This is a genomic window from Gordonia sihwensis, from assembly GCF_029632925.1.
GTDB classification, from domain to species: Bacteria; Actinomycetota; Actinomycetes; order Mycobacteriales; family Mycobacteriaceae; genus Gordonia; species Gordonia sihwensis.
In genome coordinates this window covers 2,964,453-3,022,123 of the sequence record NZ_CP121248.1, presented here as the reverse complement: position 1 = coordinate 3,022,123, position 57,671 = coordinate 2,964,453, and the positions used below count along the sequence as shown (strand labels likewise).

The following is a 57,671-nucleotide window of genomic DNA, read 5'->3' as shown; positions in this document are numbered from 1 at the left end:
AGTGGGTGGCCGCGGGACATGCCTTCCGCCAGTACGAGGAGGGAATGCTGCTGCGCGGGGCGGTCGGGCTCGATGCACCCGAGGCGAGTGTGACCGCGGTCGACGCCGCCGAGCTGATCGGTTCCGCGCTGTCGGCGTTCGCCACCGACCCCGAGGTCCTCGCCGGACAGCGGCAGCGCATCCGTCATGTCCTGGTCGACGACGCCCAACACCTCGACCCCCAGGCTGCGTTCCTGGTGCGCTTGATCGGGACCGGCGCCGACTCGACGGTGGTCACGTCGGACACCGATCAGTCCGTGTTCGGGTTCCGCGGCGCGGATCCGGCGTTCGCGGACGGGCTCACCGAGGACGATCCGGAACGAGACGTGGAATTGACGACCGACTACCGGGGTTCGCCCGCGGTGAACGCGGTCGGGCGCGCGCTCGCGCGGCGGCTTCCGGGGAGCCGGCCCCACGGCTATCCCGAACCGGCCGACCGAGGCGATGACGCGGCCCGCCGTGGACACGCCGACGTCCGGGTCTTCTCGTCCGCGGCGAAGGAAGCGACGGCGGTGGCGGACATGATGCGGCGCGCCCACCTCTTCGACGGGGTGCCGTGGTCGGAGATGGCGGTCGTGGTGCGGTCGGTGCCCAGAGCACTGCCCGCGCTGCGGCGGGCGTTCTCCTCGGCGGGGGTGCCGATGGCCACGCCCGCCACCGACGTCCCGATCCATCGGCAACGTGCGGTCGTGGCGTTCATGTTGATTCTCCGGGTGGCTGGGGGCGGGCCGCCGCTGGACGCCGACGAGGTGGTGTCGTTGCTCACCGGACCGGTCGGATCCGCCGATCCGTCCGGTCTGCGCCGGCTCCGCAGGGGAATCCGGCGCATCGACGAAGCGCGCGGTCGAGATGCCGATTCGCTGAGCTCGCTCGCCGCGGCCCTGGGCGATGCCGACCTGATGGACGTCTATCTGGCCGGTCTCACGGACTTCGAGGCGATCGCTCTCAAGCAGGTGCGCAAGGCGGTGGACGCCGCGCGAGCGGCGGAGGCGGCAGGCGTCGGCGTGGAGGAGACTCTGTGGCGCGCCTGGCGGGCCAGCGGACTCGAGCGGAGGTGGACCGCGCAATCGCTGCGGGGCGGACGCGGCGGCGACCAAGCCGACCGGGACCTGGACGCGATGCTCGCCATGTTCGAGGCGGCGGGGACCTTCGCCGACAACCTTCCGGCTGCCGGGGTATTGGGCTTCGTCGATTATCTCGGCCAACTCCAGATCCCGCGCGAGTCGCGGATCGCAGTGTCGGGCACGGAGGCGGTCGCGGTGGTGTCGGCACACGCCGCGACCGGCCGCGAATGGGAGGTGGTCGCGGTGCCGGGTGTGCTCGACGGTCTGTGGCCGTCGCTGCGCAGCCGGGGCAGCGTGCTGGGGACACCCGCGTTGATCGACCTGTTGAGCGGAGTGGGCGCCGACGCCGTCGACACCATCGCGCGCGGTTCGGTGATGCTCGCAGACGAGCGGCGACTGCTGCTCGTGGCATGCAGCCGGGCACGGTCGCGGTTGCTGGTGACGGCGGTCGAGGACGGCAGCGGCGACGCATCGCCGTCGCGGTTCGTCCCCGAACTGGCCGACGCGGTCGGCGGCTACGGCGCCGACGCAGACGGCGGCGAAGACGCCGACGAGGAAGTGCCGATCGATCCCGGTGTCAGGCGCGTGCTGTCGCTGCCGTCGCTCGTCGCCGAACTGCGGGCGGTGGTGGTGTCCGGCGCGGATGCCGACGGCGGACCCGACGAGCGGACGCGAGTGGCGGCGGCGCTGCTCGCCGATCTGGCTCAGGCCGGGGTGCCGGGCGCGGCTCCGGCCGACTGGTTCGGTCTGATGGGACCGAGCACGCAGAAGCCTCTGTGGACGGCGGATGACGGTCCTCGCACGCTCTCGCCGTCCAACGTGGAGGCCTTGACCAAGTGCTCGCTTCGATGGGTGCTGGAGCGGCACGGCGGGCGTGACGGCGACGCCGAACAAGCGGTCACCGGAACTCTGGTGCACACGCTGGTGCAGGCGGTGGCGGGCGACATGGATCGCGCAGAGGTCACCGAGGCGCTGCACGAGGTCTGGGGGAGGGTGTCGTCTCCTGCCCAGTGGTACAGCGCGCGCGAGTTGGAGCGGGCCGAAGGCATGCTCACCAACTTCCGCGACTGGCTGCGGCTGTCCCGGGCCGAGCTCACCGAGGCCGGTGTCGAGGTGGAGGTGGACGCCACGCTGCCCGCGGGCGTCGACGAGGCGGGGAACGCGTTGCTGCCGGTGCGGTTGGTGGGCCGCATCGACCGGCTGGAGACGGACGGCTCGGGTCGGCCGGTGGTGGTCGACGTCAAGACCGGTAAGACGCCGATCCGCGCCGCCGATGCCGAGATCCACCCGCAGCTGGCGTCCTACCAGTTGGCGTTGAAGTTGGGTGGGGTCCGGGCGAGCGCAGCGACGGGGGATGACCGGGCGAGCGCAGCGACGGGGAATGACCGGGCGAGCGCAGCGACGGGGGTTGCCGCTGACCCCGGTGGCGGTCGGCTCGTGTACGTCGCGAATGCGAACAAGACCACCGGTGCGGCCGAGCGTGTGCAGCCGCCGCTGACGCCGGAGCAGGTGGAGGAGTGGATCACGGTGGTTCGGGAGGCCGCGCGCGCCAGCGTGGGACCGGTCTTCGCGGCGACCCCGAACAGCGGGTGCGGACACTGTTCGCTGTCGCAGTCGTGCCCCGCGCAGCTGCGGGGGAAGGCGGTCATCGATGACTGATTCGTTGGTCCGGGAAGAGAGGTCGAGGCAGGCACCGAGGATCGGGGCGCGGTCGCTGGCATCCGCCTTGGGGCTGCCGCCGCCGACCCCGGAACAGGTGGAGGTGATCGAGGCTCCGCTGGAGCCGATGCTCGTGGTGGCCGGCGCGGGCGCGGGAAAGACCGAGACCATGGCTTCCCGCGTGGTGTGGCTGGTGGCGAACCGGCTCGTGGGACCGGAGGAGGTGCTCGGCCTCACGTTCACCCGCAAGGCGGCGAGCGAGCTCGCCGCCCGAATCCGACGCCGGCTGTCGATGCTCGCGGGGAGCCCGGCTCTGCTCGAATGGGATCCGGGCGGCGAGTTGGCGAGCCGGTTGCGCAGCGCGGACGCGGAGGTGAGCACGTATCACGCTTATGCGGGCCGTCTCATCGCCGATTACGGGCTGCTGTTGCCCGTGGAACCCACGGCCACTCTCCTCAGCGAGACCGAACTGTGGCAGTTGGCGTTCTCGGTGGTCGCGTCGTGGCCGGGTGAGCTGAAGACCACGAAGGTTCCCGCGTCGGTAACGGAGGCGGTGTTGCGCCTCTATTCGGAGATGGCAGAGCATCTGGTCGGCGTCGACGATCTGCGGGCGGCGGGTACCGACCTGTATCGCTTGGTCGACACCCTCCCGAAGGGGCCGGGGCAGCGCGCCGAACCCAACAAGAAGCTCCGCGACATCCAGGCGGTCATCGACGAACGCCGGGAGTTGATTCCGCTGGTGTCGGCGCTCCGCGAGGCGATGGCGGCGCAGGGTGCGCTTGATTTCGGCAGTCAGATGTCGCTGGCCGCCCGACTGGTGTCGGAGCATCCCGAGGTCGTCGACGCCGAGCGCGCCGGTATCAAGGCGGTTCTGCTGGACGAGTACCAGGACACCGGCCACTCACAGCGGATTCTGCTGTCGGCGTTGTTCGGCGGGCATTCGGTCGGCGGCAGGCGGGCGATCGCGGTCACGGCCGTCGGCGATCCGATCCAGTCGATATACGGCTGGCGTGGTGCCTCGGCAGCCAACCTCCCGCGCTTCGCCCGCGACTTCCCGCGCCCGGACAGCAGGGACGCTCATCGCCGGGAGCTGCTGACCAGTTGGCGGAACTGCCGCGGTGCCCTCTACTTGGCGAATCGGACCTCGGAGGAGTTACGACGCCGGGGCGTGCCGGTGAGCGTCCTGCGAGCCCGTCCCGACGCGCCCGCGGGCACGGTTCGCCTGGCACTCACCGAGACCGTCGTCGAGGAGCGATCATGGATCGCCGACCGCATCGAGGACTACTACACGTCCGCTCAGCGGGACGGGGTCGCGCCGCCGACCACCGCGATCCTCGTGCGACGCAACGAGGATTCGGCGCCGCTCGCCGCGGAACTGGAACGGCGGGGCATCCCGGCCGAAGTGGTCGGCATCGGCGGACTGCTGCACGTTCCGGAGATCACCGACATCGTTGCGACGCTGCGACTGATGGCCGATCCGATGGCCGGCACCGCCGCGATGCGACTGCTCACCGGTGCACGATGGCAGCTGGGGGCGGCGGATCTCGCCGCGCTGTGGCGCCGCGCGCGCGAGCTCGCCGCGGGCATCGGTGCGCCGACCACCGGTGCCGTCACCAGCCGGGAGGCGCTCGACGAAGCCCTGGACGCGGCGTTGCCGGGCGAGGCCGTCGACTCGGCGGGACTGTGCGATGCGCTCGCCGACCCGGGCGACGCCTCCCGCTACAGTGCGGCCGGACACGAACGGATCACGACCTTCGGCAGGCAGCTCGACGGATTGCGACGACGGATCGGCCAACCGCTGCCCGAGCTGGTGGCCGACGTCGAACAGACGATCGGCGTGGCGGTGGAGGCGCAGATCCGTGCGCGCCGGATGCGCGGCGAGGTCACCGGGCGTGAACACCTCGACGCCTTCGCCGAGTACGTGACCCACTACGCCGAGCGTCCGGGGGCGACTCTCCCCGGGTTGCTCGCCTTCCTCGACGCCGCCGAGACCGTCGAAAAGGGACTCGAAGCCGGGCAGGTGGAAGTGGCGCAGCAGCGGGTCCAGATCCTGACCGTGCATGCGGCGAAGGGCCTCGAATGGGATGTGGTGGCGCTGCCGCACGTGGCCGAGCGGATCTTCCCGAGTGGAAAGGCGGAGACCACCTGGCTCGGCTCGGCGCGGGAACTGCCCGCGGAGTTGCGCGGAGATCTCGCACGCGACGGTGACGAGGGCTTCCCGCCGCTCGACCTGACCGACGTCGGCGACCGCAAGGAACTCGAGGCGGCGATCGACGCGCATAAGGAGGCGATCGGCCGACGGCGGCTCGAAGAGGACCGTCGCCTGCTGTACGTCGCGCTCACCCGCGCCAAGCACACACTGCTCGTCTCCGCGCATCACTGGTCGGAATCGGGAGACAAGCCGCGCGGTGGCTCGGAGTTCTACACCGAGCTGGCCGAACTCGTCGCCGACGCCGCGGCCGGCCGTGCCTCCGACGAGGTGGAACCCTCGGGCTTGCACATCGACGTCGATGCGCCGCCGCCCGCACCGGATGCCGCCAACCCTCTCACCGAGCAACAGATCAGTGTCGCCTGGCCGGTGGACCTCCTCGGCGACCGGCGCGCTCCGATGATCGCGGCCGCCGAACTGGTCGACGCCGCCCGCGCCGAGCGGGCATTGTTCGCCGTCGCCGATACCGAGCCGGCGGATGCGGACGCGCGCGAGTGGCAGCGCGAAGTGGCCGTCCTGCTCGAGGAGCACGCGCGGGCGGGGGAGACGACGGTGGACGTGGAACTGCCGGGACACCTCTCGGTGAGTCAATTGGTGGAACTCGACTCCGACCAGGAGGCATTCGCGGCCCGTCTCCGGCGGCCCGTCCCGTATCGCCCCAACCCCATGGCACGACGCGGTACGGCGTTCCACGCCTGGGTCGAGCGCAGGTTCGGCGCCACGCGGCTGCTCGACGTCGACGAGCTTCCGGGAGCCGCCGACGCGACAGCCGGACCCGCCGAGGACGATCTGGATCTGTTGCGCAGCCGGTTCCTCGCCTCCGAGTGGGCCGACCGCACGCCGCTGGAGGTGGAGGTCGGCTTCGAGACGGTCATCGGATCGACGGTGGTCCGCGGGCGGATGGACGCGGTCTTCGCAGACGGCGACGGCGCGTTGATCGTCGACTGGAAGACCGGCGCCGTACCCGAGCCGGCGCGGCGTAAGCCACTGTTCGTTCAGTTGGCCGCCTACCGTGTCGCGTGGTCTCAGCTGTCGGGCATTCCCCTAGAGAAGGTGCGGGCGGCCTTCGTCTACGTGCGGCACGACTTCACTCTGGAACCGGCCGATCTCCCCGGCCCCGATGAACTCGCGCGGATCCTCGCCGACCCGGGCGCATCGTGACCGCTGCCATCGTGACCGCTGACCGTCGGCGGTCCGGTACATGCAGTAGCCTCCCATGCGTGATGTCACAGTCGGCGCGGGCGCGGTGGAGTTCCCGTGCGTGAGCGGTTACGGCGGCGCCGCGGCGGCGGCCTGGTGGACGAGCCGGACTACGCGCTCGTCGGCGTCGTCCGGATCCCGGAGCATGAGAAGAGCCCGGCGCGGGCGATCGGCAGGCGCGTGGCGTGGGCTTTGACCGCGCTCCTCGTCTGCTCGGTGGTGGTCTATCTGGATCGCGACGGATACCACGACGCCCGCGACGTCCCGATGAGCTATATCGACGCGCTGTACTATTCGGCGGTCACCCTGTCGACCACCGGTTACGGCGACGTCACTCCGATCACCGAGTCGGCACGACTGGTCAACATCGTCTTCATCACCCCGCTGCGCGTGCTGTTCCTGATCGTGCTGATCGGTACGACCCTCGAAGTCCTGACCGAGCGTTCGCGGCAGGCGATCAAGATTCAGAGCTGGAGGAATCGGGTGCGCAACCACACCATCGTCATCGGCTACGGCACCAAGGGGCGCACAGCGATCGACGCGGTGATCGCCGACGGCGTCAAGCCCGCCGAGATCGTCGTGGTCGACAAGGACCCGAACGCGCTCGAATCGGCGAGTGCTCACGGTCTGGTCACCGTCCGCGGCGACGCCACCAAGTCCGACGTGCTGCGGCTCGCCGGCGTCCAGCACGCCTCCGCGATCGTGGTGGCCGCCAACCGAGACGACACCGCGGTGCTGGCGACGCTGACCGCACGCGAGATCAATCCGCGCGCCAAGATCGTCGCGTCGATCAACGAGGCCGAGAACACCCACCTGATGCGGCAGTCGGGCGCCGACTCCGTCGTGGTCTCGTCGGAGACCGCCGGTCGTCTCCTCGGCATCGCCACCATCACCCCGTCCGTGGTGGAGGTGGTGGAGGATCTGCTCAGCCCAGAAGAGGGTTATGCGATCGCCGAACGTGAGGTGGAACCGTCGGAGACCGGCGGTTCACCGGCGCACACCAAGGATCTGGTCCTGGGTGTGGTGCGCGACGGCAAGCTGTACCGGGTCGGAGACGAACGCGTCGAGGAGATCGAGGTCGGCGACCGACTGCTGTACGTCCGCCAGGGTGGATCGGTCTGATGGCCTCGTTCGAGCTCATCGAACCGCCGCTGCTGTCGCGGGCGGAGATCGACCGCGCCGACCAGGTGCGCAAAGACCCGGAGCGTCTCGCTGCGGGATGGGCGCAGGCGCGCGTCCTGCCGGTGGACCACCGCGGCCGCTATCCGGTCACCGACCGCGGCGCGCTGCGATGGGCGCGGGCCGCGGAGTACGGTGCTGAACCGGTCGCGGCAGCGGTCTTCCTGGGGGTGGCGGACTGCGATCTGTGGGCCGTTCGGGTGGATGAGGTTCACGAGCCGGTGGCCGATCCGCGAACAGGCGCCCATCTGCTCTCCGCCGACGAGGCGGGACTGCTGGCGACAGCGCTGGGGGTGCTGAACTGGCACCGCACCGCGCAGTTCTCGCCGGTCGACGGCCGCCCGCTCGATCTCGTGCAGGGCGGTTGGCTGCGCCGCGACGGCGGTTCGGGTGCCGAGGAGTATCCGCGCACGGACCCGGCGGTGATCATGCTCGTGCACGACGGAGCCGACCGTGTCCTTCTCGGCCGGCAGGCCGTGTGGCCCGACCGTTGGTTCTCCACGCTGGCGGGTTTCGTCGAGCCGGGGGAGTCGCTGGAGCAGTGCGTTCGGCGCGAGGTGTTCGAGGAGGCGGGGATCCGGGTCCACTCGCCGCAATACCTGGGCTCGCAGCCGTGGCCGTTCCCGAGGTCGCTGATGCTGGGTTTCGAGGCGCTCGGCGACCCCGCCGAACCGCTGACCTTCCGCGACGGCGAGTTGGGCGACGCGAAGTGGTTCCACCGGGACGAGGTGCTCGAGGCGCTGGCGCGCGAAGACGACTGGGGCGCCGACAACCCCGGCTCGCGGCTGATGCTGCCGGGATCGGTATCGATCGCACGGAGCCTCATCACCGGTTGGGCTCGGGCACCGAGGCGCTGATACCCCGCGCCTCCGACGACTCCCGGAATGTGCTGAGATTGCGGCATGAGTGATGCGGCAGCGAACCCGGAACTGACTCTGTACACCACCTCCTGGTGTCCGTTCTGCAACCGGCTGAAGGCCGGTCTGGAACGCAACGGCGTGGAGTGGACCGAGATCGACATCGAGGCCGACCCGGACGCCGCCGAGTTCGTCGGCAGCGTCAACGGCGGCAACCACGTCGTTCCGACCGCTCTCTACGCCGACGGGTCTACGGCGACCAACCCGTCCGTCGGCGAGGTGATGAGCAGGCTCGGCAGGCTGTAGGACGGCCCAGCGCGGGGGCTCGGGCCGCCAGCCGGGCTCCCGCGACACCGAGGAACCGGCTCTGAACTGCGGAGACGAGCAGTGTCGCAGGGGCATGAGAACGTAGTAGACATGACAGTGATCGGGCATCCAGCGGCGGAAGGCGGAGTCACCTCAGGCCTTGATCCAGAACAGCTCGAAGCGGTTCTCGCGCCCCGAGGACCCGTCTGCGTGCTCGCCGGCGCGGGTACCGGTAAGACGCGCACCATCACCCGCCGGATAGCGCATCTGGTCGACTCCGGTCAGGTGAACCCCGAGCAGGTGCTGGCCGTCACGTTCACCGCGCGAGCGGCCGCGGAGATGAGGGAACGGCTGGAGTCGCTCGGCGTCGCCGGACCCGGCAACCGGATCGCCGCTCAGACCTTCCACGCCGCCGCCATGCGCCAGCTCCGCTACTTCTGGCCGATGGCGATGGGCGACATGCGCTGGGAACTGCTGGAGCACAAGTTCCGGATGGTCGGTAGAGTCTCGCGCGAATTGGGCCTCGACGTCGCCGACCGCGATCTGCTGCGGGATCTGGCGTCGGAGATCGAATGGGCGAAGTCGTCGGGTCTGGGTCCGGGGCAGTATGCGGAGGCGGCGCGACGCACCCACCGCGACCTTCCGGCCGACCCTGCGACGGTCGCGCAGGTGTTCTCCGCGTATGAGGCGGCCAAAGTCGCGCCGAACGGCGACCGACTGCTCGATTTCGAGGATCTGCTCACCTTCACCACCACGATCCTGCGGTCGGACCCGTCGATCGCCGAAGAGTTCCGGTCCCGCTACCGCAGCTTCGTGGTGGACGAATACCAGGACGTCACTCCCATCCAGCAGGACCTGCTCGACGCATGGCTCGGCGGACGCGACGACCTCACCGTCGTCGGCGACGCGAATCAGACCATCTACAGTTTCACCGGCGCGACGCCGACGTACCTGCTCGACTTCACCCGCCGGTACCCGGAGGCCACGCTGGTGCGACTGCAGCGCGACTACCGCTCCACCCCGGAGGTGGTGAGTCTGGCGAACGCGGTCATCGGCAAGGCCCGCGGCCGCATCGCGGGCACGCGGCTCAAACTCGTGGGCCAACGGTCGTCGGGACCGGAACCGGTCTTCGCCGGATTCGACGACGAGATCTCCGAAGTGGTCGGAGTGGTGGCGAAGATCCGGTCGTTGATCCGCACCGGTGTCCCGGCCTCGGAGATCGCGGTGCTCTACCGGGTCAACGCTCAGTCCGAGGCCTACGAGGAGGCGCTGTCGGAGGCGGGGATCGACTACCAGGTCCGCGGCGCGCAGAGCTTCTTCGAGCGGCCCGAGATCGTGGCGGGGATGCGGCGCCTGACGTCTCTGGCGGCGGGGGCCGCACCCCCGCCGATGGCGCCGGTGGACGCCGTGCGGCATGCGCTGCACTCCGTCGGGCTCACCGAGTCCGAGCCGAAGGGCGCCAACGCGCGTGCGCGATGGCAACAACTGCTGCGTCTGATGGAGATCGTGGAGTCGATCGCCGGCGAGTCACCAGAACTGGACTTCGCCGCACTGGTGGCAAGGCTCGAAGAGCGGTCGCGGATGCGACACGCGCCGGTCGGTGCAGGCGTCACGCTGTCGTCGATGCACGCGGCCAAGGGCCTCGAATGGGATGCGGTGTTCCTGACCGGACTGCATGAGGGATCGATGCCGCTCGGGCGTGCGTCCAAGACCACCGAAGAGGTCGAAGAGGAGCGCAGGCTCTTCTATGTGGGTGTCACGCGGGCACGTGAACACCTCCACTTGTCGTGGAGTCTTTCGAGAGGGGAGGGGCGGGGCGCCAAGCGCCGTCGTTCCCGATTCCTCGAGGCACTGGTGCCGAATCCGGCCGCCGACCTCGATCCGCTGCCCGAGCGCCGCGACCCCGATCCCGACGTCCTCGCCGCGCTGACCGCCTGGCGCAAGGACTTCGCCGAGTCCGAGGGCATCTCGGCGGTCAACGTGATGAGCGTGTCGATGATCCGCTCGATCGCCACTGCGGTGCCGACTTCGATCGACGAACTGGCGAAGGTGCGCGGCTTCGGAGCGGAGCGGGCAGACGTGATCGGGGCGCGGATCCTTGACGTGATCGATGCCGCCCTCCCCGGACGCCGACGCGGCGAAACCGCAGGTAGAAAATAAGTTGTGCGCCGTTGGCGGCGCGCATACAGTACAGAAGTACATCACGCGGTGCGGAGATCCTCTGTGCCGTCCGGAGCCGCACGAGAGAAGGGAATCGACCAGTGAACTGGCAGACAGTACATCTCGCTGCAGCGGCAGCGCCCATGGCGCGAGCGCGCCGGCGATTCCCAGTGGCCCCCGTGGACGGCGATCCGACGTCCTACCGAATGTCTCACTCCTAGAGACCAGCGGAACCTTCGAGGCCACGGCGAATCGCGATAGCGAACCCCGTGGCCTTTCTCATCGCACCACCACGAGTAGGCCCGGGTTCATCAGACCAGCATCTGCGAACGAAAGCCGACCTACTTTGTCTACCTTGACCATTCCCCGAATAGAACTGCCCTGCCAGTCCACCGACTACGACGCCGACCTGTGGTTCGCCGACCGACCGGACCTCCTGGAGGAGGCGAAGAGCCTGTGCCGACAATGCCCACTGCGGACCCAATGCCTCGAGAGCGCGATGGAGCGCGAAGAGCCGTGGGGAGTCTGGGGTGGGGAGATCTTCGAGCGCGGTGTCGTCATCGCGCGGAAGCGGCCCCGCGGCCGTCCGCGGAAGAATGCGGCCGTCGCATGATCGTCGCGTCGCCGCTCAGCTCGCGAGGCCGGGCACCCATTCGTTCAGAATCGCGCGATACGGTGCCTCCGCGTCGAGTTGAGCGGCGATCCCGACACATCCGATGAGGACACGGAAGACCATCACGTACTCGCGTGGAACATTCAGATTCCGCGACGTCTTGTAGACGTCGCCGTTGATGTCGGTGGCCATCCCCGCCGCGCGCTGCAGCCACTTGCGCGTGAAATGGAAGGTGTCGCTGTACAGCGGATCCACGTACGGCTGCAGGTAGTTGGCGAGGTCCTCCGGGCTCACGCGGTCGGCGTGCGAAGCCTGAATGAAGTTGGCGGCCACCATTTCCTCGCGCAGTTCGTCGTACCGCCTGTCACGCGCGAGGGCCAGAATCGGGCCCGTGTTCGCAGGCAGCCCGTCCGGGTAGTGCCCGACGGCACCGAAATCGAGGATCCCGAAACGCCCGTCGTCGAGGACGTAGAAGTTTCCGGGGTGCGGATCACCGTGCAGCATTCCCACACGCGCAGGCGAGCTGATTTCAAAGGTCGTCATCTTGGTGGCGGCGTCGTTGCGCTGCTCCTGCGTGCCCTCGACGATCAGCTTCGACAGCCGGGTGCCGTCGATCCACTCCGAGACCACGACCTTCGGCGCACTGGCCACCACCTTCGGAACCAGGAAATCCGGATCGCCGTCGAAGGCGCGGGCGAACGCCCGCTGGTTGTCGGCTTCGGTGATGTAGTCGAGTTCGTCCTCGGTCCGGTCGATGAGCTCGTCCACCATCGCCTTGACGTCGGTGCCGGGCGAGAGCTTCTGAATCAGTCCCGACATGCGGCTCAGCGTCTTCAGATCGGCCTTCAGGGCATGGTCGGCGCCCGGATACTGGACCTTCACCGCGACCTCGCGGCCATCGGACCACACGGCCTTGTGAACCTGGCCGATGCTGGCGGAGGCGGCGGGCTCGTCGCTGAACTCGCGGAATCGTTCGGGCCAGCGGGTGCCGAGCTGCTGATCGAGCACCTTGTGCACGGATTTGGCGGGAAGCGGCGGCGCTTCCGCCTGCAGCTTGGTCAGCGCTTCCCGGAAGGGCTCACCGAATTCGTCGGGGATCGCGGCCTCCATGATCGAGAGCGCCTGTCCCACCTTCATGGCCCCGCCCTTGAGTTCCCCCAGGACCGCGAACAATTGCTCGGCGGTCTTGTTCATCAACTCGGCGTTGACTTCTTCTCGGCTCTTGCCCGCGATCCGCTTGCCGAACCCGGCGGCAGCGCGCCCGGCCATGCCGAGGGGGAGTGCGGCCAGTTTCGCGTTGCGACGACCCTGGCCGCGTGTGATCTCGCTCAATGGTGTCCTTTCGCCGCGTGATCGAGGATAGTGGAAACCGTTTCGCCCGGTGCACCGCCGCATCGCACGAAGCATTCGCAGCGCGGATGCACCGGTGCCGGGGCGAGCGTCATCCCGCACGGCAGCGGCCGGAACTCGAGCCGCTTTCCGGCTACCGCCGGCGGCGCCGGATCCGCGGCTCGCAGTGCCGCGCCGATCTCGCCGATCTGCGCGTGCGCCATCGCCACCGTCGCCAGACGGGTCGCGGTCCCGCCGGCGCCGGCGACCCCCTGCAGGGTGGCGGCGAGCACCGGCCATCCGGGATCGACGTCGGTGCGGTGCAGCTCGAGGCACCGCAGGCAGCTGGTGGCTCCCGGCAGCACCAGCGGCCCGACGACCCCCACGTCGTCGTGGACGTGCACCGCGAGGTGGGGGATCCGCGCAGACATCAGCGGCTCGTACACGGCCGGGTCGGGAACCGGCTGGTCGGCGACAACCACCAGCTGCGGCCGGGTCCCGGGACCGCCGAGCGGACCGCGCGGATCGCAGACCTCGGTCCGGTGTCCGTCGAGCGGCAACCCGGACAGCAGCAGCCTGGCGATTTCGCCGTGACCGACGATGCCGATGGCGAGGCGTGCGGATGCAACAGTTTCGGACTCCACCGCCTTGCCCGCGGCGACCAGCCGGTCGAGCATCTCCCAGAACCTCGACGCCGAGAGACCAGACGACCGCAGGTCCCGGCGCAGATGGCGGTAGCGCTGCGGCGTCCGGAGGCGTTGCAGAAGCGCCGCGACCGCAGCCGTCGACACTCCGCGACCGAGTTCCACCGTGAGCGCGGTCAGCGGGTCGGAGCCGATGTGCAGCCGGCCGTCGTGGCGGATGAGGACCGGTGTGCCGGACGTGAGAACCGGGAGCGCGTCGCGTGCGGGCATGACGACCACGCTGGCAGCGCAGCCGGTTCTCGGCGAACCCGAATTCCACAGGTTCGACGAGCTCTGGAATCAGCGCTGGTCGGAACCCTCGTCGTCGCCGCCGGAAGCTCGGCCGTCGTCGCCTGGCTCGGCGTCACCGTCGCCGCTCTCGGCAGTGAACTGGCGCTCCAACTCGGCGATGGCGTCGTCGATACCGGAGACGTCGCCTCCGACGATCCGGTCGATGAAACCCGCCGGATTGTCGAGGTCGTCGGCGTCGGGAAGCAGGTCCGGATGGCCCCACACACCGTCGCGCGTCGCGATGTCCGACGCCTCGGTGAGCGCCCGCCACAGAGCGGCCGCCTCACGCAGTTTGCGCGGACGCAGATCCAGACCGATCAACGTCGCGAAGGTCTGCTCGGCGGGACCGCCGGACGCGCGGCGCCTGCGCATCGTCTCACTGAGCGCGGCCGTGCTCGGAATCCGGTCTCCGAGCGCATTCGACACCACCAGCTCCACCCAGCCCTCGACGAGTGCGAGCAGCGTCTCCAGACGGCTGAGCGCCGCCTGCTGCGCCGGGGTCGTCTCCGGTTCGAATGAGGCGGCCGAACCCATCAACTCCTCGAGCTTGCCCGGATTGGAGAACAACTCCTGCGGGTCGATCTCCGTCGCCAGATTCTGCAGTCCGCCGAGGTCGATGCGGATGCCGCGGGCGTACTCCTCCACGGTCGCCAGCAGTCGCTGCTTGAGCCACGGAACGTGCGCGAACAATCGCACGTGCGCGGCTTCCCGCGCGGCGAGGAAGACGACGATCTCCTGCGCGGGCAGATCGAGTCCCTCGGCGAATCGCGCGATCGCCTCGGGAAGCAGCACCCCGAGACCGTCCGGTGCCAAGGGCAGGCCGATGTCGGTGGAGGTCAATACGCCCCCGGCCAACTGCCCCAGTCCCTGACCCAGCTGGGTCCCGTACATCGTGCCGCTGAGCTGGCCGATCATCGCCATCATCGGGCCGGCGAAAGCCTTCGCCTCCTCGGGCAGACCGGCGTCCATCGTCTTCGACATCTGCTCGGCGATCGGATCGCACAGCGTCCGCCACGTCGGCAGCGTGTTCTCCAGCCAGTCCACGGGCGTCCACGCCGCCGTCGAACGGATCCCCGCGGGCATCGCGGTCTGCTCATCGAGCCAGACCTCCGCCAGCCGGACCGCGTCCGCCACCGCCTGGTGCTCCTTCTCGAGCATCGGAGTGAACGAGCCGATCTGCCTGCGCGCCAGGTTCGCGGCCACCTCGTAGTTGACGGGACCGGAGCCGCCGCCGGCCATGCCCGCGCCCATGCCGCTGAACATGTTCCCGAGTTGACTGAACAACTGGCCCAGCTGCGAGCGATCGACCGCGCCGCCTTCGCCCAGCGGGAATCCGAAGGGGTTCGACGGGTCGCCGCCCGGCGTGCCGCCGCCGCTCTGGCCACCGTTGTTCTTGTCCGGGTCGTTCTTGTCCCGGTCGTTCGACGACGAGAACCCGAAGGGCAGATCATTCATACCTTCAACGGTACCGGGCCGAAGCTCGGCACATCTCCCGTCGCTGCGCTCGCCCGTGTCATCTCCCGTCGCTTCGCTCGCCCGGCACATCTCCCGGCGCTGCGCTCGCCCGGTCACCTGCGGGCTCCGCGAATCGGGCTGCATTACCCTGGGCCGGGTGACCATCAAGCCCGCCCATCGCCGTATCGCCACGATCACCGTCGGCGTGGTAGTCCTCCTGGCGTTCGTCATCGCAGGCATGACGCTTCGGGTGCCGTATGTGGCGCTCGGGCCCGGCCCGACGGTCAACACGCTCGGCGACGTGGACGGCAAGCCTGTCGTCGAAGTGACCGGAGCGGTGGACCCGGACCCGAAGGGCAATCTCAACCTCACCACGGTCTCGCTCCGCGACGGACTCTCGCTGTTCCAGGCGCTCGGAATGTGGGCCTCGGGTACGTACGAACTGCAGCCGCGTGAGCTGTACTACCCGCCCGACCAAACGGTGGAACAGGTGCAGCAGCAGAACACCGAGCAGATGAGCGGCTCGGAGACCAACGCGACGATGGCCTCGCTGAACTACCTGCACAAGCCGGTCGCGATCGGCGTCGGCGCCGTCGCGAGCAAGGGGCCGGCCGATGGCAAGCTCGCTCCGCGCGACCGCATCCTCACCCTCGACGGCGTCGCGATCGACGGGCCCAAGGCACTCGCCGACGTCCTCGCCCGGCACAAGCCCGGCGACGAGGTGGAACTGACGGTCCAGCGCGGACCGCAGCGACTGACCCAACAAGTCAAGCTCGGGGCCCGCCCGGACGATCCCGCCAAGGCCTTCCTCGGGGTGACGCCGCAGATGATGGCAGCGGACCCGAATATCAACATCGTGTTCAACGTCGGCGACATCGGCGGACCGTCGGCAGGTCTGATGCTGACCCTCTCGGTGATCGACCACCTGACGCCCGGCGACCTCTCACACGGTCAGTTCGTCGCGGGCACCGGCACCATCGACCCGAACGGCAAGGTCGGCACCATCGGCGGCATCCCGCACAAGATCAAGGCGGCCCGAGACGCCGGAGCGACGGTGTTCCTGGTTCCGGCCGGCAACTGCGATGCCGCGAAGTCCGATGCGCCCGACGGCATCGAACTGGTCAAGGTCGACACGCTGACCGACGCGGTGAACGCGCTCGACACCCTCGGCACCGACAAGGCCCGCCCGCACTGCTGAATCGGCACTGCTGAATCGGTCAGCCGTGCAGAGTCTCGGCGAGAGCGTCGAGCAGGTTCGGTGCGATGTCCGGGTGAGTCTGCAGATCCCCCGACTGCTGCTCGCCCTCTCGGAGCGCGAGCAGCGCCACCCGCTGCCCGGTGCGGAGCACCCCCGCCGCGAGCCGTGCCGTCTTCCGCTCGGGATGGCTGTGAGCGGCTCGCCGCGCCGCCTCGTCGGCGGCGTCGGGATCGGCCAGCAGCGGTTCCAGCGCCGCGTCGAGATCGGCCTCGGCGTCGGGCGGCAGCAGGGTGATCTCGGTGACGACCGCCGAGCCCACCACTTGCTCCGGCCACGCGACGGTGGTCAGCAGCTCTTCGAGGTCGGCGGTGCTGGTCTCCTGCACCACCGGGCTCAGAGCGGAGTCGTCGCCGGGATCGACGAGGCCCGGCGCCTGGGACGCGAGCACCGCGGTCGGTACCAGGGCGAACAGTGTCGGCGCCGAGCCCCAGGGCAACTCGGAGGCGTAGGCGAGGCACTGGGCGAGGGCATTGCCGAGATCGGCTTGGGAGAAGCCGGCGCCTGCGGAATCATCGGAAGACGTCACGCGCCCATTGTGCAGCCTGGACGGTTGCGGCGGAGAACGGAGCCGACTCGGGCGAATCGGTAAGCTGGTCGGCATTGCTGTCGCACGCGCGCGAGCAGAGACGAATCAGGGAGCTTATACAAGTGGTGAGCATGACCGGATCGGGCGGACGGCCGACGTTGTCCCGGAGGGCGAAGATCCTGATCGGGATCGGTGTCGGACTGCTGATCCTGCTGTTGGTGGGTCCGCGAGTGGTCTCACTGATCACCGACTGGCTCTGGTACTCCGATCTCGGGTACTCCGAGGTGATGTCCACCATGCTCACGACGCGTCTGGTGACCTTCCTGGTGGTCGCGGTCGTGGTCTCGGCGATCGTCTTCGGCGGCATCTTCGCGGCCTACCGTGCACGTCCGGACTTCGTGATGCTGGCGAGCCCCACCGACCCGCTGGCGCGCTACCGGACGGCGGTGGGCATGCGGCCCAAGCTGTCGGTTCTGGTGCCGTCGGTGTTCATCGGCATCGTGGCGGGTCTCATCGCCCAGGGCTCCTGGGCCACGGTTCAGATGTTCATCAATCGCGAACCCTTCGGGATCAAGGATCCTCAGTTCGGCCTCGACATCGGGTTCTACTCGTTCTCGCTGCCGTTCTTCCGGATGATGCTCGACATCATCTTCATCTCGCTCGTCATCGCGTTCATCGGGAACCTGATCACGCACTACGTCTTCGGCGGACTGCGGCTCGGCGGCGGCGGACGTCGCGGATCGTTGACGCGGGCGGCACGCATCCAGCTGGCCGTGATCGCCGGACTGTTCATGATCGCGAAGGCCATCGGTTACTGGTTCGACCGATACGACCTGCTCAGCAGCGACCGGCGCGGCGACATCTTCACCGGCGCCACCTACACCGACATCAACTACGTGCTGCCGTCGAAGCTGATCCTGATGGCGATCGCGATCGTCTGCGCCATCGCATTCTTCGCCGCGATCGCCCTGCGCGACCTGCGCATCCCGGCGCTGGCCGCGGTGCTGATGCTGCTCTCGGCGCTGGTGATCGGCGTCGCGTGGCCGGCGGCGATGGAACAGTTCGCCGTCAAGCCCAGCGCCGACACGAAGGAAGCCGAGTACATCGAACGCAACATCGCGGCGACCACCGAGGCCTACCGGATCCGCAACGGCAAGGACGTTGTCTACGACAACGACTGGGCGCGCAGTCCGGCGAATCCGGCCACCGTCAACTCCGACGCGGCGACGCTCTCGAACATCCGCATCCTCGACCCGGCGGTGATGTCGACCGCGTTCTCGCAGCGGCAGGCGCTCAAGAACGTCTACGGCTTCCCCTCGCAGTTGGCGGTGGACCGCTACCCGGTCACCCAGGACGGCGAGACCCAGCAGCGCGACTTCATCGTCGCCGCGCGCGAACTCGATCCGTCGCGCCTGAGCGGCAACCAGAACAACTGGCTCAACAAGCACACCGTGTTCACTCACGGCAACGGGTTCATCGCCGCGCAGGCCAACAAGGTCGACGAGGCACCCAACGGCGACACCAATTCCGACTCCGGCGGACTCCCGGTGTTCCTGGTCTCCGACGTCAACACGGTGAACACACCCGAGTACAAGGCGACCGCACCGATCAAAGTCCGTGAGCCGCGCATCTACTTCGGCGAGATGATCGCGAAGGTGAACCCCGACTACGCCATCGTGGGTACGGGCGGCTCGGACGAGGGCCGCGAGTACGACGGGGACAACGAGAACTACCGCTACCGCGCCGATTCCGGCGTTCCCCTCAGCAACTGGGGTACGCGTCTGCTGTACGCGCTCAAGTACGGCGAGCGCAACTTCATCCTGTCCAGCGCGGTCGGCGACCAGTCGCGGATCCTGTACGACCGCGATCCGCGCGACCGGGTCAAGAAGGTGGCGCCGTGGCTGACCACCGACTCCAAGACCTACCCTGCGGTCATGGCCGACGGCTCGATCAAGTGGATCGTCGACGGCTACACGACCCTCGACAACTATCCCTACGCGCAGCGCATGGCCTTGCAGGCGGCGACGGCCGACTCCCGTCAGTCCGACGCCGGGCCGACCGGGCGCGCTCAGCCCGACCGCGAGGTCTCGTATGTGCGCAACTCGGTGAAGGCAACCGTCGACGCCTACACCGGCAAGGTCGAGCTGTACCAGTCCGATGACACCGATCCGGTGCTCAAGACATGGATGAAGGCGTTCCCCGGCACGGTCAAGCCCAAGTCGGAACTCGACAAGCGGCCCGACCTGCGCGCCCACCTGCGTTACCCGGAGGACATCTTCAAGCTGCAGCGCGAGCTGCTCACGAAGTACCACGTCAACGACGGCACCACGTTCTTCAAGTCGAGCAACTTCTGGACCGTTCCCGCGGACCCGACCGTCGACAAGAGCACCGCTCCGCAGCCGCCGTACTACTTCACCGCGTCGGCGCCGGGCAACGAGGCGCTCTCGCAGTTCCAGCTGACATCGGTGATGACCGCGCTCGCGCGGCCGAACCTCGCGGCGTACATGACGGCGGCATCCGACCCGGACGGATACGGCAAGATCACGGTCAAGACGTTGCCGACCACGACCCAGTCGGTGGGTCCGCAGCAGGCGACCGAGGCGATGAAGAACAGCCCGTCGAGCACCCGTGACCGTCAGCTCGTGGAGAACTCCAGCCTGGTGACCTACGGAAATCTGCTCGCACTGCCTGTCGGCGACAACGGAATCCTCTACGTGCAGCCGATGTACAACCAGGCCAAGACCGGGGACTCGGCGATCCCGAAGCTCTACCGCGTACTCACGTACTACAACGCGGCGGCGGGCAAGGAGAAGGCGAACGCCGGCTATGCGCCGACCGTGGCCGAGGCACTCCGCCAGGTCGGCATCGATCCGAGTGCGGCGACGGAGCCGGAGATCGAGGGAGGGTCGAGCACGCCTGCGCCGCAGAAGCCCGCGCCGAACACCCAGCAGCCGTCGAGTAGCGGCGGCGACGACGCCGCGCGCGACGCGGTGGTGAAGGAGCTCGGCGAGGCGCTCGAGGAGATGCGCAAGGCGCAGTCGAGCGGCGACTTCAAGGCCTACGGCGACGCCCTCGACCGGCTCAACAAGGCCGTCAATCAGTACGAGGCCCTCGGCAACTGAGCCGCGCATATTCGCAGGAATGCCGGCCGATCGGGAATCCGATCGGCCGGCATTCTGCTCGGCAGGGCCCCGCGTCCAGGATCAGGGACGCACTTTGGCCAGATAGCGGGCGATCTCGTCGGGTGTGTTGTCGGGCATCACCGGCGAGTGATGCAGCCGCCTGACGAGGAAGGTGAAGATCATCGCGGAGAAGATCAGGCAGCCGAGTGCGAGCACTCCGTAGGTGATGTTGGTGGGCTTGTTGTCGGGGAGGTCGGCCAAGGTGATGACCCACAGTGCTGAGAAGGCGCCGCCGACCATCAACAGGACGAAGGCCACCAGGCCCATCCAGTGGTTGCCGTGGCCGCTCCTTCTGATCGAGTGATTCGCCATGACTGATCCTCCTAGCTCGTCTGATGATGAATGCCCTGGTAGAGCACCCTCTATCTACCCTCACCATAGCTCACGAGGTGACAAATATCACATGAAGAATCTGGCTAGCTCGTTTGTCACATACGGTGTCCAGGAGTCGTCGTTGCAGGTGCAACCGACTTACGCTCGGCAGGTCGGATCGTCGGGATTCCGTCAGTCGTGTAGGAAGGTCGCGAATGCCACCCCTGAGCCGTCTGGTGAAACTGCAGCTGGTCGTCGTGATTCTGCTGGGTGTCGGTGCGTCGATCTTCGCGGGCATCCGGTTCGCGCGAATGGACCAGGCGCTCGGACTCAGCGGCTATCACGTGGTGGTGCACATGCCCGACAGCGGTGGCATCTTCCCCGAAGCCGAGGTGACATATCGCGGGGTCCCCGCCGGTCGCGTCAGCGATATGCGCATCGTCCCCGGTGGTGTCGATGTGGAGCTGACCCTCGATTCCGGCCGGTCGTCGATTCCGGCGTCGTCGGTGGCGGTGGTCGCCAACCGGTCCGCGATCGGGGAGCAGTTCCTCGACCTCCAGCCGCCGTCGGGCGCCGGTCCGTATCTGCGCGACGGCTCGGAGATCTCTGAGGTCGAACTGCCTCCGGCGGTGCAGGACGTCGTCTCGTCGGCCATCGACCTCACCAAGACGATTCCGGTCGATTCGCTCCAATCCGTCGTCCGTGAACTCGGCAGGGCGTTCAACGGCAAGGGGGAGGATCTGTCGAGACTGGTCGATTCGCTGGACACCCTGTCGAAGGACGGACTCAAGAGTCTCGACGACACGATCGGCCTCATCAAGAACTCGAACGTCGTGCTCAAGACTCAGGACGAGCAGTCCGACGAGATCCTCGAATGGTCGCGCGGACTCGACAAGGTGTCGGCGCAGCTCGCCTCATCCGATCCGGCTGTGCGGCGCATTCTGACCGACGGGCCCCGTGCGGCCTCTGCGCTGTCGGAGTTTCTCGACGAGAACGGGGCCGACACCACCAAGCTGATCGGGCAGCTCGGCGGCACGGTCCACGAGATCGCGCCGGCGTCTTACGTCACCGGCATGACCTTCGCGATGCTGTCGAGCCTGTCGGCCAGCAGCCACGCCACCTCGTCGCCCGACGGATCGATCCGTTTCGGCATCGTCCTGGAGACCGGCAACCCGCCGAGCTGTACTCGCGGCTACGAGTCGACGCAGGCCATGATCGCGCGGATCAAGCGTGAGAAGCCCGACTTCGACATCAACTACGACGACTTCCCGTTCAACACCGAGGTCGGGTGCACCGTGCCCGCCGGAAATCCGACCTCCGTGCGTGGCGCCGCGCGGGCACCGCTGGCGAATCCGAACATCGCGCAGCCGTGGGACGGCAACGCCAAGAAGGACCCCGACAAGCTCAATCTCAATCCGCTCGCCACCCAGCTGGCGGCGCTGATGGGCGTGCATCCGCGCTGAGCCGAGCCCTGCCGGTGGCGTCGATCACCTTGGGATTTCATCGATTTGCCTTCGCTGTCGCGGCGTGTGTAACGTAGTCGATGCAACGCGGGGTGGAGCAGCTCGGTAGCTCGCTGGGCTCATAACCCAGAGGTCGTAGGTTCAAATCCTGCCCCCGCTACTAGAAGGAAGACCCGCACCGTCACGGTGCGGGTCTTCTTGCATCCCGGGTGCGGCCACGGTAGTCGGGGGTTAAAGGCCAGAATGTGTGTACGGTTCGGGCGTGGCGTCGGGTGGTTTACCGGTTTCGGCCTCCCCATCCGTGTTGGATGCCGTTGCCGTCTTCCCAGTTGAAGCCTGTGTCGTAGGCGGCGGGCCCGATCTGCTCGTCCTCGACGGGCGTTTCCTTCGGTCGCTGCGGTGGTGGGTTGTGGTGCTCTTCGCGGACCAGGCTCCACGGATCGTGTGGGTGGGCGGTGAGGCTGTTGAGCTTCCATTCGGCGGCTCGGCGGGCGTGCTCGGTCAGAAGTCCTCGGTGAGCGCGGAACAGGTCTTTGAGACCTTTGTTGGGGCCGCCTTCGAGCGGTGAGGTGGTCCGCGGCAGGGGGTGCTCTTCATCGGTCAGGCGGGGGTCGATCCAGGTGAACAGGTGCTCTTCTGAGATCAGCCGCCGGAACAGTCCTCGGGTCTTGCGTAGGTCGCGGTGGGTGTACCACCAGGTGCTGGTCTCGGCGACGCCCTTCGGGCGCACAGTGTGCGGGCGGGCGTAGGTCCGGTGCCGGAGGAATCGGTCGTGCTTGATTTCCCAGTCGTTGTAGGCCTGAAGCCAGAGCACGGCCTGCTCGGAATTGCGGATGTTCATCAAAGCGGTTGTCAGAGTGACAATTTCACGGGCAGCATCGAGTCGGGGTTTGAAGGTGTGGTGGCGGCGCACGGTCTGGAAGATGTGGAAGTAGCAGCGCTGGACTCGAGTGGTGGGCCAATCGTCAGCGATCGCGGCGAGCAGGCCGCGGCCACCGTCGATGACCGCGACGTGCGGGGCGGGTTGGCGTTGCAGGATTTGCTGCCAGGCGATCTTCTTCTCGCGGTCGCACCATTGCCAGTCGACGACGTGGGTGCCGTCGAAGGCGATCAGCAGGCACCAGGATTGGAAGTAGGTGCCATCGAGCATCAATACCTGGGCCGGCTCAGTCGGGGGTGCAGGTGGTGGGACTTCGATGTTCCAGCACCAGGAGCGTGATCGGCGGAACGTGCGTGCGCTGATGTGGTCGGGTTGTCGGCCGTGCAGGAGCCAGGTGAGGAACGCGGTGAGTTCGGCTTTGCGGGTGATGTCGGGGCGTTTCTGGGTGCTGGAGGCGCCGCAGTCTTTGCAGCGCCAGCGGGTGCGGCCGGCGCTGGTGGTTCCGTTCTTGACGAGCTTGCGGCCGCATACACCACATGAGGGGGAATTCCGAGAACCTGACACCGAACATGCTTTCAAAGCATGTCCGGCGCACTGTCAGTCGAGGTCAGACACCGGAAACCAGCGTATCTGTACACACATTTTGGCCTTTAACCCGTAGTCGGGCTTCAACCCGCGACTCGACTCCGCCGCGGGGGCGGGTGGTCGAGGCGGTCTCGGGGATCGGGTACAGTGGACGAGTACGAGTTCGACGGCCAGGATTCAGCATCATCGTCCTGGAAATCGGATCTTACCGACGCGGGGTGGAGCAGCTCGGTAGCTCGCTGGGCTCATAACCCAGAGGTCGTAGGTTCAAATCCTGCCCCCGCTACCGAACCGAGGAGACCCGCACCGTGAAGGTGCGGGTCTCCTCGCATTTCACGCGGCATTAGGCTGGACGCATGCACAGTCTCGGTTCCACCCTTCCTCGCCGCGGTCTCAACGCGCGACAACTGGAGACGGTGGGAAGGCTTCTCGACGCGGGCCTGTCGCTGCTCGAGGAGTCGGCCTACGAGGATCTGACGCTTCGGCTCATCGCCGCCGGAGCGAATGTCTCGCCGGCGACCGCGTACACCTACTTCTCGTCGAAGGACCACCTGTTCGCGTCCCTGTTTTGGCGGCAGGTGGCGCAGGCCCCGGAGCCGGAGCTGTCGGGCGAGGCCGCCGACCGCCTGCACCAGACCGTCCGGTACATCGCCGACGTGGTCGGAGCGTCGCCCACGGTCGCCGAGGCGGCCACCAAGAGTCTGCTCGCCGTCGATCCGGACGTGGCGCGGATCCGCGTCGAGATCGGCACCCACTGGTACGGACTGTTCACGCGCGCCCTGGGCGAGGATGTGGACCCGGCGGTCTTGCGAACACTCATGTTCACCTTCTCCGGTGCTCTGCTGGAGGCGGGGATGGGCGTCATCACCTATGACGACCTGTTCGACCAATTGGATTCGGCGGTGACGGTGATCGCCCGCGGCAACGTCTGACCGCGGCCGCGACGCATGCGGTTCAGTCGGGTTGCCGCTGCCCTCGCCACCACCACACCACGACCGACGTCACGACGGCGATGATGAGCGCGATGTCGACGTCCGGGCGGGCGAGTGCCTCGGCGGCGGTCTGGAGCCGGTCGGCGACGCCGGAGCCGGCCTCGGGATCGGCCAGCCCGACGAAGCCGTCGGTGATCCAGTACGCGCAGCCCGCCGCGATGAGCAGCAGGCCGGTGAGCACCGAAGTGCTGTGCCACGACCGGCCGAGGAAGGTGAACTCGCGACCGCGCAGCAGCGCGCGGCCGCGTTCGCCGAACCGCTGCCACACGAGAGCGATCGTGAACATCGGCGCGACGATGCCGGCTCCGTAGACCGCCAACAGGACGCCGGCGCCCGCGATCGCCCCCTGAGCCGCGGCCAGCGTGAGGACGGCGCCGAGGATCGGGCCGGTGCAGAACCCGGCGGCGCCGGAGGCCGCACCGAGAAGCAGGCTGCGGACCAGGCCCGTCCGGCGTTGCGCGGCACCCCGCAATCCCTCGATTCCGGGCACCCGGCCGGCGATGTCGAACCCCCGGCCGAACATCGCCAGCAGGCCGAACGCCACGAGCACCGCGGAGGTGAGGGCGACCACCGCCGAACGATGCTCGGCGAACAACCGACCCAGCGCACCGACGCCGATCCCGACGGGTACCAACGTCGCGACGAGGCCGAGGTAGAAGACCAGCGAATGGATCACCAGCCGCGGCCCGGAACCGGCGGTCGATGCGAAGAAGGCGGGCAGGAGCAGAGCACTGCACGGGCTCAGCAGACTGAGCGCGCCGCCGACGAAGGCGGCTGCGAGTCCCACATTCATGGCTGCACGGTCACCTCAGCGTCCGGCGGCGTCGAGTTCGCTCCGCAGCTTGTCGGTGAAGACCTTCGTCGGCTGCGCCCCGAGGATCGGCTGGCCGCCGAGGATGAAGGCGGGCGTGGAATAAGTGCCCGCGGTGAAGCCGTCACTCGCCTTGTTGCGTACCGCCGACAAGACGGTGCGCGACTCGTAGTCAGTGCGGAAGCGGCCGGTGTCGAGCCTCAACTCGCCGGCGAGGGCGAGCAGTGCGTCGTCGGAGAGCGCGCTCTTCGGGCGCGGCCGGCCGTCGGCGAACAGAGCGGCATGGAACTCGCGCAGATGCCCCTGAAGCGCCGCGGAGTAGGCGGCGCGGGCGGCGCGTTCGGACCCATCGCCGAAGATGTTCATGTCCCGGAGTTCGATGCGCAGATCGCCGGCGTCGGCATAGGGCAGTAGCGCCGGGAGCGTGTCGTGCGACCACTTCGCGCAGTACGGGCACTGGTAGTCGGTGAAGACCACGAGACCGACGGGTGCGTCGACCGGACCGAAGGTCATCGGATCGGTCGGATCCCGGTCCTCCCATTCCGAGCGGACCGGCGTCGATGCGGCACTGCCTGCCCGGTCGGCGGAGCCGTCGACCCCGTGCGAGGAACGGATCACCACGAAGGCGATCGCGGCGATGCCCGCCAGCACCGCGACGATCGGCACCAGCCGCGACCGGCGGAGCGATGTGCGGTCAGGGGCCATGCGTGCACCATAGCAACGACGCGGGGGCTCGGCGCCGGGAGACGGGGCGCGGCCGGGCCCGGGCGATCTGCGAGACTTGTGCGATGAATCTGACTCTCACCGCTCAGGTGGCGCTGATCGCCGCGGGTGTCATCTTTCTGTGGGCGCTGTTGCTCGGCGTGTGGAAGTACGCCGCCATCATGCGGAGCGAGACCGGACAGGCACACGTATACGTCGACATCGCTCACCGCGCCGCACTCATGTACTCCTTCGCCACCGCCTTGCTGGCTGCGTTCGCGCAGTTCAGCGCGTGGTCGACGGCGGTCAACATGGTCGCGTTGATCGTCGTCCTCGTCTTCTTCGTCGGTGCGATCGCGTCCTACTGCCTGCACGGACTGCGACGCGACACCACCAACCAGTTCCACCCGGCGTCGCCGTCGCTGACCGCGTCGATGGTCGCGCTGATCATCGGCGAGGTGGGCGGCAGCGCGGTGATTCTCGCGGGCTTCATCGTCGAGCAGGCCGGCACCTGGGGCTGAGTGTCCCGAGTGGCGTTCCGGTGCGATCGACGGCGCGTCAGGTCAGATCGAACGTCTGGTTCTGGTGTCCGACGGTGGTCCGCCAGCCGAGGTCGTGGTCGATCCGATGCCGCATCGACTCCGTGGCGTTGGGTTCGCCGTGAACCAGGAACGTCCGGCGCGGCGCCTCGTCGAAGCCACGCATCCATCGGATGAGCTCGTCGGAGTCGGCGTGCGCCGAGAGCATGTGCAGGTTCTCCACCCGAGCGTGCACCGGCAGCCACTCGCCGTACAGCTTGAGGAAGCGTGCCCCGTCGGCCAGCGACCGCCCGCGGGTGCCGACCGCCTGATAGCCGACCAGGACCACCGTGTTCTGTGAGCCGCCGACGAATGCGGCCAGATGGTGCAGGACGCGGCCTCCGGTCGCCATCCCGCTCGCGGAGAGAATGACCTTCGGGCCGTGGTCGGCGGAGATCTGTTTGGAACGTTCGGGGTCGCGGACGTACTCGGCGATCGCGAACATCTCGTCGACGTGTGCCGCGTCGAGCCGATGCGCCGCCGGATGCGAGCGCATCAGTTCGCCTGCGTTGATCGCCATCGGGCTGTCGACGTAGACCGGCACCCGGGGCAGCAGCCCGTCCCGCTGCAGAGTCCAGAGGTGATAGAGGATCGTCTGCGTCCGACCGACCGCGAACGCGGGGATCACGACGGTGCCGCCGCGCTCGACTGTCTCGGTGATGATGCGCAGTAGTTCGGCGGCCGGGTCCGCGTGATCTCGCACGCGATCGCCGTAGGTGGACTCGCACACCAGGTAGTCGGCCCGGGGCACCGGCTCGGGATCGAACATCAGGGGATCGTCGTACCGGCCGAGATCGCCGCTGAACGCGACGGTGACGCCGCCCCACTCCACCTCGACGGTGGCGGCGCCGAGGATGTGGCCGGCGCCCCGGAACAGCGCTCGGACCTCGCGGGTGGGGGAGAACGACTTGTCCGCGGCGCGGGTGTGGAACTGGGCCATGGTCTGTTCGACGTCGGTGACGTCGTAGAGCGGCCGTGCCGGGGAGTGCCGCGTGGCCCGGTGCTTGTTGGCCAGCATCGCGTCGCGTTCCTGCAGATGGGCGGAGTCGCGGAGGATGATGTCGGCCACGTCGCGCGTGGCGGGGGTCGAATAGATCGGACCGCGGAAGCCGTCGCGGATCAGACGCGGCAGGTATCCGGTGTGGTCGAGATGAGCGTGGGTGACGATCACCGCATCGAGTGCCTGCGGATCCACCGGCAGCGAGCGCCAGTTGGTCTCGCGCAGGTTCTTGATGCCCTGGAAGAGCCCGCAGTCGACGAGGATCATCCTCCCGTCGCGCTCGAGGAGATGCTTGGAACCGGTGACGGTTCCCGCCGCTCCGAGGCTGGTGAACGAGAGCGTCGACATCCGGTGGCCTCCTCTGATCGCCTTCACCCGAGCCTAGGCCGTGCCGGCCGCGTGGGTCCGGCGACACCGCGAGGCCGGTCGCTGCGACAGCGACCGGCCTCGTCGGAGAGCGCGGTTCCCAGTTGAGGGGTGCGGGCGTACTTAGAGGTACGCGCCGCAGACCGGCCAGGCGCCGGGGCCCTGGGTGGCGAGCACGTTCTCCGCGACGCGGATCTGCTCCTCGCGGGACGCGTTGTTCGCGCTGCCGGTGCCGCCGTTGGCCTCCCAGGTGGACTGCGAGAACTGCAGACCGCCGTAGTAGCCGTTGCCGGTGTTGATCGACCAGTCGCCGCCGCTCTCGCACTGAGCGACCGCGTCCCAGTTGTGGCCGGTGTCGGCCGAGGCGACGCCGGCGGCCAGGGTCAGCGGGGCGATGGTCAAGGCGCCGGCGATCGCGGCGCGGGTTGCGAGCTTGGTAAGGCTCATCAGGCATTCCTCCTTGGGCGCAGCCCTCGAAAACGGGCTGCGTTCGTGGACGGAAGAGACGCTACGTCGTGAAAAACGTGAGGTCACACCGCGAAGCTGTGGTCGGAGACACAATCCGCTTGCTCTTGCAAGCGTGTAATTCTCAGCAAGATCCCAGGTGGGAGCGAGGATTCCGCTGTTATCTTTCCGTGATCAATCCGAGACCAAGTGTGACCGAGTCCACGCTGCAGAAGTGACTCCGGTCACCGGATTGCTACCGTTGTCCAATGGCCACCTACGCAGAAGTCTTCGCCCGCAGCATCGACGATCCCGACGGATTCTGGCTCGACGCGGCGGCGGGCATCGACTGGATCAGTCCGCCGACCAAGGCTCTCGACGATTCCCAGCCGCCGATCTACCGATGGTTCCCCGATGCCACGCTCAATACCTCGGCGAACGCGCTCGACCGTCACGTCTCGGCGGGCCGCGGCGATCGTGACGCGCTCGTCTGGGACTCCGCAATGGTGGGCGAGAAGCGGACGTACACCTATGCCGAACTGCTCGCCGAGGTGTCCCGCTTCGCGGGAGTGCTCGCCGCGCAGGGCGTGGCCAAGGGCGATCGCGTCATCGTCTACATGCCGATGATCCCGGAGGCCGCGATCGCGATGCTCGCCTGCGCGCGGATCGGAGCCGTGCACTCGGTGGTGTTCGGCGGGTTCGCCGCACCGGAGTTGGCCACGCGCATCGACGACGCCGAGCCGGTCGCGATCGTCACCGCGTCGGGTGGACTGGAGCCGGGCCGGACCGTCGAGTATCTGCCGATGGTGCGGGATGCGCTGGCGATCGCGGTGTCGGCGCCGGAGACGGTGATCGTGAAGGACCGACCGCAGGTGGCCGGATCGGCGGGGGACTACGGGTGGCTCGACTGGGACCAGCAGATGGCGACCGCGCGCCCGGCCGACGCCGTCGAGGTGGCCGCGACCGACCCGCTCTACATCCTGTACACCTCGGGAACCACGGGGAAGCCCAAGGGCGTGGTGCGCGACAACGGCGGTCACGCGGTGGCGCTGCACTGGTCGATGCGCAACGTGTACGGGCTGTCGCCCGACGACGTGTGGTGGACGGCCTCCGACGTCGGCTGGGTGGTGGGCCACTCGTACATCGTCTACGGTCCGTTGCTGCTCGGAGCGACGACGGTGATGTACGAGGGCAAGCCGGTCGGGACACCCGACGCGGGGGCGTTCTGGCGCGTCATCTCCGAACACGGAGCGTCGGCGCTGTTCACCGCTCCGACGGCGATCCGCGCGATCCGCAAGGCCGATCCCGAGGCCGCTGAACTGGCCCAGTACGACATGTCGCGGTTCAAGACCCTCTTCGCGGCGGGCGAGCGACTCGATCCCGACACGTTCGAATGGGCCTCGGAGAAGCTCGGCGTCCCGGTGGTGGACCACTGGTGGCAGACCGAGACCGGCTGGGCGATAGTGGCCAATCTGCGTGGTCTCGAACCCATGCCGCTCAAGCCCGGGACTGCCACGGTCCCGGTCCCCGGGTACGACGTGCAGGTCGTCGACGCCGATGGCCGCCGTCTCGGACCCAACGCCGAGGGCAACATCGTCGTGAAGCTGCCGATGCCGCCCGGCACGCTCGCGGGGCTGTGGGGCGACGAGGAGCGGTTCCGTTCCTCATACCTCAAGGCGTTCCCCGGCTACTACCTGACCGGCGACTCCGGCTACATCGATGAGAACGGGTACGTCTACGTCCTGGGGCGGTCGGATGACGTCATCAATGTCGCCGGGCACCGGCTCTCCACCGGGAGCATCGAAGCGGTGGTCGCCGCGCATCCGGCCGTCGCGGAGTGCGCGGTGGTCGGCATTCACGACGACCTCAAGGGACAGCGGCCGAGCGGATACGTGGTGCTCAAGGCCGGTGCCGACATCGACGAGGACCGGCTCCGCGCCGAACTGGTGCAGATGGTCCGCGACGAGATCGGCGCCGTCGCCACCTTCCGCGACGTCACGGTCGTCCAGGCTCTGCCGAAGACCCGGTCGGGCAAGATCCTGCGTAAGACCATGCGGCAGATCGTGGACGGTGAGGAGTACGCGGTGCCCTCGACCATCGAGGACCTCTCAGTGCTCGAGGCCCTGGTGGATCAACTCGGGCACTGATCACGCCGGATGCGGTGCCGGGCAGTTCGGTGTCGGCGCCGCACCCGCGAAACGGTCCTGCGTCCAGGCGATGAGCGACCCGACGGCGGGCGAGTCGTCGTCGATGAGCGTCATGTGCCCGAGCCCCGGGTAGGTGCGGTATTCGAGATCGCTGCCCGCGGCGCATTGGTCGGCGACGTACTCGTTCTGCGACGCCGGCGCGATCACCTCGTCCGACAGTCCCTGGGCGATGAGCGTGGGCCGCGGCAGCCGCGCGCTCGGCGTGTTCTCGGCGAGTCGTGCGCCCAGCGGACCGGACGTCGGCGTGCGCGTGTAGAAGTCGTGGCCGAGAATGAGCGCCTCGGCGAGCGAGACGGGCATCGTGGGCGACCACAGACAGCGCGCCGCCATTCCGCGCATCGGGAGGCGGGCCTGCGTCTTGATGTAGTCGGCGTAGCGGACGTCCGGGTAGGTGCGGGTGTACGCGTCCATCACATAGGACGCCAACAACGCGCCGCCCGCCATCGTCTCCAGCCCGGAGGCGAGAGCCCGCAGATTCGATGCCGGTGCGAGCGCCGCGGTGGCGATCACGCCGGCGTCGGGTGCGTACGACGGAGCCAGCAGTTCGGTCCACAGTGCAGCGTGTCCGCCCTGGGAATGGCCCCACACCACCGTCGACCGAGTCAATGACGCCCCGGGCAGCGCGCGGGCGGCCCGGATCGAGTCCAGTACCGAGCGCGCCTCACCCCGGCCGATCACATACGGCGACGGTCCCGGAGTACCCATCCCGATGTAGTCGGCGGCCACCAGCGCCCAGCCCCGCCCGACCACTTCGTTCAGGCCCGGCAGGTGTGCCAGCGGTGTCGAGGTCATCGACGGGGCGCAGTTCTCGGCGACGCCGGACGTCCCGTGGGCCCACGCGATCAGCGAGTGCGGACCGGGACCGTCCGGAACGACGACGAGACCGCTCGCCAGTGCGGGCCGGTCGCCGCGCAGGGTGGAGTAGAGGATGCGCCATGCGTGAGCGCCCGGCGGGATGCCCGCGGCGGTCGGCTCCGACTTCAACAGGGTCCCCGGCCGCACGCCGGCGGGAAGCTCGGCTCGATAGAACGGGCCGGGTTCCTCAGCGGTGCCGCGGACGACGAATGTCGCGATCACCAGCGGCACGGCGACGATCGTCGCGACCGCTGCCGCGGCCGTCCGCAGCGCGATTCTCGCGGTCCGCTCCCGGCCGGGTTCGGCCGCGGCGGTCCGGCCACGGATGCCGGCGAACAGCTCGGCCGCACCGCACCACACCAGCGCCAGCCCGACGGCCTCGACGACGATGAAGATGCTCACACCCGGCCACGACACGGCGAGCACAGCGGTGGCGATACCGGCTGCGCCGAACAGCACGTCGGCGAACCACGCGGGGCCGCGGCGCGCGGCGCGCACCCATCGGCCCACGCCCCACACCGCGAGTGCGATCGCCGCGGCCACCGCGATACCGAAGATCGACAGACTCCGCCAGATCAGCAGCACGGTACCGACCAGCGGCAGCAGGACTGCGACGGCGAGCCGGAGCGGTTCCCGGCGAGTCTGGGGTTCGATGAGGTCGACGAGTCCGGCCACGATCAAGCCGATCGCCAGTGCGGCGGCGGTCCACGGCACGCTCGCGAACGGGCGGAGCACCAGCAGGACGCCGACGGCGATGGATGCCAGAGCGAGGAGCAGGCGCCCGGCTCTGGCGGCAGTGGTCATCTCATCAGCGTAGGAGGCACTGTGCGGCGCGGAGAGGTTTCGACGCGAGCCCGCTCAGCCCAGAACACCGGGTCGGAGCAGCGTGCGCATCACCCGGAGGGTGTCCTCGGTGGTCAGGTCGGCTGATCGCACCTGCTCGACGATCACGGCGTTCACCGCGCCGATGAAGCCGGTCCACAGCAGCGGGTCGGGCCTCGCGGTGAGCAATCCGCGCTCGGCGCCCGCCGCGCTGATCGCGTCGAGCGAGGCACCCCACCGGGTCCGGCGCTCGGCGCGGTGTTCCTCGAACCCCGCGCTCACACCCACTGCCTCGACGAAGCAGATTCGGGTGAGCCGAGGGTCCGCGCCGAAGAATTCGACGAATGCCCGGATCCCTGCGTCGAACACCGCCTCGATCTCCGCGGCGGTCTCGAGTGACCGTTCGACGGCTTCGATGACGGCCGTGCTCGCCGCGTCCTCGGTCTCGTCGTAGACCGTGCGGAGCAGATGCTCGCGGTCGCCGAACTCCTCGTAGAACTGTCGGGATGACAGAGCGGCGTGCCGACAGACCGCTGACACGGACGTCGCCGCGTAGCCGTCGGTGCCGAACAGCGCGATCGCCGAGTCACAGAAGCGTCGACGCCGATCTCGGCGACGGTCGTGCATCGACTGGCCGCGATAGAGCCTAGGTTCGGTCACCGGTCTAGGCTATCGGTCGAGCCCGGACCGGATGCCGCTAGCGCTCCGCGCCCAGAGGTTTGCCGAACAGCGCCGCCAGCCCGGCGCCCACCGCTGCCGAGAACGTCGGCCACCATCGTGGCCGCGACGTCATGGTGAGGTCGTCACTGGTCCGGCAACCCTGTGCGGCCGGCTTGCCGTCGAGCCGATCCTTCAGCCACAACAGTGCTAGCGGCGCACCGGAGACCTCGGCGATGAGATGTTCCGACAGGTGGTCGCGGGTGTAGGTCACCCGAGCACCCGGGCGGCGGCAGTACTGACCGACGAGCCGGTCCACCTGGCCCACGGGGATGATCTCGTCGAGGGCGGAGTTCCACATGTACATGGGCATGTCGGGCAGGCTCTTGCCCATCCGGGTGTCGTCGAAGACCCGACGCACGGCGGGTGCCCGCAGCGCGCCGCCCGGTGCGCGGATGAACCCGATGTTGTTCAGGAACGGGAAGGTCGCCGCCTGATACTGCACGCAGAGGGGACCCTTGAGTGCCAGCACCGCCCGGCCGAGCGGGTCGAGGTGAGAGTTCATGAAGGTGCGGAAGTAGTCGTACTCGCGGGTGAGTCCGACCACCGCGCCGAGCACGAGGCCGCTGGTCACGTTGTTCTGCGCGGCTTTGAGGACCACCTCGAGATCCGCGGGGACTCCCCCTTCTGCGGCGCCCACGATGTTCAGTTCGGGGGCGTACGTCTTCTTGAGTTCAGCGGTGTGCCCGGTGACGATGGCGCCGCCGGAATAGCCGTACAGGCCGATGGGTGAGGCATCGGTGATCGACGACGGCGCGAATCGCTTGGCGGCACGGAGACTGTCGAGGGTGATGCGGGCACCGAGTGGACCGGCGCCGTAAGCGTGGTTGGGGCCTTCGTGGTCGGGAAGCACCACCGCGTACCCCTGGTTCAGAAAGCCCTGGGCGATGAGCAGTTCGGCGGGAGCGACCACCTGACCCAGAAGGGGGCCGGCGTTGAGGTGCTGGACGGCGTACGAGGTCGCGCAGTAGCCGGCGGTCGAATCCTCGGCGATCTGCATGGAGACGACCTTGCGCGGGCCGGTCGTGGTGCCGCGCGGCTTGAGGATCGTGGTGACTGCGGGGATCGCCCGGCCGCGGGTGTCGGTGGACCGGAAGGTGAGCTGCCACGCGTCCACGTTGATGGGAGCGACTCCGAAGTTCGCGGGGGTGATCCGCCGGGCACGCAAGATCTCACCCGGAGCGGCGGCGGCGACTTCCCGGGCCGGAGGTCGGTAGAAGGCGGGGTCGAGCTCTTGTGGCAGTGGAACGAGCGGCGCCTGCGTCACGGCCGGGTCGGCGTGGGCGGGCGCGACCGGTGTCCCCGCCGCTGTCGCGACGACGGCCACGGCGCTCAGCGCAGCGGCGAGGAATGTGCGTGTTCTCAATTCGACCCCCGTGTGAAACGTTCTTATTTCAAAAGTTTCGCTGAGAGTACACGGGGGTTGCCCAGATCACAATGGATCGTCGGGAAGTGGGAGGTCACCGGGGCGGGTGACGGGGTCGGTGGGCGGTCTCGATGCGCGTCGTCACTTCGTTCCTCCGCTTACTCGACGGTCCTGCAGGGTGGAGGGGTGGGTGGACGTGTGTGGGTGGGCGGTCTCGATGCGCGTCGTCACTTCGTTCCTCCGCTTACTCGACGGTCCTGCAGGGTGGTGCTTACTCGACGGACCTGCAGGGTGGTGCTTACTCGACGAGCCGGCGGGGTGGTGCCTAGTCGAGGGGCCGGCGGGGTGGTGCCTAGTCGAGGGGCCGGCGAGCTCGCGGGGGCGGCCTGGGGACGGGTCAGGGGCGGGGGATTCGCTCGGAGCCCTCGATGAGGACGCCGCGGCGTGAATCCCCCGCCCCTGATCGTGCGACGGGAATGCAGAGCCTACGGGCTCGGCCTGATCACTTCAGTTCGGCACTGCTCTTCCCGAGAATGCGCCGGGCGATGATCAGCTGCTGAATCTGCTGCGTTCCCTCGAAGATGTCGAGGATCTTCGAGTCGCGCGCCCACTTCTCGAGTAGGGTGCGCTCGGAGTAGCCGTAGGTGGACGCGAGTTCGACGGCCTTGTTGGTGACGTCGGTGCCGGTGCGGCCCGCCTTGGCCTTCGACATCGACGCCTCCAGCGAGTTCGGCATCTTGTTGTCGGCCATCCACGCGGCGCGGATCGCGAGCAGGTATGCGGCCTCGTAGTCGGACTCCATGCGGATGAACTCCGCCACCGCGGCCGGCTGGTCGGCGGCCGGACGGTCGTAGTCGATTTCGAGGCCGGCCTCCTCGAGGAGCTTGCGGAGTTCCTCGAGTGCGGCGCGCGCGACGCCGACAGCCATCGCGGCGACCATCGGCCGCGTGTTGTCGAAGGTCTGCATGACCCCGCCGAAGCCCTTCTTGACGTCCACCTCCGGCGAACCGAGCAGGTTGGTGGCGGGAATCCGGCAGTCCTCGAAGCGGATCACGGCGGTGTCGGACGCGCGGATGCCGAGCTTGTGTTCGAGCCGGACGATGGTGACGCCCGGGTTGTCCCGAGGGACGACGAAGCTCTTGATGGCCGCGCGCCCCAGGCTGCGGTCCACCGAGGCCCACACCACGATGTGGGTGGCGCGCGAACCCGCGGTCACGAAGATCTTCTCGCCGTTGATGACGTACTCGTCGCCGTCGCGCGTCGCGGTGGTCGTCACCGCGGCCGAGTCGGAACCGAAGCTCGGCTCGGTGATGGCCATCGACGCCCAGACCTCGCCGCCGAAGCTCTCGATCTGTTCGTCGGTGGCGACAGCGGCGATGGCCGCGTTGCCCAGTCCCTGATACGGGATCGAGAGCATGAGCCCCACGTCGCCGTACGACGCCCACATGGCGTTGAGGACCGACTGCATGTTGCCGCCGTTGGCGTTGTAGCCCTCCGGTCGCTGCTTGTTGGCGTCGCCGCGACCACCCGCGGCGCCCGCACCGGCCTGGCCGGCGGCGGCGAGACCGTTGTAGAGGTTCGCCAGAGTGTCCAGCTCCACCGGGTACTCGTGCTCGGCGAGGTCGTACTTGCGCGAGATGGGCCGGAAGATCTCCAGCGCCGCATCGCGCGCCTGCTCCACCGTGGGCTGCAGCTTCTTGGGCAGTTCGAGATTGATTGCCATGATGTCGACTCCTGAAACTCGTCTCGCCGTCAGAGAACGACGATGCCCTCGCCGATGCCCGCGCCGCGCAGATCGCGGTACCACCGCTCCACCGGGTGCTCCTTGGTGAAGCCGTGGCCGCCGAGCAGCTGCACGCCGTCGAGGCCGATCTGAAGGCCCTTGTCGATGGTGAGCTTGCGCGCCAGCGCCGCCTCGCGGGCGAACGACAGACCCTGCTCCGCACGCGAGGCGCCGCGGAGGGTCACCAGTCGCAGGCCGTCGAGTTCGGTCGCCATGTTCGCGACCATGAACGCCACCGCCTGGCGGTTCGAGATCGGCTCGCCGAAGGCCTCGCGCTCGTTGACGTAGGGGATCACGTAGTCGAGCATCGCCTTCGCGGTGCCGGCGGCCAGTGCCGACCAGCCCAGGCGCGACAGGCGCACCACGTCGCGGTACGCGGCCGCCGCGTCGTCTCCCTCGACCTCGCCGAGGAGAGCCGTGGCGGGAACGGCCACGTCGTCGAGCAGCAGCCGGCCCATTCCGGCTGCGCGCAGGCCCATGCCCGGATCGGCTTCGATCACCAGACCCTGGCTGTCGGACTCGACGATGAACAGGGCCGGACGGCCGTCGAGCTGCGCGCCGACGATGAACAGTTCCGCGCTGCCTGCCGCGGGGACGAACGACTTCACGCCGGAGAGGCGGAACCCGCTCGGCACGCGCTTGGCCTTGGTCTGCAGGTCGAAGGCGTCGAACAGCGGGCGCGGCTCGGCGATGACGACCGCGGACGACGGTACGTTCTCGCCCGCGAAGTCGGGAAGGTAGGTGCGCTGCTGGCCGTCGCTGCCGAAGTTGGTCAGGGTGGTCGCGACGCCGCTCGGCGCCAGAAGGGGCAGGGCCAGTCCCATGTCGCCGTACGCCATGGCCTCGGCGACGAGCGCGTTGGTGACCACACCGCGTTCGGTGGCGGCTCCGTCGAAGGCCTCCGGAACGTTGATCATCGTGATGCCGAGCTCCGCCGAGCGCTTCAGGATGTCCTCGGGAGTGGTGGCGGCGTTGTCGGCGTCGTATGCCGCCGGCCGCAGGATCTCGGTGGAGAAGTCGCGGACGGTCTCCGCGATCATCTCCTGCTCTTCGTCGGGGTTGAGGTTGAAGAAGCCCTTCGACGAGGTGGCCGGACGCTCCGGCTTTCCGCTGCTCGCGACCTGGGTGAACGCGCGGTTGGCCGCTCCGAGGGTCTTGAATCCGGTCTTGGTGGCGTGGAAGGCCACCCGGTTGATCGGCTCGCGCAGGTGGTACTTCTCGGCGATGTCGGAGCCCGTGATGGTCGTGAGCAGGCGCATGGCCGCACCGATCGGAGTGCGCTTGTGCGGCTGCGCGCCGACGGACGAGGTGTCGCGGGGTTCGGTGTTCGTGGTCATTTCCTCACCAGATTCTCGAAGCGGATTGTCGCGATGGAGTTCTTACTCCGTAGTAAGGAGTTACCTTACTCCTCGGTAAGAAGGTTGTCACGCCTCCGGCACGACTATCGTCGGAGCCATGCGCATCACCCATTTCGGCCACTCCTGCGTACTGCTCGAGATCGATCGCACCCGGGTGCTCTTCGACCCCGGAAACCTCTCGTCGGGATTCGAGACGCTGACCGGGCTGGACGCGATTCTCATCACCCATCAGCACCCCGACCATGCGGATCCGGCGCGGCTGCCCGCGCTGGTCGACGCCAATCCGCAGGCGGTCCGTTACGCCGACCCGCAGACCGCGGCCCAACTGAACGAGAAGCGGGACGCCGGCCAGTGGTCGGTGATGGCGGCGGGGGAGCAGACGCGAATCGGGGCGCTGACCGTCCGCGGCACCGGCGGCAGACACGCCGTGATCCACCCGGATCTGCCGGTGGTCGACAATATCGCGTACGTGGTGGACGCCGCCGACCGTCCCGGCGCCTTCATGCACCCCGGCGACAGCCTGTACATCCCGTTCGAGCGGATCGACGTTCTGGCCCTGCCCGCGGCCGCGCCGTGGCTCAAGCTCAGCGAGCCCGTCGACTACCTGCGCGCGGTCGCGCCGCGGCGGGCCTTCCCGATCCACCAGGCCGTCCTGTCCGATGCCGGCCGTGCCATTCACAATGCTCGGATCGACGAGATGAGGCCGACGGGCACCGAGTTCTCCGTGCTGGAGTCCGGGGTGCCCGTCGAACTGTGACCGCCGCCGCGGCCTGAATCACCGCCGCGTGGTCACTGTTTCGGCAACGGACTGTAGAAGACCAGCCCGTTGCCCTTGTTGTCGTAGACCACCGCACGCCGCTCGTGCGCGTCGTTGTACGCCTGGGTGACGATGCCGCCGCCGCTCGCTTCGACGGCCTTCGCGGCCGCGTCGACGTCGTCGGTCTTGATTCCGACCACCACCTGACCGTGGATCGGGTGGTCGACGGCCGTCGCGAGTGCGACGGTGACTCCGCCGCCGTCGAGGGCGGCGAAGTGTGCGCCGTCGCGGAACTTCAGAGCCATTCCCAGCGTCTCGCTGTAGAACTTGATCGATTCGTCGAGATCGTCGGTCGACAGGACGATCATCTTCACTTCGTTGCTCATGGCGCCTCCGCATTCAGTTCTCGGAGCGGGATGTCGCTCCATCGCGGAGGCTACCGGCGACTTCCTTGTGCCGCAGGAGTATTCCGGCGCGAACGCGGAGTCACGCGCGGAGGATCACGTCCCCAGGGCTGCCAGAGTCTCCCGCTGCAGCAGACCGTTCGTGGCCACGGCGCTTCCGCCGCCCGGGCCGGGCCTGCCGCCCAGATCGGTGAACTCGCCGCCCGCCTCGCGTACCAGGACATCGAGTGCCGCGAGATCCCACAGGGAGACCTCCGGTTCGGCGGCGATGTCCACTGCGCCCTCGGCGACGAGGCAGTAGTTGAAGAAGTCGCCGTAGCCGCGCACGCGCCAGACGCTGTCGGTGAGCGCGATGAATCGGTCGCGGATGCCGCGGTCGGCCCAGCCGGACAGGCTGGAGAAGGCCAACGACGCCGAGCCGAGGTCGTCGACCTTCGACACCGAGATCGGCCTGGGCTCGCCGCCGTCGAGCGACGCGAAGGCGCCGCCGCCCGCCGCCGCCCACCAGCGCCGGTTCAACGCAGGCGCACTCACCACGCCGACCGACGGCACGCCGTCCACGAGCAGGGCGATGAGCGTGGCCCAGACGGGAACGCCGCGGACGAAGTTCTTGGTGCCGTCGATCGGATCCACCACCCATTGCCGCCCGGTGAGCAGCGGGTCGCCGCCGAACTCCTCGCCGAGCACGGCGTCGGCGGGTCGGGCCTGGGCGATGCGGTCGCGGATCATCCGTTCGCACGCGAGGTCGGCGTCCGACACCGGGGTGAGATCGGGCTTCGAGTCGACGTGCAGATCGAGGGCGCCGAAGCGGGAGAGCGTGAGGTCGTCGGCTGCATCGGCCAGATCGAGTGCCAGCTGAAGATCTGCGCCGTGACCGGCGTCCGAGAGGGTAGCCACGGCATCCGAGGCTAGCACCGGCGGCCGATGCGTCCGGCCGTGCGACATCCGTCTCTTCCCGATGCCGTCCGGCGGTACTCTCGGGCCATGCCTGTGTGGATCAGCGTCGTGTTCATCCTGATCGTCGCGACGTCGCTCGTCGCGATGCTGATGCAGCGCCGTGGGCGCCGGATGTTCGGAGGCGGCGTCGACGCGGCCTCCGGCTATGTGGAGGGCACGCTCACGGTGACCGGGCTCGGCAGGCAGAACGAGCCCGACAAGAACGGGAGCCGGTACTGCACCATCAGCGGCACCATCATCGGCCCGCAGATCGCTCCCACCGAGGTGTACGGCACTCAGGTGCTCGGCGCCGACGACGTCGCGCCGACGGTGGGCGCGTCGATGCCCGTGGTGTACCGGCCCGGCAAGGTCGACTCCACGTGGCGGTTCGGGGTGCTCGGCGACTGACCGCGGTCGGGCGTCCGCGGCCAGAGGGTAACCTGGTTCCTCGTGCACCCCGATGTCTCCGCTGATCTCGAATCGCTCGACGCCACCCTGACGACCGTCGAGAAGGTGATGGACCTCGACGAGCTCCGTCGCCGAATCGACGAGCTCGAGATGCAGGCTTCCGACCCCGACCTGTGGAACGACCAGGAGCACGCGCAGAGCGTCACCTCCGAGCTCTCGCACGCGCAGTCTGAACTCCGCCGGGTCAGCGAGCTCCGGTCGCGCCTCGACGATCTCCCGGTGCTGTACGAGCTCGCGGAGGCGGAGGAGGGCGACTCGGCCGTCGCGGCTCTCGAGGACGCGGAGACCGAGCGAGCGGACCTGCGCCGCGACATCGAGGCCATGGAGGTCAAGACCATGCTCGCGGGCGAGTACGACCCCCGCGAGGCGCTGGTGAACATCCGCTCCGGTGCGGGCGGAGTGGATGCGGCGGACTGGGCGCAGATGCTGATGCGCATGTACATCCGGTGGGCCGAGCAGCACGGGCATCCGGTCGAGGTGTACGACACCTCGTACGCGGAGGAAGCGGGCCTCAAGTCCGCGACCTTCGCCGTCAAGGCGCCGTACATGTACGGAACGCTGTCGGTGGAGCAGGGCACCCACCGCCTGGTGCGGATCAGTCCGTTCGACAACCAGGGCCGCAGGCAGACCTCGTTCGCCGAGGTCGAGGTGTTGCCGGTGGTGGAGACCACCGACCACATCGACATCGACGAGAACGACGTGCGGGTGGACGTGTACCGCTCGTCCGGCCCGGGCGGACAGTCGGTCAACACCACCGACTCCGCGGTGCGGCTGACGCACGTCCCGACGGGCATCGTCGTGACATGTCAGAATGAGAAGAGCCAGCTGCAGAACAAGGTCGCCGCGATGCGCGTGCTGCAGGCCAAACTCCTTGAACGCAAGCGTCTGGAGGAGCGTGCGCAGATGGACGCGCTCAAGAGCGACACCGGCGCCAGCTGGGGCAATCAGATGCGCTCGTACGTGCTTCACCCCTACCAGATGGTGAAGGACCTGCGAACGAACGTGGAAAGCAACAACCCGTCTGCGGTGCTCGACGGTGATCTCGATCAGTTCATCGAAGCGGGCATCCGCTGGCGGATGAACGAAGGCGAGTGATCGTATCGATTCCGTTCCCACCTACCTGGTAGATCGGCTCGGGCTGCCGAGCTGGCTGCAGTCCTGGGAGAAGTGGCTCGCAGTCGACTTCGTCGGCATCCTGCTCTGGATCATCGGCGGGATCCTGGTCATCCGGTTCTTCCGATGGGGTGCCGGCCGGTACAGCAAGCGGGTGCTGCGGCAGTTCGAGTCCAGCGACGACATCGTGCAGTCCGAGGACATGAAGCACCGGCGGGCACTGGTGGACGTCGTGACCTGGACGTTGGTAGCGCTCACCGTTGCCGCGGTCACGATGCACATCCTGGGGATGTGGGTCGCGAAGAGCAGCCTCGTGGGGCTGAGCGCGGTGGTCGGTGCGGCGCTGGGCTTCGGCGCGCAGCGCGTGGTGCAGGATCTGCTGGCCGGCTTCTTCATCATCGCCGAGCATCAGTACGGCTACGGCGATGTCGTCAACCTCTCGGTGACCGGCGGCCTCGAAGCCGAGGGCACTGTCGAGGATGTGACGCTCCGCGTCACCCGACTCCGGAACACGGACGGCGAACTGCTCATCGTGCCGAACGGTCAGATGATCAAGGCCGCGAACCTGTCGAAGGACTGGGCACGGTCGGTGGTCGACGTGCCGGTGCCGCTCGACGCCGACATCAACGAGGTCAACACGGTCCTGCGCGAGGTGGGACAGACCTTCTACGACAACCCGCGGTGGAACCGGTTGCTGCTCGACGCGCCGACCCCGCTGGGCATCACCAACCTCGAACTCGACTCGGCGACCGTCCGGATGGTGGCGCGGACGCTTCCCGGCCAGCAGTTCGAGATCGGCCGCGCGCTGCGCGGCGACATCATCTACGGCCTCGCGCGCCACGGGATCTTCGTCCAATCGGTGCAGCAGCAGTCGGCGGTCAAGACCGCCGGGGACGAGGCCGCCCAGACCGGAGGCGGGGTGAGCGATGAGCACTGAGGAACGGCCGGCCGACACCGCCGCTCACACGACCGTCGCCGAGGCCGCCGCAGCTCCCGAGCCGTCGGCGATCGTGAAACTCGCGCGGCGCATGCGGCACGTCTATCACACGCGCATTCGGACGACCACCGTCGTCCTGATCCTCATATGGTTCGCGCTGCTCGGCTTCTACGGGTTCAGTTCCGAGCACTACGCCACCGAGCCGAGGGTCCCGCAGGGCACGCAGGTGCAGCAGCCTGTCGAGCCGACGACGTCGCAGCCCAGCTACACCTCGCAGACCCCCACGTCCTCGACCGTCGAGTCGTCGACCGAACCGACGCAGACCGAGACTCCCACCACTGAGACCGGACGGGGCACCGAGGGCACCGGCCGTCAGACCGGGCGGGCCACGCCGAGCACGCCGGCCGGGGAGCAACAGCAGCAGCAACTGCCGCAGGCGCCGAATGGAACCGTGCAGCCGACCTCCCAGCCCGGAGCCAGTGCGGGCGAGTAGTCCTGACCGGTCAGTACACTTGGCTACCGTGATCAAGCTGACGAATGTGACGATGCAATACGCAGCGTCTTCTCGCCCCGCGCTGGACGATCTGTCGCTGGAGGTCGAGAAGGGGGAATTCGCCTTCCTGATCGGTCCGTCGGGTTCCGGTAAGTCGACCTTCTTCCGGCTGCTGCTCAAGGAGGACAAGCCGACGTCCGGCGACGTGTACGTGGGGGATTTCCACGTGAACAAGCTCCGCAGCCGGGAGGTCCCGAAGCTCCGTCAGTCCATCGGCTGCGTCTTTCAGGACTTCCGCCTGCTGCAGCAGAAGACGGTGGCCGACAACGTGGCCTTCGCGCTCGAAGTGATCGGCAAGCCCGCGTCCACGATCCGGGAGGCGGTACCCGAGACCCTGGAGTATGTGGGTCTCTCGGGCAAGTCGGACCGGATGCCGCACGAGCTGTCCGGTGGTGAGATGCAGCGGGTGGCGATCGCGCGAGCCATCGTCAATCGTCCGGCTCTGCTCCTGGCCGACGAGCCCACCGGAAACCTCGACCCGGAGACCAGCGAGGAGATCGTCGAGGTTCTCGACCGTGTCAATCGCGGCGGCACCACCGTCGTCATGGCCACTCACGACCGCCACATCGTCGACGCGATGCGGCGCCGCGTGGTGGAGTTCGACAACGGGACCCTGGTGCGCAACGACGAGCACGGCGTCTACGGCATCGGCTGACACTTGACCTTCCACAGGCGGGAAACCAAAGGCATCACATGCGCTTGAACTTCATCTTCGGCGAGGTCTTCAACGGCTTCCGCCGCAACATCACCATGACCGTCGCGATGGTGCTCACCACGGCGATCACCCTCGGCATGCTCGGCGGCGGTCTGCTCGTGATCCAGATGGCCAACAAGAGCCAGAAGATCTTCCTCGACCGCGTCGAGATGCAGTTCTTCATCAACGACGCGGTCACCGCGAAGGATCCGAACTGCCTCGAGGCTCCGTGCACCACACTGCGCACCGACCTGGAGTCGGAGCCGGGAGTGGCGTCGGTGACATTCATCAGCCAGGAGCAGGCGTACAAGACGGCCAAGGAGTCGTGGGAGAAGGACTCGCCCGAGCTCGCCGACTTCATCCGCAAGGAGGCGTACCAGGGAGCGCTGCGCGTGCGGATGGCCGATCCCGACCGCTTCGGCGCGGTGCTCGACAAGTACTCGCGGGCCGAAGGCGTCGACGGAGTCCTCGATCAACGTGACCTGGTCAAACGTATCTTCAGCGTGCTCGACGGGGCGCGCAACGCGGCCTTCGCCATCGCCGCGGTCCTGGCCGTGGCCGCGATCCTGCTGATCGTCAACACCGTGCAGATCGCGGCCTATACGAGACGGACGGAGGTGTCGATCATGCGGTTGGTCGGCGCCACCAGGTGGTACACCCAGCTGCCCTTCCTGCTGGAGGCGGTGATCGCCGCGGTGGTCGGAGCGCTGCTCGCCATCGGCGGGCTGTTCCTGGCGAAGATATTCTTCTTCGACAAAGCGCTCGAAGACCTCTACGGTGTGAACATCCTGGCGCGCATCACGTCGGCGGACGTGTGGTTCGTGTCGCCGTGGCTGCTGTTGTCGGGCATCGTGCTCGCCGGCGTCACCGCGTACGGCACCTTGCGCGTCTATGTCCGTGAATGACGACTACATGAAGAATTCGGAGGTCTGCCGTGCCCAGGGATAAGGGTAAGTCGGTGATCGCGACGAACCGGAAGGCTCGGCACAACTACACGATTCTCGAGACCTTCGAGGCGGGGATGGTTCTCCAGGGGACCGAGGTCAAGGCGCTGCGCGAGGGCAAGGCGTCACTGGTCGACGCCTTCGCGACGATCGACGACGGTGAGGTATGGCTCAACGCCGTGCACATCGCCGAATACGGCAGCGGCACCTGGACCAACCACGCCCCCCGACGCAAGCGCAAATTGCTGATGCACCGTCGTGAGATCGACGGGCTCATCGGCAAGCTGCGCGACGGAAATCTGACGCTGGTTCCACTGTCGATGTACTTCTCCGACGGTTACGCAAAGGTGGAGCTGGCGCTCGCCAAGGGCAAGCAGGCGCACGACAAGCGCCGCGACATCGCCGAGCGGACCGCTAAACGCGAGGTGGAGCGGACTCTCGGCCGGCGCGTCAAGGGAATGTAGCGGTTGGCGGTTCCGCGCAGACTCTCCGGCATCGCGCTGACGCTTGTGGTCGCGGCGCTCACGGCCGCGGGCTGCGCCGACCGGGCACCGCAGGCGCAAGCGGTTCCCGAGGTGGGCTGGCTCGTCGCCGACCATTCGTGCGCGCCAGATCGGGTGCGGGCTCAAGCGGACGCCCTGGTGCGCACCGGTCTGCGCGACGTGGGGTTCCGCGAGTTGTTCATCGATTGCAATGACGAGGACCGCGCCCGGATCGACGCCGACTCGGGCGTTCGCGCCGATCTGGCCTCGCTCGGACTGCACATGCATCCGCTCCCGTCCGCGCAGCGACGCACGGTCGTCGACGCCGCGGCCGCTACTCCGTCCGGGCTCCGGACGGAGGTGACGCGGCGGGTGATGAGGGCCGAGCCCCTGGTGGTGACCGGAGATCTGCCTGCCGTGCCCCGTGGCACGGTCGAGATGATCCGGAACCCGGAGATCGGTGAGTTGGTCCGCGATCGCCGTGCGGCACCGGGCGCCGAGGTGAACGGCGATCCCGAGACGTACTCGCGGGCGATCGGTGAGCGGGGACTGCTGGTGTCGTTCACCAACACCGGACCCGTCGGCCGCGACATGTCGATCCCGATCGCCGATCTCGGCCTGGCCGGCGACGACGTGGTTCCGGCGCGTGAGGTCTGGTCCGGACGCCGCATCAAGGCCGAGGACGGGGAACTCACCATTCGGGTAGGAGCGGGCGACGCGGCACTGCTGCGGATCGGCTGAGCGACCCGAATGACGTCGCGACGAATACCGGGATGATTCTGTCGTCTCCGTTGGTTATCATTAGGTGTCCGCCAAAATCTGGAGGGCACCCCCTCGGGGCCGATCGGTTTCGACTACGTGCATCGAGGTGGGGGAAGCGTGTCGGTGCAGGCTAGAGACCACCGTAAGCGTCGCAGCAACCAATTAAGCGCCGATTCCAATCAGCGCGACTACGCTCTCGCTGCCTGATCAGCGAGGCTAGTCTGTCGGCCCGGTTCTAAGTTCCCGGAACCGGATGCCGGCATCAGCTAGGGAACTCACTGTCGCCGCCGGTCGCGGGCGTCGGCAGGACATCCAACAGCGACTGGGATCGTCATCCCGGCTTGTTCGCGAGACCGGGAGATCCGAGTAGAGACACAGCGGACTGCACACGGAGAAGCCCCACTGAAGTGGCGGAGGACCCGGGTTCAATTCCCGGCGGCTCCACGAGGTAAGGCCCCCGGTCGTCACCGACCGGGGGCCTTACTCATATCCGGCAGCTCATATCCGGCAGATCGCTAGGCTGCGTTGATGCAGATCACGAAATGGATCGGGACCGCGAGCTGGTGGGTCTTCGTCGTCGCTCGTCTCGTGGGAGAGATGGGAGAGCCGGTCGCCGGGACATCGCGCGATTTCGTCGGCCTCCTGCGGGTCGGCGGTGGATGGACCGCGTACACGCCGCTCACCGATGCGATCGCGACGAGGAACGTCGACACCGCCGCACCGAATGCGCTGATGCTGATCTCGCTGATCGCACTGGCAGTCACGGTGGCTGCGGGAGTGGTGCAGGCCGTGCTCAGTCGCCGTCTGCTCGTCGGCGTGATCGCGGTCGCGGCGCCGGTCGTCGGAGGTGTACTGGTCCTGTGGGCTCTCTACCACCGGACTGGGGCCGCAGGCGCAGTGCAACTCTCGTCGCTGTCGGTATTCGCCCTGATACTGACCGCCGCGGCTGTTCGCGGTCTCGGTACACAGCTCGGTGCGTATGGGAATCGGGCCGGGGCCGCGGCGCAGGCCGGACGAGGAGCGGACTCGACCGGCGGAGGATCCGCCTGACGGGGACGTCGTGTTCTTGCAGGTCGGCGACGGTGTGGTCGAGAAGACAGTGCCGGTGGCTGCTCGTGAGTTGCTCTGCCGGGCCGTGTCTCGGTTGACTTGAGAGATGCGCAGAATCGCCGTGGGCGTCGTCCTCATCCTGCTCGTCGCGCTCGCCACAGCGTGCGGAAGTGACCCGTCGCCGGCTCAGCGGCTGGCGGACGCGCTGAACGGCCGCGACATGACCGCCGCCGCCTCGGTGACCGACGATCCGGCGTCGGCCGAGAAGGCGTTCACAGCCAGCTTCGACGGGATGGGCGAGGCCAGGGTTCACGTGAGTGTCGGCGGCGAGGACGACGACGAACTGAACTGGTCGTGGTCGCTGCCGCACGGCCGGACCGTCGACTACACCACATCGGTCGCGGAGACGGGCGGCAAAGTCCGCTGGACGCCGCAGCTGATTCATCGAGACCTCAAGCACGGCGCTCGTCTGCTCTACAGCGATGACAAGACCTACGACGTCCCGGTCGTCGACCGGTCCGGTCGCGACCTCCTCACCTGGCAGGAGGTCACGGTGGTCTCGCTCGCCCCGGATCGGTCCGGGTCTGCGGAGGCACTCGCCGCGCGACTGCGGCCGGTGGCGCCGACGGTCACCGCAGCATCCGTGCGCGCAGACGTCAAAGGAAAGAAGGAACCGACCACGATCGTGACACTGCGCGCCGCGGACGCGAAGAAGGCCGGGGACCTCGCTTCCATTCCCGGCGTCACAGTCCGCAAGGAGGGACGCCTGCTCACCGCGTCGAAGGACCTGCGCTCTCCCGCGGTCGCCGGCCTCGAGGAGCAGTGGCGGAAATCGATCGACGCGGCGGCCGGCGCCACCGTGGCGATCGCCGACGCCGAGGGGAACCCGATCGGGCGCGTGAAGACATTCGACGGCCGGACTCCCGAGCGGGTGGAGACCACTCTCGACGTCGCCCTCCAGCGTGCGGCGAATGCCGCGGTCGCCACTTCGCGTCGCCCGACGATGCTGGTCGCGATCCGGCCGTCGACCGGAGGGATCCTGGCGGTGGCGCAGAACGAGGGAGCCGACCGGCAGGGGCCGGTGGCGTTGAGCGGTCTGTACCCGCCGGGCTCCACGTTCAAGACGGTCACCACGCTGGCCGCACTCGATGCCGGCGTCACGAAGCCCGATGCGATACTGCCGTGTCCCGGAAAGAAGCGGATCGGCGATCGCGTCATTCCGAACGAGAACGAGTTCGATCTCGGTGCCGTGCCGCTGCACACCGCGTTCTCGCGCTCGTGCAATACGACGATGGCGGCGCTGTCGGCCGAGTTGTCCGATACCGCGCTCACCGACACCGCGCGCTCGCTCGGGCTCGGCGTCGACTACACGATCCCCGGGCTCACCACCGTGACAGGCGCGGTCCCCGCAGCGAAGACCACTGCGGCGAAGGTCGAGAACGGGATCGGGCAGGGCACGGTCACCGCCTCGCCGTTCGGCATGGCGCTCGCGGAAGCGAGCCTCGCCGCGCGTCACACCGTCACGCCCACGTTGATCCAGGGACGCGCCACCGGGGAGAGTGCGCGGCCGTCGGAGATCTCGGCGTCGGCGGCCGCCGCACTCCGGACGATGATGCGCGAAACCGTCAGTTCCGGCACGGCGACCGCCTTGCGCGACATTCCGGGGCTCGGAGGCAAGACGGGGACGGCCGAGTACGGCGACAACACCCACTCGCACGGCTGGTTCGCCGGCATCGACGGCGACCTCGCCTTCGCGACCCTCGTCGTCGGCGGTGACAGCTCGGCGCCCGCGGTGCAGGTGAGCGGCGAGTTCCTGCGGGCGGCGAAAGCGGATCTGCCCTGACCCGGAGAAGCGAAGTGCCCCGCCGTGGGCGGGGCACTTCGTCGAATCGGAGGGGCGCTTACTGAACGCCGGAGAAGACGGTCTTCAGAAGCTCGAACACGTGAGGATGCTCAACGATTGCCGTCCACAGTGCTGCGTCCATAGGTATCTCGCCTTTCTAAGGGGATTCGAGGCTTACATCCCCACTTTACGTGGTCATTGCGAATGCCGTTTCGCGAAGACGCGCAGCGCGTCCAAATAGCCCGGTGCGTACACCGAAGACGGCGCGAACCTGGTGCGTGCCGCGACACGGAAATCGTCTCGGTACTCGATTCCCTCCCGCGTGATGCTGTGAGTGGCGTCGTCGAACCGCTTCACGGTCAGCAGATCCGGCCGGACGGTGCGGCGGTAGACGGACTCGGTCTCGTCCACGTCGACGGTGCGGTCGTCGCCCCCGAGCACCAATAGGAGCGGAACTGCGATGCCCGGCAGGGACGCCGTCGCATCCGACCGGAGGTTGCGTTCGGCGAAGCCCCACTGCGCGGGGGGCATCGGCTCCGGATCGATCCCGGAACGCCGGTACGCGGCGTACCCGGCACCCTCTTCCAACAGGCGCACCCGCTGGGCCCGGCGTGCCAGTTCCGCCGACGCCTCCGGAGCCGGGGCGCCGTGTGCGGACAAGTCGGACCGCAGCGCGAACTCGTGCTGCCGGAGCCAGTTGACCGCCGGCCCCACCAGGACGGCGAATCGCACGTCATTGCGCGCCGCGAGCACCTCGGGCACCACCCATCCGGCCTGTCCGTCGCCCCAGACGCCGATGCGGGTGGTATCGATGTCGGGGCGCGTGTAGGCCCACGAGACAGCGGCCTCGACCTCCGTCTCACGGTCGTGCATCGATTGGTCGAGCCAGTCTCCGGGCGCGCCGCCGACCCCCGGTTTGTCCCACGACAGCGTTGCGAATCCGGCCTTCGCGTACGCGTCCCAGAGCGGCTTGTAGGTGTCGTCGCGACTGGCGTTCGCCGGCCCGTCACCGTGGACGAACACCACGAGCCCGTGCGGTCCCTCGCTGTTGACAGGCGTCGCGAGCACCGCGTGCAGTTCGCCGCGGGGACCTTCGATCGTGACCCGTTCCTCGTGGATCGCGAAATCGCCCGCCACCAGGATCCACACGGTACCGCCGAGGACGAGCGCTGCGATCGTGCCGAGCGCCGCCAACGCCAGCTTCTTCCTGCGGCTCACTCAGGCGAGTCTAGACGGAGGTCGCCGCGCACTCGAAGGCCCGACCGTCGCGTGGACGGTCGGGCCTTCGAGAGCGGGTGGCCTGCGGGCGGCGTCTACGCGTCGGGTTCGCCGAGCACCGTGTAGTCGCCGTCGGCGTAGTGCTGACGGACGCGCTTCTTGTCGAACTTGCCGACCGAGGTCTTGGGCACCTCGGTGACGAACGACCACCGCTCGGGGATCTGCCAGCGCGGGATGCGGTCCTCGAGGAACTTACGGTGCGCCTCCACGTCGGCGTCCGCCTCATCGCGGACCACCGCGAGCACGAACGGCCGCTCGTCCCACTTGGCGTCCGGGACGCCGATGACGGTCGCTTCCACGACCGCCGGATTCGACGCGATCACGTTCTCCAGTTCCACCGACGAGATCCACTCGCCTCCGGTCTTGATGATGTCCTTGGCGCGGTCGACGATCGTCATGTACCCGTCGGGTGTGATGGTCGCGACGTCGCCGGTGCGCAGCCAGCCGTCGTCGAACTTCGACGGATCGGCGACGTTGCCGTCGGGCTGGTAGTACGAGCCGGTGATCCACGGGCCGGACACCTCCAGTTCACCGCGAGCCTCGCCGTCCCACGGCTGCTCCTGGCCGTCGTCGCCGACGATCCGTGCGGCGACCGGAGCGGGGAAGCGGCCCTGGGTGACCCGATAGGCGAAGGCGGCGTCCTCGTCCTCGACGCCGGCCGGGGGCCGGGAGATGGTCCCCAGCGGGGAGGTCTCGGTCATGCCCCAGGCGTGCACGATCTTGACGCCGTAACCGTCGAACTTGGTGATCATCGACGGCGGGACCGCCGCACCGCCGACGACCACCTCGCGCAGGTGGGTGATGTCCTGCGGCTTCGCATCGAGCAGTGCCGACACACCCTGCCAGATGGTCGGCACCGCGGCGGCGAGCGTCGGGCGGGTCTCGGCCATCATCGCCAGCAGCGGCTCCGGCTGCAGGAAGCGGTCGGGCATCACCAGGGTCGCGCCGGCCATCATCGCCGCGTACGGCAGCCCCCACGACATGACGTGGAACATCGGGACGATCGCGAGCATCGTGTCGTGATTCGACAGACCCATGCCGCTCGTCGACGTCCCGAGGAGCGAATGCAGGTAGATGCTGCGGTGCGAGTAGACGACTCCCTTCGGGTCGCCGGTGGTACCCGAGGTGTAACACATGACGGCGGCGTCGGTTTCGTCGAGCTTCGGCCAGTCGTAGGTCGTCGGCTCGCCGGCGATCAAATCGTCGTAGGCGTGCACGGTGACGCCTTCGGGTGCGGTCAGCGACTCGACGGGGCCGTTCGCCACGACGACGTGCTTCACATTGGGTGTGCCGGTCAGATACTGCGACAGCATCGGCGCGACGGACGCGTCGACGAAGATCACCTTGTCGTCGGCGTGATTGATGATGAATACGGCCTGCTCGGGCGAGAGTCGCAGGTTCAGGGTGTGCAGAACGGCGCCCATCGACGGCACGCCCGCGTACAGCGCCTGATGCTCGGTGTTGTTCCACATGAAGGTCGCGACCCGATCGCCCCTGGCGACGCCCAGCTTGGTCAGCGCGTTGGCGATCTGTGCGCCCTGGTCGCCGATGTCGGCGAACGAGGCCTCACGGGTGCCCTCTCCGGTCCAGGTGATCACCTTCGCCTCGGGGAACACTCGACGGCTGTACTCGACCAACCCCGAGATCAACAGATCTCCGTGCTGCATCGTCGTCTGGACCATGTGCTGTCTCCTTCACGCTGTTCGCACGCGCAGTGCCACCGGAATGTCGATGATGTGAATCGGTTCACTCTCGTGATCGATTGTTCCCCGAACTACAGTCAAATTATGCATCATTTCGTTCGAATGATGCAGAGGCGGGAGATTGACGGTGATCGATCCGGAGGTCGTCCTCGACGCGGCGCGTGAGGTCTTCATCGCGGACGGCGGGATCGAGGTCGGGGAACTGGCTCAGACGGTGGGTGTGAACCGGACCACACTCTACCGTCGATGGGGTGGGCGCGACGGCTTGTTGGCCGAGGTCATCTGGTCGATCACCGAGCCGACGATCGCCGCCGCCGCGCGGCGAGCACCTGGCCGCGGAGCGGAGAAGATCGCGAGAACGATGGGGGAGTTCGCCGCCATCGTCAACGGCTCGGTGCATTTCGGAACGTTTCTGCGACGTGAGCCCGAGCGGGCGCTCCGACTGATGACCACGCACGCCGGTGGCGTCCAGCCGCGCATCGTCGGCAAGATCCGCGAACTGGTGCAGGCGGAGATCGATGCGGGGGAGATGTCCTCGCCGCTGCCGATCGACGATCTGGCACTCATCCTCGTCCGCATCACCGAGACGTTCGTCTACACCAACCTCATCACCGGTCGCGAGCCGGACGCGGCGAAGGCGTCGCAGGCCTGTGCCGCCATTCTCGGCGTCGGGCTGCTATCCGACGACCCGAACGAAATCACCTGAGAGCAAGGAGATCACAGCCATGTCGACAATCCTCGACACCTTCCGTCTCGACGGCAGGGTCGCCCTCGTGACCGGCGCGTCCAGCGGACTCGGCGTAGGCTTCGCGAAGGCGCTCGCCGACGTCGGCGCCGACGTGGTCCTGGCCGCGCGGCGCGCGGACCGCCTCGCCGACACCGGGGCCGCGATCGAGGGCATGGGACGGCGTGCGCTCGCCGTCACCACCGACGTCTCCGACCCCGAGCAGTGCACCGCCGCGGTCGACGCGGCGATGGCCGAGTTCGGGCGCGTCGATGTGCTCGTCAACAATGCCGGCGTCGGCTGGTCCGCGCCGGCGCTGCGCGAGAAGCCCGAGGACTTCCGCCGGGTGATGGAGATCAACGTCAACGGCTCGTACTGGATGGCCCAGGCGTGTGCCCGGGTGATGCGGCCGGGCAGTTCGATCGTCAACCTCGCGAGCGTGCTGGGACTCACCTCGGTTCTGATGCCGCAGGCCGCGTACTCGGCCAGCAAGTCCGCGGTCATCGGTCTCACCCGGGACCTCGCGCAACAGTGGACTCCCCGCAAGGGCATCCGGGTGAACGCGCTGGCGCCGGGCTACTTCGAGTCGGAGATGACCGGCGAGTTCGCCGAGGGCGTCCTGGACGAGTACGTGGTTCCGCGCACGCTGTTCGGCCGGATCGGGAATCCGGGGGAACTCGACTCCGCGCTGGTCTTCCTCGCGTCGGACGCCAGCAGTTACATCTCGGGTCTCACGCTGCCCGTGGACGGTGGGATGCTGACGAACTGACGATCCGGGCCGACTCGGCGGGCCAGCGCTCGCTCAGCGGACGCCGTGGTCGGCGAGCGCCGCGACGATCGTCGGGACGTGACTGGTGGACGGGTCCTTGGTGGCCGTCGCGAGCTCCAGGTCGCCGTCGGTTCCGAGGCGCACCAGTTCGGCGAGCGCGTCGGCCTGCGGTCCCGGCTCGTCCAATTCCGCTCGATAGCGTGCGGAGAACGCGTCGTACTCGTCGGGGTGCGCGTGATACCACTTGCGCAGATCGTTCGACGGGGCCACCTCTTTGAGCCAGCGGCCGATGCGAGGGTCGTCCTTGTGCACTCCGCGCGGCCACAGTCGGTCGACGAAGACGCGGTGGTCGTCGGGGTCGTCGTAGACGCGGGCGATGGAGACGGTCACGTGGGTGTCCTTTCGCCGGTGGTGATTCCGACGTTACGCCGTCGTGCCCGCGACCGAGCGACGGTCGGCGGCCAGTGCGTCGGCGACGAACCGCAGGGCGCTGCCCTGCCAGAGCCCGATGTGGTCGAGCATCGGATGGCCGCCGTCCGGCACCGCGAGGTATTCGGCGTCGAGTCCGCGGGCCGCGAGCTCGGCGATGCCTTTCGCGGTGCGCCGGGCCCGCGTGACGGTGTCGGCCTCGCCGTGCACGGCGCGAACCCGTGCGCCGGGCTGGATCTGCCGCCAGTCGGCGAACTGCCACCACGGCGCGAGGGCGAGGATGTCGGTGACCCGCTCGTCGTCGCCCAACTGCGCGGCGATCCGGCCGCCCATCGAATGGCCGATGACGGCGATCGGGACGCCCGGGTAGTCGGCCGCGAGACGGTCGAGAGCGGCCCGGGCGTGGGGCATCGGGCTGGCCTGTCCGCCATTCCAGCCGTAGACCCGGTACTGCACCTGACGGACGCGGACCCGCGTGCCGAAGCGCATCTGGATCGACGCGGTGAACGGGTACATCCGCAGAGCCGAGCCCTGAACTCGGGAGAAGGGCCGGTAGCTGAAATCGGTTCCGCCGGGGAGCACGAGAACGGCCAGTTCCGGATCGCGGACGGCGGCGCGCACCGGTGTCAACAGCATGTTCGCCAACTGCAGCATTCGCCCAGACTATCCGGAGAAACCGGTGGCAGAATCGACGGCATGGCACACCCGAGAGCAGGAACGCCCGCGACCGCAGACGACCTCATCGACGTGGCAGCCGTCGAACGCGCCTACTACGACATCACCCCCGATCCCGCGAACCCCGACCAGCGAGTGGTCTTCGGCACGTCCGGGCATCGCGGATCGAGTCTGGACGGCGCGTTCAACGAGGCGCACGTGCTGGCGATGACGCAGGCCATCGTCGAACACCGGCGGAAGGCGGGTGTCACGGGGCCGGTGTTCATCGGCTTCGACACGCACGCGCTGTCGATGCCCGCGTGGCGGTCGGCGCTGGAGGTGCTCGTCGGCAACGAGGTCACCGTGTTCACCGCCGACGGTGACGAGTTCACGCCGACGCCCGCGGTGTCGCGCGCCATCCTGCGGTTCAACTCGGAGGAACTCGGGGCGGTGGCCGACGGGATCGTCGTCACGCCGTCGCACAACCCGCCCGCCGACGGCGGATTCAAGTACAACCCGCCCAGCGGCGGACCGGCCGACACCGACATCACCTCGGCGATCGCGGCCCGGGCGAACGAACTGCTGGCGGACGGGCTGTCGGGCGTCCGGCGGGTGCCCTTCGAGCGAGCGCGGCGGTCGGAGCGGGTGATCGACTACCCCTTCCTGGGCGAGTACGTCACGGCGCTTGACGAGGTGGTCGACATGGACGCGATCCGCGCCGCCGACGTCCGGATCGGCGCCGACCCACTCGGTGGGGCATCGGTGGCCTACTGGGGCGAGATCAAGGACTACTACCGTCTCGACTCGATGACCGTGGTGAACCCGAAGACCGACCCGGCGTTCGGTTTCATGACGCTCGACACCGACGGAAAGATCCGGATGGACTGCAGCTCGCCCAATGCGATGGCCTCGCTGATCGCGGCGCGAGAGTCGTACGACATCGCCACCGGCAACGACGCGGACGCCGACCGGCACGGCATCGTCACCGCCGACGCCGGGCTGATGAACCCGAACCACTACCTGGCGGTGGCGATCGACTACCTGTTCACTCACCGTGAGGAGTGGAGCGAGGCGGCGGCCGTGGGCAAGACCCTCGTCTCGTCGTCCCTGATCGATCGGGTGGCCGCGGGTCTGGGTCGCACACTCGTCGAGGTGCCTGTCGGATTCAAGTACTTCGTCGACGGTCTGCTCGACGGCACCATCGCGTTCGGCGGTGAGGAGAGTGCCGGCGCCTCGTTTCTGACGGTGGCCGCCCGCCCGTGGTCGACGGACAAGGACGGCATCATCATGGATCTGCTCGCCTGCGAGATCCTGGCCGTCACCGGGCGCACTCCATCGGAGCGGTACCGCGAACTGGCCGAGGAGTACGGTGAGTCCGCTTACGCGCGCATCGATGCGCCGGCCGATCGAGAGCAGAAGGCGCGGCTGGCGGCGCTGTCGGCGGACCAGGTGCACGCCGACGCCCTGGCCGGCGAGCCGATCACCGCGATCCTCACCGAGGCGCCTGGCAACGGCGCGCCGATCGGGGGACTCAAGGTGACCACGGAGAACTCCTGGTTCGCGGCGCGTCCGTCGGGGACCGAGGACGTGTACAAGATCTACGCGGAGTCGTTCCGCGGCGCCGACCATCTCGCCGAGGTGCAGTCGGAGGCGCAGTCGCTGGTCGATTCGGTGCTCGGCTGATCCTGGACGGGTCCCGCTAAGGTCGACATCGTGACGAACGGTGACAAGCCCCGCGAGAACCCCGACTACCAGCCGCAGTCCGCCGGCCCGTCGTCGTATCTGTTCATCGGGATCGGACTGCTGGTGGTCGCAGCGCTGGTGATCGGCGGCTTCATCTGGATGACGCACAAGACGTATCCGCCGGTCGACGACAAGGTCCTCGCCGAGAACGCCTCGTTCATCGTCGGAGAGAAGACGGCTCCGGAGACCATCGACGTGTTCGAGGACTTCCACTGCGAGCACTGCAAGAAGTTCGAGCAGCAGTCGGGCGCCGCGATCCAGCAGGCCGTCGTCGACGGCAGGATTCGCGTGCGCTATCACATGCTGAACTTCCTCGACAAGGATTCCGGGTCGGGCGACTACTCCTCGCGGTCGGCCGGTGCGGTCCTGTGCGTCGCGCACAACGACGGCCGCGACGTCTTCTGGAAGCTGCACTCGCAGCTGTTCGAGAAGTCGGGAGACGACCTGACGAATCAGCAGATCGCCGACCTCGCCGCCGCCGACGGCGCCGGTGCGGCGACGCGCGACTGCATCGCCTCCGGACGACTGGTCGACGAGGCGCGGGCGATGTCGGACGCGTCGAAGCAACAGCTGAGCAACTCCACCGAGGGGCAGGTCGCCACCCCGACTGTCTTGCTGGCCGGCAAGCAGGTGGAGAACATCATGGACGGCACCGCATGGCTTGACAAGATCATCGCGGGCCAGAAGCCCACCGGGTAGCGTCGGCCGGCAAGTGCCGCCGACCAGCCGATTTGGCCGGGTGATGCGCGTGCGGTAACTTAGCTAGCGCACTCGGAGAGGCAAACGATCCGGTGCGCACAAGTGAACACGGGGCTATGGCGCAGCTGGTAGCGCACCACACTGGCAGTGTGGGGGTCAGGGGTTCGAGTCCCCTTAGCTCCACCGTAGGAAACCCGCTCTGACCTCGGTCAGAGTGGGTTTCGTCGTTGGTGGGGTCGTTGCCTACCCCGCCGGATTGCCTAGCTATCGCCTACGGCCTTGGAAGATATCTCGGCGGCCTGGTGCCGGTCGTCGGACACCCGCCGTGGGCGGCGATGGTCATTCGATCGCTGTGGCCGTGTCAGACGACGACTGGAGACTACCGAACAGGACCGACGATCTACCCTCGACGGCACGCAACGCGGGCCCCTCTGCCTCGGCGTGGTCGAGAAGTCGGGTCACCGCCTTTGCGAGGCCGGACGGATCGCCGGTCCGGGATGGCAGTGTAGTCGCCCTCCGATCTTGTGGAGCTAAGGGGACTCGAATCCCTGATCCCCACACGCCAGTTTGAAAGACATTGTGCGCGGGTGGCTTTCGCGTCGCTCGGAGTCTCATCTACCGGGACTTGCACGTCCTCGGGCGTCGGCGCGTGGCCTGCCGCCGCAGGACACGGTTAGGACGCACTAACGGCTGTTCTACGTACTGCCCCATGGCAGCGGCCGGCGGCGGATAGTGTCGTGAGCCGTGGGTGATTCAATGTTGAGCGGGACTGAGGCAGTCGAAATTGCCAGCGAGCTACCAGGGGTCCGTGCATGGGTGTCGCCTATCACCATCACTCCCCTCGGGTTGGGCTTCAGCATCTACGCGAAAACGGACGTTCGCGGCGTTCGCTACGAGGTGTCGGCGTCGACTGAACTCGCGGGCGAAACAGTATGGATCGGCGGCAGCAACTCGGCCTCGACCAAGTTCTCTATGACACAGCTGTGGTGGAAAGTCGACCCGGACCAGGTCCAGTGGCCGCTGGCGATCCGAATTTTTGAGGCTGACGGCCACGACCCGGCAGACCGGCGGCACATCGAGACGTTAACCGCCGCCCGCCAACCCTGACCGATGACGAACGGACGCGCCGATTGCTCGGCGGGTCAAGTCAGCTCCCGCCGACCCGCTCGCAAGATCCGCGAGGTAGGCGTCGGCACGCGCACCGCTCAGGGCCCGCAGCGACCTCAGGGCGTCGAGAGCGTGACCTACGCCGACTACTCGCACGAGGGCCTGACCGGGCCGTTTTCGGAGCCGCGACCAGATGAGCGGTTCAGGATTCAGGTCAAGTATCAATCTGACCCGATATCAACTGCCGCACCGGACTCTGAAGTCGATCTGTCACCAGCGAGTACGCGATGTTTGTCCTCATGACGCCTGCGATCCCTCGCTGATCGAGCGCACGCCCTCGAATCGAAGACTCGGGCCGAGCGGGCGGGACT

General features: G+C 68.1%; 50 protein-coding genes, 3 tRNA genes and 1 other RNA gene (1 of these 54 only partly in view). 33 read left to right on the top strand and 21 right to left on the bottom strand.

The annotated features are described in order from the left end of the window. The 7 genes from P5P27_RS14530 to P5P27_RS14500 form a co-directional block, all read left to right on the top strand. Positions 1-2,762 carry the 3' portion of an ATP-dependent helicase gene (locus tag P5P27_RS14530; RefSeq protein ID WP_222111176.1) on the top strand. 622 nt of this gene lie to the left of the window's left edge, so only the last 2,762 of its 3,384 coding nucleotides appear in the window; its start codon lies beyond the left edge, outside the window; it ends in the stop codon at positions 2,760-2,762. Further along, positions 2,755-6,132, top strand: coding sequence for an ATP-dependent helicase (locus P5P27_RS14525; protein WP_278124642.1), 3,378 nt, complete (start codon positions 2,755-2,757; stop codon positions 6,130-6,132). Before P5P27_RS14530 ends, P5P27_RS14525 begins: the two co-directional genes overlap by 8 nt. Positions 6,133-6,228: 96 nt before the next feature. After that, positions 6,229-7,293 carry a potassium channel family protein gene (locus P5P27_RS14520; RefSeq protein ID WP_006895509.1) on the top strand — a complete coding sequence of 355 codons (1,065 nt, stop codon included), beginning with the start codon at positions 6,229-6,231 and terminating at the stop codon, positions 7,291-7,293. Next, positions 7,293-8,207 carry an NAD(+) diphosphatase gene (nudC, locus tag P5P27_RS14515; protein WP_222111175.1) on the top strand — a complete coding sequence of 305 codons (915 nt, stop codon included), beginning with the start codon at positions 7,293-7,295 and terminating at the stop codon, positions 8,205-8,207. The genes P5P27_RS14520 and nudC overlap by 1 nt, the downstream gene beginning before the upstream one ends. A 45-nt stretch (positions 8,208-8,252) precedes the next feature. Continuing rightward, the gene (locus P5P27_RS14510) at positions 8,253-8,513 is read left to right on the top strand and encodes a mycoredoxin (RefSeq protein WP_006895507.1); all 261 of its coding nucleotides are present in this window, start codon (positions 8,253-8,255) and stop codon (positions 8,511-8,513) included. Positions 8,514-8,624: 111 nt separating this feature from the next. Continuing rightward, positions 8,625-10,673: an ATP-dependent helicase gene (locus tag P5P27_RS14505; RefSeq protein WP_278124638.1), complete on the top strand. Its 2,049-nt coding sequence runs from the start codon at positions 8,625-8,627 to the stop codon at positions 10,671-10,673. 346 nt (positions 10,674-11,019) lie between these two features. Then, a complete protein-coding gene (locus P5P27_RS14500; protein WP_006895505.1) occupies positions 11,020-11,286 on the top strand; it encodes a WhiB family transcriptional regulator in 267 nt (88 codons plus the stop codon). A 15-nt stretch (positions 11,287-11,301) separates the two neighbouring features. Here the strand turns inward: P5P27_RS14500 and P5P27_RS14495 are convergent, their stop codons facing one another. The 3 genes from P5P27_RS14495 to P5P27_RS14485 all read right to left on the bottom strand — a co-directional run bounded on the left by P5P27_RS14495 (position 11,302) and on the right by P5P27_RS14485 (position 15,044). Beyond that, positions 11,302-12,618: an ABC1 kinase family protein gene (locus tag P5P27_RS14495; protein ID WP_006895504.1), complete on the bottom strand. Its 1,317-nt coding sequence runs from the start codon at positions 12,616-12,618 to the stop codon at positions 11,302-11,304. Further along, the gene (locus P5P27_RS14490) at positions 12,615-13,529 is read right to left on the bottom strand and encodes a hypothetical protein (RefSeq protein WP_278124634.1); all 915 of its coding nucleotides are present in this window, start codon (positions 13,527-13,529) and stop codon (positions 12,615-12,617) included. Before P5P27_RS14490 ends, P5P27_RS14495 begins: the two co-directional genes overlap by 4 nt. Before the next feature lie 69 nt (positions 13,530-13,598). Continuing rightward, positions 13,599-15,044, bottom strand: coding sequence for a zinc-dependent metalloprotease (locus P5P27_RS14485; protein ID WP_278124632.1), 1,446 nt, complete (start codon positions 15,042-15,044; stop codon positions 13,599-13,601). A gap of 157 nt (positions 15,045-15,201) precedes the next feature. Here P5P27_RS14485 and P5P27_RS14480 point away from each other — a divergent pair, with 157 nt between their 5' ends. Then, the gene (locus P5P27_RS14480; RefSeq protein ID WP_278124630.1) at positions 15,202-16,242 is read left to right on the top strand and encodes a YlbL family protein; all 1,041 of its coding nucleotides are present in this window, start codon (positions 15,202-15,204) and stop codon (positions 16,240-16,242) included. 19 nt (positions 16,243-16,261) lie between these two features. Here the strand turns inward: P5P27_RS14480 and P5P27_RS14475 are convergent, their stop codons facing one another. Continuing rightward, positions 16,262-16,828 (bottom strand): PPA1309 family protein, encoded by a 567-nt coding sequence (locus P5P27_RS14475; protein ID WP_045539001.1) that lies wholly within the window; start codon positions 16,826-16,828, stop codon positions 16,262-16,264. 131 nt (positions 16,829-16,959) lie between these two features. On the opposite strand from P5P27_RS14475, the gene P5P27_RS14470 reads away from it, so the two are divergent. Further along, positions 16,960-19,950, top strand: a complete 2,991-nt coding sequence (locus P5P27_RS14470) for a UPF0182 family protein (RefSeq protein ID WP_156479471.1) — start codon at positions 16,960-16,962, stop codon at positions 19,948-19,950. A gap of 81 nt (positions 19,951-20,031) precedes the next feature. Here the strand turns inward: P5P27_RS14470 and P5P27_RS14465 are convergent, their stop codons facing one another. Beyond that, entirely contained in the window at positions 20,032-20,322 is a 291-nt protein-coding gene (locus tag P5P27_RS14465; protein WP_006895498.1) for a hypothetical protein, read from the bottom strand. 215 nt (positions 20,323-20,537) lie between these two features. Between P5P27_RS14465 and P5P27_RS14460 the strand changes: the two genes are divergently transcribed. Both P5P27_RS14460 and P5P27_RS14455 read left to right on the top strand, forming a co-directional pair. Then, on the top strand, positions 20,538-21,785 hold the full coding sequence (locus tag P5P27_RS14460) for an MCE family protein (protein WP_278124624.1): 1,248 nt from the start codon (positions 20,538-20,540) through the stop codon (positions 21,783-21,785). 86 nt (positions 21,786-21,871) lie between these two features. Further along, positions 21,872-21,945: transfer RNA gene (locus P5P27_RS14455), tRNA-Met, on the top strand. Positions 21,946-22,062: 117 nt separating this feature from the next. On the opposite strand, the gene P5P27_RS14450 is transcribed toward P5P27_RS14455, so the two are convergent. Further along, positions 22,063-23,229, bottom strand: a complete 1,167-nt coding sequence (locus P5P27_RS14450; protein ID WP_006898367.1) for an IS1249 family transposase — start codon at positions 23,227-23,229, stop codon at positions 22,063-22,065. A gap of 233 nt (positions 23,230-23,462) precedes the next feature. On the opposite strand from P5P27_RS14450, the gene P5P27_RS14445 reads away from it, so the two are divergent. Both P5P27_RS14445 and P5P27_RS14440 read left to right on the top strand, forming a co-directional pair. Then, positions 23,463-23,536: transfer RNA gene (locus P5P27_RS14445), tRNA-Met, on the top strand. Positions 23,537-23,606: 70 nt separating this feature from the next. Further along, positions 23,607-24,182, top strand: coding sequence for a TetR/AcrR family transcriptional regulator (locus P5P27_RS14440; RefSeq protein ID WP_006895496.1), 576 nt, complete (start codon positions 23,607-23,609; stop codon positions 24,180-24,182). A 22-nt stretch (positions 24,183-24,204) separates the two neighbouring features. On the opposite strand, the gene P5P27_RS14435 is transcribed toward P5P27_RS14440, so the two are convergent. Next, positions 24,205-25,035: a cytochrome c biogenesis CcdA family protein gene (locus P5P27_RS14435; RefSeq protein WP_222111172.1), complete on the bottom strand. Its 831-nt coding sequence runs from the start codon at positions 25,033-25,035 to the stop codon at positions 24,205-24,207. A 15-nt stretch (positions 25,036-25,050) separates the two neighbouring features. After that, complete coding sequence (locus tag P5P27_RS14430; protein WP_222111171.1) at positions 25,051-25,758, bottom strand: thioredoxin domain-containing protein; 708 nt, start codon at positions 25,756-25,758, stop codon at positions 25,051-25,053. An 83-nt stretch (positions 25,759-25,841) separates the two neighbouring features. On the opposite strand from P5P27_RS14430, the gene P5P27_RS14425 reads away from it, so the two are divergent. Beyond that, positions 25,842-26,276: a hypothetical protein gene (locus P5P27_RS14425; protein WP_006895491.1), complete on the top strand. Its 435-nt coding sequence runs from the start codon at positions 25,842-25,844 to the stop codon at positions 26,274-26,276. A 37-nt stretch (positions 26,277-26,313) separates the two neighbouring features. Here P5P27_RS14425 and P5P27_RS14420 read toward each other — a convergent pair whose 3' ends face one another. Next, positions 26,314-27,681: an MBL fold metallo-hydrolase RNA specificity domain-containing protein gene (locus P5P27_RS14420; RefSeq protein ID WP_006895489.1), complete on the bottom strand. Its 1,368-nt coding sequence runs from the start codon at positions 27,679-27,681 to the stop codon at positions 26,314-26,316. A 141-nt stretch (positions 27,682-27,822) separates the two neighbouring features. Beyond that, positions 27,823-28,146, bottom strand: coding sequence for a transglycosylase family protein (locus tag P5P27_RS14415; RefSeq protein ID WP_006895487.1), 324 nt, complete (start codon positions 28,144-28,146; stop codon positions 27,823-27,825). A 266-nt stretch (positions 28,147-28,412) separates the two neighbouring features. Here P5P27_RS14415 and P5P27_RS14410 point away from each other — a divergent pair, with 266 nt between their 5' ends. After that, positions 28,413-30,290: a propionyl-CoA synthetase gene (locus tag P5P27_RS14410; RefSeq protein WP_278124618.1), complete on the top strand. Its 1,878-nt coding sequence runs from the start codon at positions 28,413-28,415 to the stop codon at positions 30,288-30,290. Here P5P27_RS14410 and P5P27_RS14405 read toward each other — a convergent pair whose 3' ends face one another. The 5 genes from P5P27_RS14405 to P5P27_RS14385 form a co-directional block, all read right to left on the bottom strand. Beyond that, positions 30,291-32,009 (bottom strand): lipase family protein, encoded by a 1,719-nt coding sequence (locus tag P5P27_RS14405; RefSeq protein ID WP_278124616.1) that lies wholly within the window; start codon positions 32,007-32,009, stop codon positions 30,291-30,293. Between the two features lie 54 nt (positions 32,010-32,063). Further along, positions 32,064-32,687, bottom strand: coding sequence for a TetR/AcrR family transcriptional regulator (locus tag P5P27_RS14400; RefSeq protein ID WP_278124613.1), 624 nt, complete (start codon positions 32,685-32,687; stop codon positions 32,064-32,066). A gap of 37 nt (positions 32,688-32,724) precedes the next feature. Beyond that, positions 32,725-34,110, bottom strand: a complete 1,386-nt coding sequence (locus P5P27_RS14395; protein WP_006895481.1) for a lipase family protein — start codon at positions 34,108-34,110, stop codon at positions 32,725-32,727. A gap of 502 nt (positions 34,111-34,612) precedes the next feature. Further along, positions 34,613-35,833, bottom strand: a complete 1,221-nt coding sequence (locus P5P27_RS14390) for an acyl-CoA dehydrogenase family protein (protein WP_006898279.1) — start codon at positions 35,831-35,833, stop codon at positions 34,613-34,615. 29 nt (positions 35,834-35,862) lie between these two features. Next, positions 35,863-37,230 carry an acyl-CoA dehydrogenase family protein gene (locus P5P27_RS14385; protein WP_278124610.1) on the bottom strand — a complete coding sequence of 456 codons (1,368 nt, stop codon included), beginning with the start codon at positions 37,228-37,230 and terminating at the stop codon, positions 35,863-35,865. Between the two features lie 118 nt (positions 37,231-37,348). Between P5P27_RS14385 and P5P27_RS14380 the strand changes: the two genes are divergently transcribed. After that, a complete protein-coding gene (locus P5P27_RS14380; protein WP_278124608.1) occupies positions 37,349-38,008 on the top strand; it encodes an MBL fold metallo-hydrolase in 660 nt (219 codons plus the stop codon). 32 nt (positions 38,009-38,040) lie between these two features. Here the strand turns inward: P5P27_RS14380 and P5P27_RS14375 are convergent, their stop codons facing one another. Then, the gene (locus P5P27_RS14375) at positions 38,041-38,394 is read right to left on the bottom strand and encodes a VOC family protein (RefSeq protein WP_006898282.1); all 354 of its coding nucleotides are present in this window, start codon (positions 38,392-38,394) and stop codon (positions 38,041-38,043) included. 114 nt (positions 38,395-38,508) lie between these two features. Beyond that, complete coding sequence (gene hisN / locus P5P27_RS14370; protein ID WP_006898283.1) at positions 38,509-39,309, bottom strand: histidinol-phosphatase; 801 nt, start codon at positions 39,307-39,309, stop codon at positions 38,509-38,511. An 87-nt stretch (positions 39,310-39,396) separates the two neighbouring features. Here hisN and P5P27_RS14365 point away from each other — a divergent pair, with 87 nt between their 5' ends. The 11 genes from P5P27_RS14365 (at position 39,397) to P5P27_RS14315 (ending at position 48,194) form a co-directional block, all read left to right on the top strand. Next, complete coding sequence (locus P5P27_RS14365; RefSeq protein WP_051999706.1) at positions 39,397-39,756, top strand: hypothetical protein; 360 nt, start codon at positions 39,397-39,399, stop codon at positions 39,754-39,756. Positions 39,757-39,798: 42 nt separating this feature from the next. After that, positions 39,799-40,911, top strand: coding sequence for a peptide chain release factor 2 (gene prfB, locus P5P27_RS14360; protein ID WP_006898285.1), 1,113 nt, complete (start codon positions 39,799-39,801; stop codon positions 40,909-40,911). Positions 40,912-40,936: 25 nt separating this feature from the next. Then, positions 40,937-41,866, top strand: coding sequence for a mechanosensitive ion channel family protein (locus P5P27_RS14355; protein WP_045538593.1), 930 nt, complete (start codon positions 40,937-40,939; stop codon positions 41,864-41,866). Beyond that, positions 41,856-42,359, top strand: coding sequence for an Rv3103c transmembrane domain-containing protein (locus tag P5P27_RS14350; RefSeq protein WP_006898287.1), 504 nt, complete (start codon positions 41,856-41,858; stop codon positions 42,357-42,359). Before P5P27_RS14355 ends, P5P27_RS14350 begins: the two co-directional genes overlap by 11 nt. Positions 42,360-42,387: 28 nt before the next feature. After that, positions 42,388-43,074, top strand: a complete 687-nt coding sequence (gene ftsE / locus P5P27_RS14345) for a cell division ATP-binding protein FtsE (RefSeq protein ID WP_006898288.1) — start codon at positions 42,388-42,390, stop codon at positions 43,072-43,074. 38 nt (positions 43,075-43,112) lie between these two features. After that, positions 43,113-44,018 carry a permease-like cell division protein FtsX gene (ftsX, locus tag P5P27_RS14340; RefSeq protein WP_006898289.1) on the top strand — a complete coding sequence of 302 codons (906 nt, stop codon included), beginning with the start codon at positions 43,113-43,115 and terminating at the stop codon, positions 44,016-44,018. Between the two features lie 29 nt (positions 44,019-44,047). Beyond that, positions 44,048-44,521, top strand: coding sequence for an SsrA-binding protein SmpB (smpB, locus tag P5P27_RS14335; protein WP_006898290.1), 474 nt, complete (start codon positions 44,048-44,050; stop codon positions 44,519-44,521). A gap of 3 nt (positions 44,522-44,524) precedes the next feature. After that, on the top strand, positions 44,525-45,280 hold the full coding sequence (locus P5P27_RS14330; RefSeq protein WP_278124599.1) for an alpha-amylase family protein: 756 nt from the start codon (positions 44,525-44,527) through the stop codon (positions 45,278-45,280). 95 nt (positions 45,281-45,375) lie between these two features. Further along, positions 45,376-45,748, top strand: a transfer-messenger RNA (tmRNA) gene (gene ssrA, locus P5P27_RS14325). Between the two features lie 81 nt (positions 45,749-45,829). Then, entirely contained in the window at positions 45,830-46,351 is a 522-nt protein-coding gene (locus tag P5P27_RS14320) for a hypothetical protein (RefSeq protein ID WP_278124597.1), read from the top strand. 106 nt (positions 46,352-46,457) lie between these two features. Next, the gene (locus P5P27_RS14315; RefSeq protein WP_006898293.1) at positions 46,458-48,194 is read left to right on the top strand and encodes a penicillin-binding transpeptidase domain-containing protein; all 1,737 of its coding nucleotides are present in this window, start codon (positions 46,458-46,460) and stop codon (positions 48,192-48,194) included. 195 nt (positions 48,195-48,389) lie between these two features. Here P5P27_RS14315 and P5P27_RS14310 read toward each other — a convergent pair whose 3' ends face one another. Both P5P27_RS14310 and P5P27_RS14305 read right to left on the bottom strand, forming a co-directional pair. Then, entirely contained in the window at positions 48,390-49,412 is a 1,023-nt protein-coding gene (locus tag P5P27_RS14310; protein ID WP_278124594.1) for an alpha/beta hydrolase family protein, read from the bottom strand. A gap of 95 nt (positions 49,413-49,507) precedes the next feature. Then, positions 49,508-51,154, bottom strand: a complete 1,647-nt coding sequence (locus P5P27_RS14305; protein WP_006898295.1) for a long-chain fatty acid--CoA ligase — start codon at positions 51,152-51,154, stop codon at positions 49,508-49,510. A 148-nt stretch (positions 51,155-51,302) separates the two neighbouring features. On the opposite strand from P5P27_RS14305, the gene P5P27_RS14300 reads away from it, so the two are divergent. Together P5P27_RS14300 and P5P27_RS14295 are read left to right on the top strand one after the other, a co-directional pair. Beyond that, entirely contained in the window at positions 51,303-51,881 is a 579-nt protein-coding gene (locus tag P5P27_RS14300; RefSeq protein ID WP_006898296.1) for a TetR/AcrR family transcriptional regulator, read from the top strand. Between the two features lie 19 nt (positions 51,882-51,900). Beyond that, the gene (locus tag P5P27_RS14295) at positions 51,901-52,668 is read left to right on the top strand and encodes an SDR family NAD(P)-dependent oxidoreductase (RefSeq protein WP_278124590.1); all 768 of its coding nucleotides are present in this window, start codon (positions 51,901-51,903) and stop codon (positions 52,666-52,668) included. A gap of 33 nt (positions 52,669-52,701) precedes the next feature. Here P5P27_RS14295 and P5P27_RS14290 read toward each other — a convergent pair whose 3' ends face one another. Together P5P27_RS14290 and P5P27_RS14285 are read right to left on the bottom strand one after the other, a co-directional pair. After that, positions 52,702-53,058, bottom strand: a complete 357-nt coding sequence (locus P5P27_RS14290; RefSeq protein ID WP_006898299.1) for a DUF488 domain-containing protein — start codon at positions 53,056-53,058, stop codon at positions 52,702-52,704. A gap of 33 nt (positions 53,059-53,091) precedes the next feature. Next, on the bottom strand, positions 53,092-53,751 hold the full coding sequence (locus tag P5P27_RS14285; RefSeq protein WP_278124586.1) for an alpha/beta fold hydrolase: 660 nt from the start codon (positions 53,749-53,751) through the stop codon (positions 53,092-53,094). A gap of 42 nt (positions 53,752-53,793) precedes the next feature. On the opposite strand from P5P27_RS14285, the gene pgm reads away from it, so the two are divergent. The 4 genes from pgm to P5P27_RS14265 all read left to right on the top strand — a co-directional run bounded on the left by pgm (position 53,794) and on the right by P5P27_RS14265 (position 57,300). Next, positions 53,794-55,434, top strand: coding sequence for a phosphoglucomutase (alpha-D-glucose-1,6-bisphosphate-dependent) (pgm, locus tag P5P27_RS14280; protein ID WP_278124584.1), 1,641 nt, complete (start codon positions 53,794-53,796; stop codon positions 55,432-55,434). A gap of 30 nt (positions 55,435-55,464) precedes the next feature. After that, the gene (locus tag P5P27_RS14275) at positions 55,465-56,193 is read left to right on the top strand and encodes a DsbA family protein (RefSeq protein ID WP_278124582.1); all 729 of its coding nucleotides are present in this window, start codon (positions 55,465-55,467) and stop codon (positions 56,191-56,193) included. Between the two features lie 110 nt (positions 56,194-56,303). Continuing rightward, positions 56,304-56,376: transfer RNA gene (locus P5P27_RS14270), tRNA-Ala, on the top strand. Positions 56,377-56,937: 561 nt separating this feature from the next. Continuing rightward, the gene (locus P5P27_RS14265; RefSeq protein WP_278124580.1) at positions 56,938-57,300 is read left to right on the top strand and encodes a hypothetical protein; all 363 of its coding nucleotides are present in this window, start codon (positions 56,938-56,940) and stop codon (positions 57,298-57,300) included. The last annotated feature ends 371 nt before the right edge of the window (positions 57,301-57,671 follow it).

Excerpts from the sequence above, each read along its gene's own strand:
- nudC (WP_222111175.1), top strand. The coding sequence starts at position 7,293 with ATGGCCTCGTTCGAGCTCATCGAACCGCCGCTGCTGTCGCGGGCGGAG.
- P5P27_RS14465 (WP_006895498.1), bottom strand. The coding sequence starts at position 20,322 with ATGGCGAATCACTCGATCAGAAGGAGCGGCCACGGCAACCACTGGATG.
- P5P27_RS14320 (WP_278124597.1), top strand. The coding sequence starts at position 45,830 with ATGCAGATCACGAAATGGATCGGGACCGCGAGCTGGTGGGTCTTCGTC.
- P5P27_RS14505 (WP_278124638.1), top strand. The coding sequence starts at position 8,625 with ATGACAGTGATCGGGCATCCAGCGGCGGAAGGCGGAGTCACCTCAGGC.
- P5P27_RS14410 (WP_278124618.1), top strand. The coding sequence starts at position 28,413 with ATGGCCACCTACGCAGAAGTCTTCGCCCGCAGCATCGACGATCCCGAC.
- P5P27_RS14430 (WP_222111171.1), bottom strand. The coding sequence starts at position 25,758 with ATGGCCCCTGACCGCACATCGCTCCGCCGGTCGCGGCTGGTGCCGATC.
- P5P27_RS14305 (WP_006898295.1), bottom strand. The coding sequence starts at position 51,154 with ATGGTCCAGACGACGATGCAGCACGGAGATCTGTTGATCTCGGGGTTG.
- P5P27_RS14390 (WP_006898279.1), bottom strand. The coding sequence starts at position 35,833 with ATGGCAATCAATCTCGAACTGCCCAAGAAGCTGCAGCCCACGGTGGAG.
- P5P27_RS14285 (WP_278124586.1), bottom strand. The coding sequence starts at position 53,751 with ATGCTGCAGTTGGCGAACATGCTGTTGACACCGGTGCGCGCCGCCGTC.
- P5P27_RS14385 (WP_278124610.1), bottom strand. The coding sequence starts at position 37,230 with ATGACCACGAACACCGAACCCCGCGACACCTCGTCCGTCGGCGCGCAG.
- P5P27_RS14510 (WP_006895507.1), top strand. The coding sequence starts at position 8,253 with ATGAGTGATGCGGCAGCGAACCCGGAACTGACTCTGTACACCACCTCC.
- P5P27_RS14420 (WP_006895489.1), bottom strand. The coding sequence starts at position 27,681 with ATGTCGACGCTCTCGTTCACCAGCCTCGGAGCGGCGGGAACCGTCACC.
- P5P27_RS14490 (WP_278124634.1), bottom strand. The coding sequence starts at position 13,529 with ATGCCCGCACGCGACGCGCTCCCGGTTCTCACGTCCGGCACACCGGTC.
- pgm (WP_278124584.1), top strand. The coding sequence starts at position 53,794 with ATGGCACACCCGAGAGCAGGAACGCCCGCGACCGCAGACGACCTCATC.
- P5P27_RS14350 (WP_006898287.1), top strand. The coding sequence starts at position 41,856 with ATGAGCACTGAGGAACGGCCGGCCGACACCGCCGCTCACACGACCGTC.
- P5P27_RS14460 (WP_278124624.1), top strand. The coding sequence starts at position 20,538 with ATGCCACCCCTGAGCCGTCTGGTGAAACTGCAGCTGGTCGTCGTGATT.
- ftsX (WP_006898289.1), top strand. The coding sequence starts at position 43,113 with ATGCGCTTGAACTTCATCTTCGGCGAGGTCTTCAACGGCTTCCGCCGC.
- P5P27_RS14380 (WP_278124608.1), top strand. The coding sequence starts at position 37,349 with ATGCGCATCACCCATTTCGGCCACTCCTGCGTACTGCTCGAGATCGAT.
- P5P27_RS14415 (WP_006895487.1), bottom strand. The coding sequence starts at position 28,146 with ATGAGCCTTACCAAGCTCGCAACCCGCGCCGCGATCGCCGGCGCCTTG.
- P5P27_RS14470 (WP_156479471.1), top strand. The coding sequence starts at position 16,960 with ATGACCGGATCGGGCGGACGGCCGACGTTGTCCCGGAGGGCGAAGATC.
- P5P27_RS14525 (WP_278124642.1), top strand. The coding sequence starts at position 2,755 with ATGACTGATTCGTTGGTCCGGGAAGAGAGGTCGAGGCAGGCACCGAGG.
- P5P27_RS14405 (WP_278124616.1), bottom strand. The coding sequence starts at position 32,009 with ATGACCACTGCCGCCAGAGCCGGGCGCCTGCTCCTCGCTCTGGCATCC.
- P5P27_RS14485 (WP_278124632.1), bottom strand. The coding sequence starts at position 15,044 with ATGAATGATCTGCCCTTCGGGTTCTCGTCGTCGAACGACCGGGACAAG.
- P5P27_RS14440 (WP_006895496.1), top strand. The coding sequence starts at position 23,607 with ATGCACAGTCTCGGTTCCACCCTTCCTCGCCGCGGTCTCAACGCGCGA.
- P5P27_RS14435 (WP_222111172.1), bottom strand. The coding sequence starts at position 25,035 with ATGAATGTGGGACTCGCAGCCGCCTTCGTCGGCGGCGCGCTCAGTCTG.
- P5P27_RS14315 (WP_006898293.1), top strand. The coding sequence starts at position 46,458 with ATGCGCAGAATCGCCGTGGGCGTCGTCCTCATCCTGCTCGTCGCGCTC.
- P5P27_RS14295 (WP_278124590.1), top strand. The coding sequence starts at position 51,901 with ATGTCGACAATCCTCGACACCTTCCGTCTCGACGGCAGGGTCGCCCTC.
- P5P27_RS14425 (WP_006895491.1), top strand. The coding sequence starts at position 25,842 with ATGAATCTGACTCTCACCGCTCAGGTGGCGCTGATCGCCGCGGGTGTC.
- P5P27_RS14365 (WP_051999706.1), top strand. The coding sequence starts at position 39,397 with ATGCCTGTGTGGATCAGCGTCGTGTTCATCCTGATCGTCGCGACGTCG.
- P5P27_RS14375 (WP_006898282.1), bottom strand. The coding sequence starts at position 38,394 with ATGAGCAACGAAGTGAAGATGATCGTCCTGTCGACCGACGATCTCGAC.